The sequence below is a fragment of the Planktothrix agardhii genome (genome assembly GCF_904830935.1).
Lineage (GTDB): Bacteria > Cyanobacteriota > Cyanobacteriia > Cyanobacteriales > Microcoleaceae > Planktothrix > Planktothrix agardhii.
Genome location: NZ_LR882952.1, coordinates 865073 through 922743 on the forward strand (window position 1 = coordinate 865073; position 57671 = coordinate 922743).

The window sequence follows — 57671 nt, forward strand, 5'->3', positions numbered from 1 at the left end:
TGAATCAATTATGATATAATATAGATAGGTTTTAAATGTTTGTCAAATTAACTCTTTCAATTTAGCTAGATAGGTTAGAGACATGATTAATTCTCTCAACATAGCTCGCTATTTTATTGTAAAAGCTTATCAGGATGGTATAGAAGCAGAAATGACAAATATGAAAGTACAAAAACTTTTATATTATGCACAAAGCTTATATTTAGCCCTCTATGATCAGCCTTTATTTGAAGAAGAAATTCAAGCTTGGCGTTATGGCCCTGTTTGTCCTCCTGCTTATCAATATTATAGTGAATTTGAAGCCAATCAACTCCCAATTCCTGATGCAGAAATTATCTTAGAAATTCCTGATGATCAGAAGTTAGTTTTAGAAGAAGTTTGGGATTATTTTGGCGGGTATCACGCCTATAGATTAAGTGGGATGACTCACCTAGAATTTCCTTGGAAAAAAGCGCGTCAGGGTTTATCCTCAGAAGCAAGATCAACTCAACCAATTTTGATTGAGGATATGAAAGCATTAGGATATCAAAAATTAGAGGTCATAGAACGAGATCATCCGGCTTATGAACCTGTAATGTATGAAGTTTTGAAAGATACTATAACTTCCGTAAATAATCAATCAGAACCTTCAAATCTTATTCATAAAGGAGAAGTGCGTGACTGGATTAACTCCCTTCTCAATTGAATCTTCTTTGCGATCGCTAATTATCCTGAATTTGAATTAAACTCGTTATTAAGGAAACTTTAAATGATGTTAACAGATTATATTTATGCAGGCATGAATCGGGCAAAATATGAGATTTTAGATGATGGGATATTTTATGGAGAAATACCCGACTGTCAGGGAGTTTGGAGTAGTGGTAAAACCTTAGAAGAATGTCGAGAAAATTTACAAGATGCGTTAGAAGGATGGATCATTTTAGGGTTACGTTTGGGTCATCAATTACCGATTTTAGACCAGATTAACTTAAATCTTGAAAACGAGGTTGCTTAATGCCACCATTTTCTGCAATTAAATGGAAAGATTTTGTGCGCTATTTGAAACTAGCTGGTTTTCAAGGGCCCTATCCTGGGGGAAAACATCAATATATGATTAAGGATGAAGTCAGGTTAACTATTCCTAACCCCCATCAAGGTGATATTAGTAAAAATTTACTGAGTCGGCTGTTACGTCAGGCGAATATTAGCCGAGATGAATGGGAAAAACTATAGTAAGAGGAGAAAATCAGAGGAAGTGGATCATCTTTTCCTCTTGTTCCAATGCTCTGCATTGGAATACTAATATTGAGGCTCTGCCTCAAGTAATAATAGGAGCCGGAGCCTCCATGAATAGCATTTCTAGGTAGAACCTAGAAACGAGGGGGAAATGATGGGAAATGGATAATCTTTTTTTAGGTTTTACCCTCAACTATTTTAATTTCTTCTTCTGTTAATCCATATAATTCATAAACCAGTTGATCGATTGTTGTTTCAATCTTTTTAACATCTTCCTCTTGAGGATTAAGACATTTTTGAACAAGGTTTTTTATGGCTTCACACTCTGATTGGCTGGCGGTGGGGATAGGGAAATATTTTATAAATATTGAGCTTGGCTCGTAGAAATCACCCTGTAATTTTGATAGTAAATGCTGAAACAAAAACCGCACTACGCTAGAGTTAAGAACTGCTAGTAGAAATTTATCATGGGTGGGAATAATAAATGCCTTCTGATTTGTGTAATAGCCTAATTCATCCCAAGCAAATTCATTACTCTTACAAATATTTGGATAAATAATCTTAGATTGTTCAAATTCATTCCAGTAAATACAAGATCGCAATTCCCAAAAGAATTTACCCTGATCGCATCTTTTAATTAAGGATTCCTTAAATTTATTAAAATATTTAAAAATCGCAGGATATGTGTTATAAAAAATTTTTTCTGCTTCTTTTTCTGGTTGATCAGACCAAGGATGTTTTTTATTTTCAGAAGATTCAATTTTGATCAAATATTGATCAGCAAAACCAACTCGCCATCTTTTAACATCACGACCACGCAGCAAAGGTTTAATAACTTCCGCAGACGAAGAATGTTCAGCGATTAATTTATCTCTTGTTTGGCGATCAATTATAAAAGCCTCATTAAAACCTGTTTTAATACCATAATAAAATTTACCGTTTACATATTCTCCTAACGGTGTACCAGTATTTTGCAGTTTCGCAAGCAAGTCCAATACCTGAGAAGATTCTAGTCGCCAACCATCAGATTTTAAGTTTCTCTGAGGAATTATAAAACTATCCTGCTCTAAAACCGTCACAAATTGTGCAATATTTTGTTTTTTTGTTAGATCCCATGATAAAGCCTTTAATTCATTCGCGTCAGATTTCAATTTACTTAAAGAGATAATGCTAGGATAAGCGATCGCTTCTTCAAAAACCGGAAAATCACCGAAATCTATTAAATTATAAATTGTTGTTTTATCTGTCAAAAGTTGACGTAACTTTTCACCATAACCTGCTCTCAAATATTTATTAGAGGAGATATAAATTAAATTACCTTTTGCTTTTAATATATGTAAACCCAACTCATAAAAGTAAACAAATATATCACTAACACCTGTATAACATTGATAATTTTTCTGTAAAATTGCCTTAAATTCCTTAATTTCTTCTTGTCGAATATAAGGAGGATTTCCAATCACAACATCAAAACCGATAAACTTTCCTTCATCATCCAAAATTTCAGGAAACTCAAACCGCCATTCAAAAGCATGATCATAAATTTTACCACTTTCGATTTCCTCAATTTCCACCCTTAATTTATCAATCTCATTATTTAACTTAACAACTTTTTTCTCCCGCGCTTTTTGTTCGGTTTTAGTTTCCTCAAACAGCGAAAGTTGATTCTCTAAATTATAAACTTCCCCCTCTAACTGTCTTAACTTCGTTTTCTTGGGGTCAATTCCTTGAAGGGTAGTTTTAAAATCACCTTTAATGGTATTCATTAACTTTTCCATCTTTCGCTTTTGCTGTTTATTCTCCGCATGGCGATAGGTTTGGACAGCGTTTTGATAGGTTTCAATATCAATACTATTTTTCTTTAACGCTGGTTTTAAATCCGCATCCAAGGGAAAACGACTAATTAAAGAGTTACCGTGCTTGATATTAATATCAATATTCGGTAAAGTTTCCAATTCCGTGTAATTACTCTCCGCTTTATAATAGGCATTTTTTAGCAATTCTATCCATAACCGTAACCGACAAATTTTAACCGAATTGCGGTTAATATCCACACCAAATAGGCAATTTTCGATAATCGTTTGCTTTTCGTGAAATAGGGTTTCTTGGATGCGTTGACTTTCTGAGTTTTTCGGGGTATAGGTAAAGGGTTGATGATCTTCGTCTGTTATGATTAATTCATCATTTTCTACAACAATTTGATATTCTTTTAATCGTTTTCCAGTTTGATCCTGTAAAATTTTCAGATCATTTTTAATCGCAATAATTTCATTCAACGCCGACACTAAAAAATGTCCCGACCCCACCGCCGGATCACAAATTTTTAGACTATTAATAATTCGATTTGCTTCGGTTCTATCTTCTATTTTATCATATAAATCATCAAGAGTTTGGCAATTCCAACTTTTAATTTCATTGAATTTCTGGACAACTGCTTTCCGCAAAGTTTCCCGACACATATACATGGTAATAAAACCTGGGGTAAAATATGACCCATCTTTATAACCGTTAATTTTCTCAAAAATGAGTCCTAAAACCGAAGCATTAATTAGGGTTTTTTGTTCTTCTTGAATTCCTTCTAAACCTTCGCTACTAAAATCATAGGCATCGAGAAACTCAAATAAATATTGTAGGGTATTCAGTTCTCCGGTGCGTTTATTTCCGTTAGTATCTTTTAAAACAGTTGTTGATAAAATTGGTAGTTTTTCGGCTCTCAGATTACTAATAACTAGGGTTTGATGTTCGAGTTCGGTAGTTTCAAATAGGGAACTATTCAGATAGGGAACATTAGCAAAAATCTTTTTTACATCCGGTTTTCTCTCACTAGATTTAACGGCTAATACCTGAAAAAATAACCGATCTAAATCATCAAAATTATGGATTTTATCTAAATTGAGAAAGGCAAAATTGCGATCGCCTTTATGATAAGTTATTAATTGAGATTCTAATAATTTTAAGAATAGAATCCGGTTTATCCAAGTAATTGATAATTCTAAAGCAATATTAAAAACCTGTTCGGGTGCAGTTTCTCCAAATTGTTCGGGTTTTTCCAGTCGGGAAATTTTATCTAAACTATCGAGTTGTAAAATAGCATTTTCGAGCAGTGAAGCTGGATTTCTTTGTGCTTCTAGTTGACGTTTGATCAGTTTTTTATTCTTTTCTTTGGTTTCCGTTAAACCGATAAGATAGAGTAATTCACTATAAAAGCCTTTATCTAGGGTATTACTATCGTTAACAGTCGGTAATTTTAATAAATGTTGGGGCGAAAGTAACTTAAATAAAGCGATCAGTTTTTCATCATTTTCGGGGTTATCATCTCTAACAAATGCTTCATAGTCTTGAATATTAAAATAAGTGAATTGTAGTTCATTTTTAATCTTTTCTATGGCAGGTTTAGCAATTTCTTTATAGAAAAAATCGGTGGTTTTCCCCGTTAAGCGTCCGGCTGCAAAATCTTCAAATTGTTGAATTAATTGTTTATTCTCACAAAAATATTTTTCAAAAATCTGGGCATCAAAAATAAACCATTCATTAATATTAGTAGCAATTAAATGTTTAATTTCTAGGTTATTATTGGTAATTCGTTCTCTCAAAAAATATAAAACTAACTCTTGTAAGGCTTTAGCATTCAGGTTTTCAACCTTAACCATTTCTGCTTTATTTTTGGGTTTCTTGACTTCGAGAATAACACCCACACTGCTTTTAGAATCTTTCTGATTGTGAATAACCAGATCATTACGTTCTCTGGTATTAATAAAATAATTAGGGCTATAATAGGTATTTTTCAGGAAATCAGCCATCAAATTTTTATGAAATTCTTCTGATTCCTTTTCATTGATATGCTCTAGGAGATTAATCAAGTTAGTCTTGAATTGTTCAATGTTGCTGCGGCTGACTTTGACTTTCAGAAATGCTTTATTTAATGCTTCTCTCGGTTGTCTTTGGTTATTGTTCATGATCAGCAACAAAGTTACTCAACTATCTATATATAGCAGGGAATGGGAAACACCGGAACAGGCCCCCAAACCCCCAGGGCTGTTTCATTCTCTAGGAAAAACTGTGTGACCTCTCCCCGAACCCCTTTTGATGGGGAGAGGGGGGACTAATTATTACTATTAAACATAAAAAATTATTTATTACTCCCCCTTCCCTACTAGGGAAGGGGGTTGGGGGGTTAGGTCTTAGGGGTTGGCAATGGAAAATGAAACAGCCCAGGGCCGTCCACCCACACAATGTAACGAAATATTACAAAAATGCCGTTATAGAGGTATAACGTCTTGACATCTGGAAAAAGGTTCGTTATCTTGAGACACATACCCGGGTACACAAGTTCACAGTCTTATGCAAAATAAGCAAAAAGTCACTTTATATATTCCGCCGGAACTGCATCGCAAATTAAAAATAAAAGCGGCAGTTGAATCAGAGCCGATGTCATCCATTGCTGAACGGGCGATTGTTTTTTACCTGAACAATTCCGAGTTAGTCGATGAAGTGGAGGCATCCTATGGACAAGCCCATCGGGTTTACTCCTGTCCAGACTGTTCCAGTTCCATCATCCTCAAGGAAGGGGAATTGACCTCCCTGAGAGAGCAACCCAGCATCCTATCCGATGACGAACTACCAGTCGGGTCTGTAAGAGAGATGGAATCTAGCACAGCCCAATCAGGAGAGGAAAAACTGGTTCCCTGCTAAATCCCTAGCTTCATCGGAGGTTAGGACTAGCAAATTCTGTAAACGTTAAACCGTCTCTATTGGATCGAGGACTATGCAAGAAGAACTCAGTATCTTAATTGAAGCCCGATATCCTCTGATCTACCTCGTCACCTCCGAGGAAGAGCGGTCTGAGCAGGCTATAGCTAAAATCGCACAAGCCAAGCGCCAGAGAGAGGTTTATGTGTGGACAGTCACTCGCGGTTTAGTCAAATATGATCAGGCCCGAACGGCGGTTCAATCTAACACAGTCTCTCCCCAAGCGGCGATTGAGTGGGCGATTCGGCACAAGGAGCCTAACGTAAGCGGAAGTATCTATATATTTAAAGATTTGCATCCCTTCAAGGATTCCCCTGAAGTGACTCGGTGTTTGCGGGATGCGATCGCCAGTTTCAAAGGCACAAATAAGACCATCATCTTAATGTCGCCGATCCAATCTATTCCTATCGAGCTAGAGAAGGAAGTTGTGGTTCTGGACTTCGCTCTACCCGATATGAAAGAACTGAATTTAGTCTTAACCTCCCAACTGGAACAAGCTCGGTCTCGACGTTTAACCACCGAAGGACGAGAAAAACTGCTCAAAGCAGCTTTAGGCTTAACCCAGGATGAGGCCGAAAAAGTCTACCGCAAAGCCCAAGTCACCGCCGGACGTCTGACGGAAGAAGAAGTGAATGTTGTTCTCACCGAAAAGAAACAACTAATTCGACGCAATGGCATTTTAGAATACATTGATGTCGATGAAACCATAGATTCCGTAGGCGGTTTAGAAGAACTGAAACGCTGGTTACACCAACGTTCCAACGCCTTCACCGAAAGAGCAAGGGAATATGGTCTACCTCAACCCAAGGGGATGTTAATTTTAGGGATACCCGGATGCGGAAAGTCCCTAATTGCTAAAACCACCTCTCGGTTATGGGGATTACCCTTACTCCGGTTAGATATGGGTCGGGTCTATGACGGTTCTATGGTAGGTCGTTCCGAAGCCAACCTGAGAAACGCCTTAAAAACGGCTGAATCAATCTCCCCCGTGATTTTATTTATTGATGAATTAGATAAATCCTTTGCGGGTAGTGGCGGATCAGCAGACTCCGATGGTGGAACCTCAAGCCGGATCTTTGGATCATTCCTGACCTGGATGCAGGAAAAAAGCTCTCCTGTATTTGTCATGGCAACGGCAAACCGCGTCGAACGCCTTCCGGGGGAATTCCTCAGAAAAGGTCGATTTGATGAAATCTTCTTTGTGGATTTACCCACCCAAGAAGAACGCCAAGATATTTTTAAAATTCATCTGTCCAAACGCCGTCGGGAAATCGAACGCTTCGACATAGAACAACTGTCTAAGGTTTCCGAAGGCTTTTCTGGAGCAGAAATTGAGCAGGCCGTAATCGCTTCGATGTACGAAGCCTTTGCTCAAGACCGCGAGTTTACGCAGCTTGATATCATTGCCGCGATTAAGTCCACGATGCCCTTGTCCAAGACCATGAACGAACAGGTCACCGCACTACGAGATTGGGCAAGACAGCGTGCACGTCCGGCTGCGTCCTCCGTCGCTGAATATCAGCGCATGGAGTTCTAAAGGCTTACTCCTAGTCCAAATAGGAGTTAAGGCTAGTCCCCAAAACCGACTAGCAGTTCCCAAAACCAAAAAAAGCCGTCCCCTCTTATAAAGACGGCATTGATTCTAACCAAACCGTTGTTGTTTCGTTTTCAGTTCACGGAGGATACCGAAATGTCTCACTTTAGCACACTGCGTACTAAAATCGCCGATTCCGAAATCTTGAAAGCTTCTCTGAGTGATATTGGTATTAGCACTAAAACTAATGCTGATGTTCGTGGCTATAATGGCCAACGGGTTCGTGCCGACTTGGTTGCAGTCCTTGAAGGCGAATATGACCTCGGTTGGTCTCGCAACAGCGATGGTACTTTCGATTTAATTGCTGATCTGTGGGGTGTGGCTAAAAAACACAACCAAACCGAACTGATCAACTCTATTAATCAAAAATACGCCGTTAATAAGACCTTAGCTGATGTTAAACAGCGCGGTCTGCAAAACGCCAACGTGAAATTGGTTGTCCAAAAATAGTTGGTCTAAGCGTTCCCAAGCTTGCGGGTTAACCTGAATTTATCAGGGTTAACCCGTTTTTCTATTTGCAACTAGATCAATTTATGAGATATTTTGGTAATATTCATCATAGTAGATCGGTAATCTACTAATTAAAAAACGTAGCAAATTCTCATGCAAACTGAAGCTTTTAGCGAGCTTTTTCCACTATTCAAAGGGGCCAATCCTGAAACATTAGAATGGCTGCTATCCGTTGCTGTCAAACATGAATATCCGGCTGATAGGGCGGTGGTCATGGAAGATGCTTGGGGGAATGCAGTCTATTTTGTCGTTTCTGGATGGGTGAAAGTCCGACGGTTATCGGGGGATGAAGTTGTCACATTAGCCATTTTGGGGCGAGGAGATTTCTTCGGAGAAATGGCGATTTTAGATGAATCTCCCCGGGCCAATGATGTGATCGCCCTATCTTCGGTGCGGTTAATTAGTGTTTCGGCTCAACGCTTTATCCAGACGCTGTTTAAAGATCCCCAGCTTCACCATAGAATGTTGCAGTTAATGGTGCGTCGTTTGCGTCAAACCAACCAACGGTATCAAATTCGTCACCGACCTCCGGCGGTTAAACTCGCCAATACCTTGGTAGAATTAGCTGAAAATTACGGTCAGCCCACGGAAAAAGGGGCGGATATTTTTAATATTCCTTTCCAAGATTTAGCAGATGTTACGGATATTTCTTTAGAAGAAACAACTAAAATTATGGATAAAATTATGAGTAAAGGATGGATGAATATTGATGAAGAAAAACAAATGATTCATTTACTCAATCTCAAACATTTAAACCATCTTTCTAGCCAATAAATCCCAAATATTCAACGCTAAAATTCAGCGTTGTTAATTTTCCCTTCTCTTTGACGGAGGGGAAAATTATTGTTTATTAACAATTTTTTTTATCTTTAAAAATCATGACTGAAGCAACTCAAACCCGTGCTTATAATCAAGCTATAATTATTCCTAGCTTACAGTATTGGGTAGCCATTCCTAAACCAGAATCCCATTTATTTGAAGTTACCTTACGGATTCAAAAAGATATTATTTCATCCTCCGTATTAGATTTAAAAATGCCCGTTTGGACTCCGGGCTCCTATTTAGTGCGGGAATATTCCCGACATTTACAGGATTTTGCTGTTCGTGACCAGGATGGAAGCCCTTTAAATTGGCAAAAAATTAGTAAAAATCATTGGCGAATTACAACTAATTCCGCCACAGAAATCACAGTTGATTATCGAATTTTTGCGAATGAATTAAGTGTAAGAACCAATCATTTAGATAGTTCCCATGGTTATTTTAATGGGGCGGCTTTATTTTTATATGTACCCGAATATAAACAACAATCAATTCAAGTCACCATAGAACCCCCTAAAAATTGGATGGTTAGCACCACTTTACCCCCGGTTTCCCATCAACCTAATACGTTTTATGCTGATAATTTTGATACCTTAGTTGATAGTCCCTTTGAAATCGGAACCCATCGTTTATATGAATTTGAAATCGAGGGAAAATCCCATCAATTAGCGATTTGGGGCGAAGGAAATCTTAATCCTGAAAGGTTAATTACGGATTTCCAAAAAGTTATCGCCATAGAATCGGAATTATTTGGGGGACTACCCTACGAACGTTATTTATTTTTGTTACATCTTTCTAATCATGGTTTTGGTGGTTTAGAACATAAAGAGTCTTGTTCTTTAATTTATTCTCGATTTGGCTTCCGTAGTCCCGATAAATATAATAGATTTATGCAGTTAGTCGCCCATGAATTTTTCCATTTATGGAACGTTAAACGCATTCGTCCGAAAGCATTAGAAGTGTTTGATTATGAACAGGAAAATTATACTCCTTCCCTGTGGTTTTCCGAAGGAACAACCAGTTATTACGATATGGTAATTCCCTATCGGGCGAGAATTTTTGATGTTAAGGGCTTTTTTCATGCCATTTCTAAAGAAATTACTCGCTTACAAACCATTCCCGGGCGGTTAGTTCAACCATTAAGTGAATCGAGTTGGGATACTTGGATTAAACTTTATCGGCGAGAATCCCATAGTGATAATAACCAAATTTCCTATTATTTAAAAGGAGAATTAGTTTCATTCTTACTGGATTTATTGATTAGAAGTAAACATGGAAATTCCCGTTCTTTGGATGATGTAATGCGCCAAATGTGGAAAGAATTTGGTCAACCAGAAATTGGCTTTACCCCCGAACAATTAGAACAGATTATAGAGTCCGTTGCTGAAACATCTTTAAGCGATTTTTTCCAACAATATTTGTATGGAATTACCGAACTTCCCTATAATGAATATTTAGAACCCTTTGGTTTACAATTAATTGCAGAAACCACCGATGAAACCCCCTATTTGGGTTGTAAAGTTGCATCGGAAAAAGGCAAAGAAATCATCAAATTTGTAGAAACAAATAGTCCCGCCGAAACCGCAGGATTAGATATTAACGATGAACTTTTAGCCTTAAATGGATTCAAAGTCACCTCCGACCAATTCCATGAACGTTTAAAAGATTATAAACCTGGGGATATAGTAGAATTAACATTTTTTCATCAAGATTTGTTGCGAACTTGTCAAGTTACCTTGACCTATCCCCGTCCTAATCATTACAAAATTATTTCCGTAGCCCAACCCACCCCTGAACAAAAACGAAACTTTGAAGGTTGGTTAGGTTGTCCCTATCACAATTTATGACATAATTAGGGGGAAATATTCACAGGTTAGGTTAATGGAAGTCCCGCCTCCCCCTTCAATTACACCCCGTCAGATGAATCTTTTGCGGGTTGTAGCATCGATGGCTTGGTCAGATGGAGAATTAGCCACTGAAGAAGTTAATGTGATGCTAGATCAGTTTAGCCGTTTATTTGCTAAACAGGAACAACAACAGCAGGAACTTCAACAGGAATTAAGGGATTATTTAATGCAAAATATCCCCTTGGAGGAGTTAATTCCTAAACTAGAAACCCAACCAGAACGGGAATTGGTACTTATTTTAGGATATGAAGTAATTAATTCCAGTTCTCGCACGCCAGATGAACCTAAAATTAACCCCGACGAAGCCGCAGCTTATCAAAAATTATTAGACTTACTTAATCTTCCTTCCGAGGTAGTTGAACGTTTGGAAGTTGAGATGGATAATCCCTCTGATTCTAAAGCACAACTGATTGAAACCATTACTCGTAAATTAGGAGAATTTATTCACAAATAAAAGACTATTAAATAGATAGGGGATAACTTCTAAATCCCCTTTATATTTTTCAAGAAAAAACCGGATTATCGAGTTAAAAATTTCAAATTCCATGAATGACATCAATAAACAAGCTCACAAAGGCCGTATTGCAGCTATCATTGAAATTCTTAATCAAGAAATGACTGATTTAGGGGTAACTAATCGGGCTATTTATATCAATAATATCTTGCAATTGCTGTGTGAAGCGAAGAATGCTGAATCCTTAGAAAAATCAATAGTTGTTAGTAAAGTTCGTGGGATTTTAGAATCAATTTCACCGCCTAATATTCGTCGAGTCCATATTAATAGTCGTATCCGACAAGAAAAGCAATTACTCTGGTTAGAGGATATTACTCAAGATCCTGAAAATCAACTATTATGGTCTGAAAAAATTATTCTTAAAAAACCTAATATTTTTTATAAAATTTCAGGTTCAAATCCAAGAGATTCCGCCATTGAATCCTTATCTAATCAACCCAAATCTAGTCAAATACAACAAAATTTAATTTGGGCTATTGCTGTTACTGTAGTATTAATATTAATGGGATTTCTTCTGTATAATGCCTTACAATTTCAATTATTAGAATCCCTACAATCTCAGTCACAAAATGATATAAAATCATCTCCTCAACCGCCAGAAATTTTATCTTCAGCCCAACAATTTAGTCGCGGAGTAAAAATCGCAGAAGAAGCCGCCTCCGAGGGAAAATTTGCTGATACCCGTCAAGAATGGTTAGAAATCGCCCAGAAATGGCAGCAAGCCGCCGATTCTATGGAAGTAGTTTCTCCCGATTTTGAACGCTATGCTACCGCCCAAAATCGGGCTGCATTATATCGTCGCAATCAAGAACAAGCTCAACAAGAAGCTGACGCGATGAATAATTAAGGTTTTTTGGTAAAACCCAAGTCTAAATCAAGAAACTCTGCGGGTGGGTATTCTTTAATCCAACTCCCGCCGCCCTTCTAAAGCCCGGGCTAAGGTAATTTCATCGGCATATTCTAACTCGCCGCCCATCGGTAAACCAAAGGCAATTCTAGTTACTCTCGTGAAAGGTCTTAATAGTTGACCGATATATAAAGTTGTGGTTTCCCCCTCAACACTGGGACTAATAGCAATAATCACTTCTTTAATTTGTTCAGGGCTTTCTGAGAGAGTCCTAAAGTACTCACCACAAAACGTAGTAAGCCCTTCAGGGCTTTCAGATTATGGCATTAATGTTTCAACCCTCAATCATCTTGACGCTTGGAAATGATATTAAAGTTTTGATCAAGGTAAATCTCATAAATCTTTCCATCGGAGCAAATCACATCATCAACTTCATAACGATTGCGATTGAAATAAAACTCTACATCATGATCATCATTGAGTGAACAACCTTGACCTGCCAAAACCTGTTTAATTCTAGCAATTTCCTCCGGGGTTGCGTCTCGATCATTATCGGCTCGAACACTGTCTATCCCCAAGATCAAGCTAAAAAATGACAGAGATACCAATAAAAGACAACCTGAACCTGTTTTTTTAATCATTTTTCTAGGACTTACGCAGAATACCCAATTATACACCATCTGTAGGGGCGAACGGCCGTTCGCCCCTACTAGATATGGTTGTTTTGCGTAAGTCCTGTTTTCGCAACTAATCTATAACTTAGGCAAAAACCCGGTTTATTAGCGGGTGGGTGTCAGTTTTAATCCAACTCCCGCCGCCCTTCTAAAGCCCGGGCTAAGGTAATTTCATCGGCATATTCTAACTCGCCTCCCATGGGTAAACCAAAGGCAATTCTAGTTACTCTCGTGAAAGGTCTTAATAGTTGACCGATATATAAAGTTGTGGTTTCCCCCTCAACACTGGGACTAATAGCAATAATCACTTCTTTAATTTGTTGTTGACTCACCCGACGGACTAGGGGTTGAATGGTTAATTGTTCGGGGCCAACCCCATCCATCGGGGAAATTACCCCGCCCAAAACATGATATTTACCCTTATATTCCCGGGTTTTTTCTAAAGCGATGACATCCCTGGAGTCGGAAACCACACAAATTGTATCGGGGTCGCGTTGAGGGTTGCGACAAATATCACAAACGGGTTCAGCCGAAAGATGGAAACAAACCTGACAAAAACCAACTTGCTGTTTCGCATCTAATAACGCCTGGGCTAAGGCTTGCACATCTTCATCAGGACGCTTAATAATATGAAGCGCTAGGCGTTGGGCGGTTTTTGGCCCCACACCTGGTAAACGTTGCAATTGCTCAATTAACCGAGCTAAGGGACGAGTATAAACCGTCGGACTACCTCCAATTCCAAACCGTAGTAAGCCCTTCAGGGCTTTCTGAGAGAGAGTCCTAAAGGACTCACTACATCTTACCTTAAAAATTCCCCCTCTCCTTCCCGACCTATCTATTCGGTTTCCGCATAGAAACTATGCTTAATGGGTTTTGATTGTTTTAAGAAGTGTGACTAAGCTAAGGACAACAAGCGAAAAACGAATAACCTAAATAAAATCTGTATGTTTGAATTAATCCCCTTTCATAAATTCCGCGATACTCCCAGTGTTCGTTTTTTTGATATTACAATTGCTAATTCTAACGCCCGGGATTTAGTCTTCCATGAAGGGCCAGCCATTAGTCCCAATAACACCGAAGCTGGATATTGGCAATTTTATCTTCATCCCCATCAAGAAGATAATTTGTTAGCAGTGAGTGGGGGACGTACTTTTTATTTAGTTAATTTTACTTGGAAAAATCCCTATCATATTGTTAGATTAGATGCTAACCGTCACATTTTAAGGATTCCCCCCGGAACGTTCCATCGTTCTGTTTCTGACCCCGATGGTTCTTTGGTATTAAACCAAGCCGTTAGAACCGCAGAAGCTACTATTAAAAGTGAGTTTCGGGTTTATAATAGTTTTGAAATTCCCCGTTTACTCAGAGTTACTTCTAAATTCGGCCCGAAACCAATTCTACATGGTTTTGATCAGGAAGAACGACAAGCGGCTTAAGTTAGCACCTCAGAAACCCGGTTTCTTTCAGAAACCCGGTTTCTCTGTCTCTCAAGAATCTAAACCTTCTAAATTTAAGACTCGCACAGGTAAAAGATTTCCTGCTAAAACGGCAATTTCTTGAGGAATTTCTCGACTGGTGATCAGAATACAACTTTGATGGTTAATTTCTCCTAGTTGTTGCAGTAGTTGTCCATATTCTTCATATCCATTTCGGTAGTTTCCTGTTAACATTCTATCTTGAAAAATGGCATCAAACCCATCAAAAATAATTAAACAGCGATGGTATTGTAAGTATTCAATAAAGCGTAAAATTTCGACTTCAATTCTCTGATAAATTCGGGGGGGGGGGGGAGAAATCAAACAATAATCACATATTTTTGTTAGTAATTCAGATAAAGATAAACCAGTATTAAGGTTATAATAGAAAACAAATTCAAACTGTTGCTTAATTTCCTGAGTCAGTTTAACTGATAAGGCCGTTTTCCCAATTCCTACCATCCCTAAAATAGCAATCAAGCGACAATTTTCTTCTAAAATCCAGTGTTTCAGCGTTGAAAGTTCAGTGATTCTACCATAAAAAAAGGAAACATCAATTGCTGTATTTAAACCATAATATTTGGGATGATTTCTAATTTTTTCTGATGCTAATTTTTTAGCTATTACGATCTTTAAACAGGAAGAACAATCATGGGCTGTTAATGGTTTTGATCCAATCTCAGACTGACTAGATATCTGTTTTGATTGATGGGAATAGGAGCGAATAACCGCATGAAAAGTAGATTTACTAACGGGAGTTCCTAGGATTTGAGAGAGCGATCGCCACAATTGAGAACCGACCCCTTTAATATAGTCTGTATCGTAGTCGAAGGCTGTGGCAATTTGTCGATAGGATTTTCCTTGCCAAGACTCCCGCAACACCAATTCTTGAGTATCATTCAACCGATTTGATCGAAACAGAGGAGTTAATAGAGCTAAAACCTCATCAGGTGTAATCTCTGGCATGGTTTATTCCCGTCGCACTATCATTTGATTTGTATTTTATCACCTTTTCTTACTTTTTTTACTGTTCTTTGTTTATCTTTAGGTTTCTTTACATGAAAGTGATCACCTTTTCTTACTTTCAATCAACGATTTAGGAAGTTAGTCTAAGAACAGAAAGTTAGAAAGTCTAATAACTTAAGGAGAGTTAAGGAGGAATAAGATTATGAAAATGATTTTCGGAGGAGCAAAAATGAAATTGCAAAAATTAATTTTCCTCAGTACCCTGGGGTGTTTAGCTTTTAATTTTTCCTTTTCTCCTTTAGTGAAGGCAGGAGAAATATCCTGGGTATATGGCAGAAATGGTGCTTTGTCTAATAATCCAGTCAATATCAATGATGAACAATTCTTCGTCTGTCAAGTTAGCTTATCGGATTCTAAAGGTAATTTTGTTTTACCTGGTAAACTATCACCTGGTCTTCAAAAGTGTCTCATTTCCTATGGCGGTCGGGAATTCGGTTATTCAAACTATAGAGTTCTCAATGTAGTTTCTGGTCAAGCAATTTGGGTAGCTAAAACTGGAAGTTTTGAGCCTGATGGTGCAATTATCGGCGGTCGTACTTCAGATGGAAACAAAATCTTTATTTGTGCTGTTCCTATTGGTGGTGGTTGGACAATAGGACGATATCATTCTGGTAGTGATCAATGCTATATACCTTATGGGGGTGATGAAAAATTTTTTACTGGAACTAACATGAAAATCTTAGTATTAAGATAATGATTGTGTAGCCAATCTAAAAAAGAAGCATCCTTGCTTTTACTGGTGGTGTAGGAAAAGGAAAGTTTCATATTTGAAACTATATTTTGTGAGAGATAACCCAATCATTTCAGTCAATTTTAGGCTAAAAGCAAGCACAGTATTTACAGGCTATTCAATCAATTCTAATTTCGATTGTTGATAAATAGCCTCAAATCAATACATATCAAGGAGCAACTAAAATGTTTGACAAACCTCGCCGAATTCTTTCTTTTGATGGTGGCGGTATTCGCGGACTTTTAACTGCCGTAATGTTAGAAGAAGTTGAAGATAAGCTCAAAGCAATCAATCCTGATAAAGAATTGAGAGAGTATTTTGATATTATTGCTGGTACATCTTCAGGGAGTATTATTGCACTGGCTGTTGCTCAGGGAATATCTGCAAGAGAAATTAGAAGTTTTTTTAAATGCGACGGCGATAGAATTTTTCCTGACCCTAAATCCACCGTATTCAGTTTAATTCAACGATTCTTAGAGCAAGATTTAGATTGGACAACCTTTAACCCTTTTAATATTTTAGATGTAGATAATGAAAATATCAAAAAAATATCGACTCAGCCTGTTTACGATGGTAAAGGTTTAGAGGAGGTACTTAGAGAAAGATTCTCAGAACAGCTATTTGGAGAACTTAAACCTTTACTGATTATCCCTAGTTATGATGTCTACAATCGTCGAGCAATGATATTTAAAAATAACGACGATCTCTACAAAAGTGTACCAATTTGGGAAATTTGTAAAGCTTCTTGTTCTGCTCCTGTTGCTTTTCCGGCTCATCTGATTGATAATGATAACTTTATTTATGGAGTCCAAAAACAAGCTAAAGAAGCTAAAAAACTTGGCAAAAAGTCAAACTTAAAAGTTCCCAATGAAGGTCTTCCGTTTATTGATGGCGGTTTAGTTGCTAATAATCCAGTTCTTTGTGCCATTGCTGAATGTCGAAAAGTTTTCAAACAACTTCCCAATTTAGTTGTATCTTTTGGAGTTGGTGCAGGATTACATCGAATTACCATTCGACAATCCCAAGGATGGGGAGCTTTCAATTGGGCAAGTATTATTAGAAGTATTCCCTTAATGGATGTATTTGCAGATGGTTCCACTGATGCCACAGATTATATTGCTGAACAACTTCTTGAACACGAAACTGACTATGTACGATTTCAATCTTTTTTCACAGAAGATGTCAGCACATTTAGTGCAGATGAAAAAAACATGATGGTTTTAGAAGAATCTGTTGCTGATTATATTACAACTAAAGATTATCAAGATAAAATGCAAAAGATCGTTCAAGAACTGACGTAATAAATTGGGCTTTTAATAATCATAATCTAGCCCAACAATGTCACCTCAACTATCAACATAATTCCCTTTTAATGTTCCGACTTATAAGCTAGAGTTATCAACTAGAGTAGGGAATAAGTTAAAAGGGTTTTATTGATTGATGGTTAGGGTAAATTCAGCCAGAGGATAACCCATCATGAAAAGATTAACATCGTCATTATTAATCGGACTTGTATTAACTCTAGGAATCTCTAACGGTTATTTATTAGCCCAACCCCCAACAGAGTTTAAAACCTTTGCCCAATGGTGTGAAAATCAAAACCAACTTGGCGAAGAAACTAAACATACGATTGAAGTGTTATTACAAGTAGCAGAAACAACGGATTGTAATAAAGCAAATCAAATCTTATCTGAAAGCACTAAAATTGATATATCTAGCAATGAAATTAGTGACATTAAGCCTTTATCTAGTTTAAATCAATTGGCAAAGATTGACCTCAGTTACAATAACATCAGAGATATTAAGCCTTTATCTAGTTTAACTCAATTGACATATCTTAACCTCAATTACAATGAAATCAGAGATATTAGTCCTTTATCCACTGTGGCTCAATTGAGAGAGCTTGCCCTCGGCAACAATGAAATCAGTGATATTAGCTCTTTATCTTTTTTGACTCAATTGAAAGGTCTTTATCTCTATAACAATGAAATCAGTGATATTAGCTCTTTATCTTCTTTGACGCAATTAAAAGTTTTTTCTATTATTAACAATCAAATCAGTGATATTCGCCCTTTATCTGGTTTAACTCAATTGATAAGTCTTTACCTCAGTAACAATCAAATTAGTGATATTAGCTCCTTATCTTCTTTGACTCAATTGCAAAAACTTATTCTCAGAGAAAATCCCATAAAACAGAAAATCTGTCCTTTACCCAATCAATCAATCTGTTTTTTTTGATATTAAATTAAAAAATGTGATCGCACTCTCTCAAACACCTCTAAATCTTACCTAAACAAAGGAAAACATCATGAAATCTTACACTGACAAAGAAGAATTAACCCAAATCGGCTCCCCCAAGCTTTGGGTAATTTTAGGGTTAGGAACCGCTTTATTTGTGATCTCCATGAGTTTTATTTATCCATTAATAGCAAAGGATTTACTATTAATGGTTGGAATCTTTACTCTTCTTGTTGTCTCAATTGTAATGATTGTCATTTATATCGCTTGGGCGGCTATTCTTAATCTCAAAAAAACTCAGATCACCGATCAGATTAATCGTCAACTAGCGGGAGATTTTATTAGTAATCAAGACAACTATTGGTATCGCTGGCAATACACCGAACGAGATCGAAAATGGATTGCATCTCATATTTTTTTAGAAGGACTTGGGATATTATTATTATGGTCTCCGTTTATAATAATTGTTATTCTAATCATTGAAATTTTAAACGGCAGAAAATTTCATTATCATCCGACGGGAAATTGGCTTCAAGATCTGATTAACTTACTGGGAGTAGAGATCTGTATTGGCTTCGGAATAGGATTAGTATGTTTTATAGCTGGGATTTTTGAAGCAGCCAAAAGAAGCAAAAATATTTGTGATGTTTATATTGGTGAAAATGCGTTTTATGCGGATGGTGAATATTGGCGCTGGGAAGGAACACCCTATCATTTATCTAGCATCAATTTATCAAAACGAGTCTTAAAATTTGAATTATTTTATCAAGTACAAAAATCCGAACCCGATCGAGATTTTGTTCTGACAACTCGCTTATTTGCCGATGAACCCAATGGGGAGATCACTCGCTCTATTTTTGTTCCTCTCGGTCAGGAACAAGCTGCTGATCAGATAGTGAAAGAATTAACTAAAAAATGTATTCCAAACCCTAAAAAGGGCAGGTATTATAATAGTGATTATTATGGCGATAGTTACTACAGTGATAATGATTCCTCTGACTCTGATAATAGTTGTTCCTGGGGTGATTCTGGAGATTCTGGAGATAGTTGTTCTAGTGGCGATTAGTCTATTAACTTTTTCTTTAGTATTAGATCCCCCTAGCCCCATTTTCAAGGACTTCAAAGTCCCCCTTTTTAATGGGGATTTAGGGGGATCTCATCTCAGGGTAAAACCAGAAGTTTTCAGCTAAAATTGACACCAATACGCTTGCATCCCCCACATATTAATGTAATCTTAGACAATTTTTAAAACTGATTTAGACTTGCTATATATTATTTATTCGTTTCAATCCAGTGTTCAATTTCATACAACATTCGTCGATCATCGTCTTCTGGTTCTCCTCCAATTATTCCCAAATAAATATTTTTCTTAGATACAAATTCAAGATATACTGAAAGTTCCTTGCCACGGTCAGATGATGATGACTGTGTAATCTTGAATTTCAAGAAATTATCAATACTTTCTGTGATTTGCTGTTTCCTAATTCGACTTTCTTGAAATAGTTCAATTTGATGAGTTTTGAAATTGAAAGTACATAATGAACAGTAGAATTGACAAAAAGTTATAAAAAAAATATAAGCACAAAAAACAACAAATAACAACATGATAAAGAGAGAAGATAAATTGCCATCAAGAATATCAGAAATCAACGACATTAATACCGAAATTGAAGAACCTAAAGTCAATATAAACAGTATGATGATGAAAACTGTTGATAAATAACTTTTTTTTTGACCAATTTGAAAAGTAATTTGATCAGCGTTTTTTTCCAAAATTTTGACCTGAGACATCCTATACATTCTATACATTTTTACACCTCTTATTTTTAGGGATAAAGCCCTGAAGGGCTTACTACGGGTTTACCAGATTAAGGTTAAATCTAATAGAAATCCGGGTAAAATATCTTCTCCTGATAATGTTGTCGGATTTTCTAATATTTCTACTTCTTGTTGAGGGCGATAAATTTCGACCCGTTTATGTTTGGGATCAATTAACCATCCTAATTTTGCCCCATTCTCTCGATATTCATTCATTTTATCTTGTAGAGATTTTAGGGAGTCAGTTGCTGAACGTAATTCTACCACAAAATCAGGACACAAAGGCACAAATTCTTCTCGTTGTTCGGGTGTTAAACTGAACCAGCGATCGCTTCTAATCCATGATATATCAGGAGAACGATCCGCACCATTGGGAAGTTTAAACCCTCCAGAAGAATCAAAGGCTATACCCAGTTGATTCTGCTTATTCCAGATGCCAAACTCCACAGCAATATTAAAGTAAAGAAAGTCCAGAACAATTACAGGTATGGTTTTGGGATGAAATTGGATTTAATTTAAGAGTAATAAAAAGAAAGAACTGGTGTAAAAAAGGAAAGAGAAGAAAGATTAGAGGAGACAGAAGAATTTGAATTAATCCCCTTTCATAAATTCCGCGATACTCCCAGTGTCCGTTTTTTTGATATTACAATTGCTAATTCTAACGCCCGGGATTTAGTCTTCCATGAAGGGCCAGCTATTAGCCCGAATAACACCGAAGCTGGATATTGGCAATTTTATCTTCATCCCCATCAAGAAGATAATTTGTTAGCAGTGAGTGGGGGACGTACTTTTTATTTAGTTAATTTTTCTTGGAAAAATCCCTATCATATTGTTAGATTAGATGCTAACCGTCACATTTTAAGGATTCCCCCCGGAACGTTCCATCGTTCTGTATCAGACTCCGATGGTTCTTTGGTATTAAACCAAGCCGTTAGAACCGCAGAAGCTACTATTAAAAGTGAGTTTCGGGTTTATAATAGTTTTGAAATTCCCCGTTTACTCAGAGTTACTTCTAAATTCGGCCCGAAACCAATTCTACATGGTTTTGATCAGGAAGAACGACAAGCGGCTTAAATTGGACTTTAACTAGAGAAACTGGATTTCTTCCAGAAACTCGGTTTCTCTGTCTCTCCAGTTTAAATAACTAATTAATCTTTAATTCTAAAATCTGTTGCTCTAAAAATTGATACCATTCATTCATCCCAACACCTGTTTTAGCAGAAACTTCAAAAATTCGAGCTTGGGGAACAATTTTTTTAATATTATTTAAGGCTAATTCTCGATCAAAACCCACGACTTCCGCAATATCAATTTTATTAATAATTACCACATCAGCAGTTTTAAATAATGTCGGATATTTCAAGGGTTTGTCTTCCCCTTCCGTGACGGAAAGTAAAGCAATTCGTTGATTTTCTCCTAAGTCATAGGCCGCCGGACAGACTAAATTTCCGACATTTTCAATAATTAATAATTTGACTGAATCTAAGTTAATTTCAGAAAGGGCTTTAGCGACCATATCCGCTTCCAAATGACAAACATTTCCCGTGGTAATTTGAACCACTTGCGCCCCCGACCGTCTGAGTCTTTGAGCATCATTATCGGTGGCTAAATCTCCAACAATTACAGCCCCAGGAAGATAGGAATTAATATCAGTTAGAGCCCGTTCAATAAAAGCGGTTTTTCCCGAACCAGGGGAGGATAAAACGTTTAAAACAAATAGTCCTTTACCCCAAAAAAAGCCTCGATTTCGTTCTGCTAATCGTTCATTTTTAGAGAGAATGGCTTCGTGAATTGTTAAGGTTTGATGGGGATGTTCATGATCAGAATGTTGATCATGGTGATGATCATGGCTGTGGAGATGGTCGTGATGATCATGACTATGGATTTCAATTGTTCCAGGGGTAACAGCGCAACCGCAATTTGTACACATAATCAAGAAACCTCTAAAGATGTTAATTCTAACTCTTTTCCCTGAAGAATATCAAGGCTATATTGATGACAATGGGGACATTCATAAATATAATCGTCCGGCTGAAATTCAACCTGACAATTATGACAATAACAGCGAACAGAAATTGAATCGATTTCAAAAATAGCGGTTTCTGCCATTGTTCCTTTCGCCACCACATCAAAGGCAAATTCTAACGCCTCTGGGATAACTCCCGATAGAGCCCCTACTTTCATTTTAAGCCAATGAATTTGAGTTGCCCCTTGTTGTTTAGCATGGTTTAAGGCAATCTCTAGGGTTTGTTCCATAATACTAACTTCGTGCATAATTATTTGTAGTAACCTCTTTAGGGTTTTTTTTCAGTCCTGAAGGACTCACTACGGTTGGTTTTAATTGTAACTTATTTTTAGGTTTTATTGATAAAAGTTTTAATAATTCTTAAAGCCTCTTGGATGCCTTGTTGAGCTTTTTGCGAAAGGCTTTCAGAGAGTTCAAAATTTTCGCCAGGAATAGCAATTAACCATGATTGGGGTTGCTTTTGATAGAGAAATTGGGTTAAGGATAAAAGCGATCGCGGATTTAAAGAATGTCCCCAATTAAATAAATCTGAGGGTAAAGGTTCTAAGGAGGTAATATTAACTGTCTTCCCTTCTAAACTCGCATCGACAAAAATTACTGTATCCACCTCAGCCATTTCTGCTGCAACTTCCGGGGTGAGTTGATGCAGAGAAAGCGATCGCACATTCATTAAATTCAACTGTTCCAACTCAGTAATTACCGCTTGACCAATCCCATCATCCCCTCGAATTTGGTTCCCATATCCCACAATTAAAATCATATTATTTTCTATAGTTAGTGTTGGGAAATAATCAAAATTAATCACTTTAAATTTAGAAGTTTTTAACCTTTATTTGAATCATAGTAAGTGTTTTATTTTATTCAATTACTTTCGGGTTAAGCTGTACTCTCATTAAATGGGATAATTCTTAATTCCTTACACCTGACTTAACCCAATTGTTGAGAGTAACAGCCTATTCCCTATTCCCTCCGGGATCACATTTTACTAATAATTCGTTGGACGATTTCGACTCCGGTAATAGCTTGCCAAGCAAACAGTCCCAGGATGATAGTATTCAGGGTAATATGACTATATCTCGCCCAATTAACTCCTTTTTGCATATAGGGAGTTAAGGAAGCAGAAATCGCAATCATTCCGGTCATTCCCAGTCCCGCCAATAAGTGGGGGCCAACAAACAGTTTCCCGTTGTTAATATAAGTCACACCCATCCCGCCAATACTTCCTAACACCATCAAAGCCAGTAAAACTGAACCGATTTGGTGATGTTTAATATTGAATTTTCCCTTAATTAACTCTTTTTTGGTGTCTCCGTCCGCTTCTCGGGTACGACGAATTTGTACCCCCAAATACATCGCATAAATAGATAATCCTAACAAAATCCACATCAACACCGGATGAAAAAAATTCAGCCAAGGTTTAATCGAGACTAGAATCGGCGAATCCATAATGTCCTCTCAGCAAGCCACAAAACTTAATAAAAATTAGCATACACCAGTTAACAGTCGCCCGTCTATGATATCCTGCTGCTATTCTAGTTGAATCCTTAATCAAGTTTGGCAATGAAACCCTTTAAACTTCATGCCCCCTTTCAACCCCAGGGAGACCAGCCCCAGGCGATCGCCCAACTTACCGATAATATTCAAAACGGGCAACCCTTCAGCACTTTATTGGGGGCAACGGGAACCGGAAAAACCTTTACCATCGCCTCGGTAATTGAAAAAATCGGACGTCCGACCCTAGTTTTAGCCCATAACAAAACCCTAGCCGCCCAATTATGTAACGAATTTCGGTCATTTTTTCCTGAGAATGCTGTCGAATATTTTATTAGTTATTACGACTATTATCAACCGGAAGCCTATCTTCCTGTTACCGATACTTATATTGAAAAAACCTCATCAATTAATGAGGAAATTGATATGCTGCGCCATTCCGCTACCCGTTCATTATTTGAACGGCGAGATGTGATTGTTGTGGCTTCAATTAGCTGTATTTACGGGTTAGGAATGCCCGCCGAATATTTAAAAGCAGCTATTTCTTTACAGGTGGGAGAAGAAGTTGATCAACGGGAATTGTTAAGGGAATTAGTGTCGGTACAATATACTCGCAATGATATTGAGTTAACTAGGGGAAGGTTTCGGGTGAAAGGAGATGTTTTAGAAATTGGCCCTGCCTATGAAGATCGAATTATTAGAGTGGAATTTTTTGGGGATGAAATTGAAGCTATTCGTTATACAGACCCGATTACAGGGGAAGTTTCGCAAAGTTTAGACTGTTTAAATATTTATCCCGCCCGACATTTTGTTACTCCAGAAAACCGTTTAGAAACAGCTTGTGATGACATAGAGCAGGAATTAAAACAACAGGTAACAGCACTAGAAAGTCAAAGTAAACTACTAGAAGCACAACGGTTATCCCAACGCACCCGTTATGATTTGGAAATGTTGCGGGAGGTGGGATATTGTAATGGGGTGGAAAACTATTCTCGTCAGTTAGCTGGTAGACAAGCGGGAGAACCTCCAGAATGTTTAATTAATTATTTTCCCAATGATTGGTTATTAGTTGTAGATGAATCTCATGTCAGTGTGCCTCAAATTCGGGGAATGTATAATGGCGATCAAGCGCGAAAAAAAGTCTTAATTGATCATGGGTTTCGTTTACCCAGTGCGGCGGATAATCGTCCGTTAAAAGCGGAGGAATTTTGGCAAACAGTGAATCAGTGTATTTTTGTTTCCGCGACGCCGGGAGATTGGGAAATTGAGCAATCTCAAGGTCAAGTGGTGGAACAAATTATCCGTCCGACGGGAGTAATTGACCCAGAAGTTTTTGTCCGTCCAACTTCAGGACAGGTTGATGATTTATATGGGGAAATTCAAGAACGAGTTATCAGAGATGAGCGGGTTTTGATTACGACCTTAACCAAAAGAATGGCGGAAGATTTAACCGAATATTTGCAAGAAAGGGGAGTTAAGGTTAGATATCTGCATTCGGAAATTCAGTCTATTCAAAGGATAGAGATTATTCAAGGATTACAAAATCGAGAGTTTGATGTCTTAATTGGGGTGAATTTATTACGGGAAGGGTTGGATTTACCCCAGGTGTCTTTGGTGGCTATTTTAGATGCGGATAAGGAGGGGTTTTTGCGATCGCATCGCTCACTAATTCAAACTATCGGACGAGCAGCGCGGAATATCCGAGGACAGGCGATTTTATACGGGGATAATTTAACCAAAAGTATGATTAAGGCAATTGATGAAACTAACCGACGGCGGGAGATTCAACGGAAATACAATCAAAAACATGGAATTATTCCCCAACAAATTATTAAAAAATATAGTAATTCTATTTTGGAATTTTTGGATGTATCTCGACGGTTAAATGCTCAAACCACAGCGAAACAGATAGAAACCTTTGAGGAATTTCCCTTGGAAAGTATTCCCGATTTAATTATCCAATTAGAAACTCAAATGAAGATGGCGGCGAAACAGTTGGAATTTGAAGAAGCGGCTAAGTTACGAGATCGGATTAAACAGTTACGCGATAAATTGCTTGGACATTAGGGTTTTAAAAAACCACAAAGACACGAAGAAGGAGAAGGGGAAACTCCATTTTTGGAGTCTGTTGCACAAAATGTGCTTTTTGTCAAGATACCTATTTTGAGCTTGTGGTTTTTAGCCTAAAATTGGTGCATCATCTTTCCTTAATTGTGTCAGGAAATCAAGATATTTTACGATGGAATAGGAGTTCTGGCTTCTGTTTTGGGCTTTAGACACAGTAAACCCTTGAGAGGTATTCCCTTAACTATACCAGAACCCCCATGATTCCGTCAACTATTTGAGAGTGATTTTCAATAAAATATCAAGATTCCCTGATAATCCTTTAAAAAACAAAACATTTTTGCAAAAAACATCAGTAAAACTTATCAATAAACCCCGTTGTTGCGCTTCAGCGCAATCTTCTCTAATTCCCTGTCCCCCAAGCTATTCCCCCTGGTAATTGAATTAACGCCTGGTTAACAATATTTGGTAACTCCTTTTTAGAAAAACGATAGGTTAAATTAATTAAACTATCACCCACTGAAATCACAGCCTCCCTATCGACCATTTCCGATAACTGAAAGGGGGTACAATTTCCCTGGAAAACCTCTACGGAAGCATCACTAATTGCTGATTCTAAAGCATCTTCCATCAAAGATTGCCATTCATTCTGCTTGATATAAGTAGATATTCTATTGTCTTGCAAATTCAATCTTTTAATTTCAACTAAAGCTCCGCGAATAGATGCAGCCCAAGAATTTGTTAATCGCTGTTCTAATTGATTTTTAACTAAGTGAATCAACATTCTGACTAACTGTGATTCAATGGCATCAATTTTAGCCTGTCTGCTCATGCCATCCAATTGTTCAACAAGGGTTAGCGCATCCTGATATCGTCCTTCTAAAAGACTTGCTTTTAAATCTGCTAATTCCTGAATCATCAGCTTTTCCTCCCCTTAATTTGGTGTTGGATTTGGATTAGGATTAGGGTTATTTAATACTTCATTAGCCGAAATTCCTTCCCCTTGAAATCCAAAATACCAAAGGGTAGCTGCGGCTTGTGCGCGAGTCACAGTTTTTTTCGGTTGGAATAAAGTTGTATACCCAAAAACCCGACGAATATTGGAATTATCAGCATTATTATAGTCTTCTAAAATAGCAGGTAAAGCCCCAGGATCAATTTTAGAGGTATCTTTAAAACCCCATCTTTCTTTAACTGCATCAATATTAGCTTTTGGTAAAGACTGTCGAGTATCTAAGGGAACTTTCCAGGCAATTAAATCCTCCCGGGTTAAGGGAGAATCTGGACGAAATTTTGTTATTGTATTATCTCCAGATAACGGACTTGAAATTAAACCAGCTTCTGCTAATCCTTGAATTTCAGCAAAATTCGGATGGGTTTTGGGAACATCTGTAAAAATGGGTTGATTATTTTCCGTGGCTAACCGAATTTTTTGGGCTGGATTATCGGCATATAATTTATTATTCACTTCCACCAGCCAACGGGCGTATTGACTGCGAGTAATTGTACCATTTGGGTCGGGTAAAATTCCGGTTTCTTGGGAATTGGGGGCTTTAAAAATACCCAATTTTGCGATATCAGCAATAAAGGAAGTTAACTCCTGAGAAATAGCATTATTTTCTGGTGTTTCGGGATTAGGACTTACGGTAGGTTTAGGCGTAGGAGATGGAGATATTACCGCAGCAACCGGAATGGGTTGATAACGAATTTGAAAATAGGTTTTTCCGTCTGGTTTAGGATTAGATTGTTGAGCAATAGTAACTTTTAAATTATCTTTCTGAGCATTCAGATTATTGCTATTTTCATTATCTGAATTATTGATAATTTTCCAGCTTTTTGTTTCTAATTCTTTTTTATAGAAACTCTGAACAGCATTACTCGGATCACCCGTTTCCCAGAGGGTAATGACAGCCGTTTTATCGGTGGTTGAAGGCATAACCTCTCGTAAACTGGCATTAGGATAGGGCGGAATTTCTGAGGGAAAATCAGCCGGAAGTTCAACCGCAGGAAGTATGGGTTCAGGGGTTTGAGTGGGTGTTATTATTGGTTCAGGCGGAGGGGCATTGGTTTCCAACTGAGGATCGGCTTTTAGAGAATTTCCGATAGCTTCCCCCGTGGGACTATTCGCACAGGATGATAGAGTGGCAATTAAACTAACTGTTAAACCCGTAAATAGAAGAATGTTTTTCATTGATATAGAAAATGGGTAATTGGGATCACGGATTTAAGAGGATTTCACGGATTTCACGGATTTTAATTTGTGTTAATGTGCGTAATTCTCTTAAATCATTGATGGGGAATGGGGGGGTAATAAAAAGTAATTTGACTTGATAAACAAGATTAAGGTTTAATATTCCTTTATTATACCTCTTGGTGTCTTTGTGCCTTGGTGTTTCCTTCAAAAATTATATCGGTTAAAACTTGAACCAATGTTTGCAACTGCATGGGGGTGTGAGTTGCCATTAAGGAAATCCGAATCCGACTGGTATTGACAGTTGGGGGACGAATCGCGGCGGCAAAAATTCCTTGTTCTTTGAGTTGATGTTTTAGGGTTAATACCGTGGCTGCATCTTTAATCGGAATACAAAAAATCGGTGAAAGGGAGTGGGAAATCTGTAAGTTAGATATTTTTTTCTGATCTTGAAATAGGGTTTCTAAGGTTTTCACATTTTGCCATAACTGTTCCCGGCGTTGGGGTTCGGTTTGGACAATATTAATCGCTGCTAAGGCGGCGGCGGTGTCCGCAGGACTTAATCCAGTCGTATAAATCCAACTAGAAGCGCGATTTCTTAAAAAGTCAATTAATTCCGCCGAACCTGCTACATAACCCCCCAAACTTCCCAGGGCTTTACTAAGAGTTCCCATCTGAATTAAAGGCTCTCCCGTACAGTTAAAATGGTCTACACATCCGGCGCCATTTTTACCAAAAACTCCTGTACCATGGGCTTCATCTACTAATACCATACAGGAAAATTCTTCCCCTAAATCGAGTAAATCATGTAGGGGACATAAATCCCCATCCATGCTAAATACACTATCGGTAATAATCAGTGCTTTGCGGTGGGGAAGACGATGTTCTTCTAATAGTTTTCTCAAATGTTCTGGGTGATTGTGTTGATATTCTAACACCGTCGCCCCACTCATTTTCGCCCCATTTTTAAGGCTAGAATGATTATATTCATCGGATAAAATCAAATCCCGTTGTCCGACTAAAGCCGCAATTGTGCCAATATTAGCTAAATAACCGGAACTAAAAACCAAAGCATCTTCAGTTTGTTTAAAAGCAGCGATCGCTAATTCCAAATCTCGATGGAGTTGGCGATGTCCAGTTAATAATCGAGAACCTGTTACTCCGGTACCGAATTGTTGGGTAGCTGCGATCGCTGCATCAATTAATCGTTGATCTCCGGTCAATCCCAAATAATCATTACTGGCAAAATTAATTAAGGATTTACCCTCTATCATCAGAGTAGATCCGGGTTGACTTTCGACAGTTTGAACTGAACGATACCAGTCCGCTTTATGAATCGTATGGAGTGCTTTTTCAATCCAAGCATAAGCATCATTGATCATGTTGAATATCATCAGGATAGGGTTGACTAATTTCGGCACTTTTGCCACGAACTGGGGGTAATTTATCCACTAAACCCAGATCAAAAGCAATATCGGGTAACTCTCCAGCAATATAATGTCCGGGTTCAAAAATGCGACTGGGAGTAAAACAGATTTGTCTCAATTCGACCGTTTCTGTTTGTTCAAACATTCCTCTAAATAGTTTACGTTCTAGTCCCATGATTAAATTCCCTTTATTTTAGCAAAATTAGATTAAACCTTTTCAATCATAACCGCAAAATCAATTAATTATCAAGATCCGTGGAATTTTCCAGAGGTTGATCAATATTTTTACCACAATGGGGACAAATTTTAGGATAAAGGGTTTGATTAGCTTGTTTATTCCGAGCAATAACTTCAGTAAAACCCGATGCAATAATCCCCGCAGGTAAGGCAATAAGTCCAATTCCTAATAACGCTAAAATACCCCCTAATAATCTTCCCAGGGGAGTAATAGGATAAACATCTCCATAACCCACCGTTGTTAAGGTAATTACCGCCCACCACATTGACGCCGGAATATGGGGAAATTTATCCGGTTGTGCTTCATGTTCGGCAAAATAAATTAAATTCCCCGAAAATATCAACAAAAAAAATACCACATTTAATGTTAAGACTAATTCCTTTTTTCGCAGATAAATTACTTGATTTAAAATTTGAGTTACCTGGGAATAACGACCTAATTTTAAAATTTGTAAAAAGCGAGTCAATTGCAAGAGTTTCATCTCTTGAAAATTGCCAGGATCAAAATAAAAATAGAAGGGTAAAAAAGCAATTAAATCAATAATTGCTAGGGGAGTTAACATATATTTTAGCCTTCCCCAAACCGGATGACTATATTTTTTAAGGATCGTACATGACCAAACCCTTAATATATATTCTAAGGTAAAAACTCCCAAGGAAAACTGATTAAATGAGTTTAAAATCGTTTTATAAATTTTAAACATTTCATCTATCGATTCAATGCAAACCACCAGAGTATTTAAAGTAATTAAAAAGATTAAAAAATATTTAAAAAATCGACCTAACGGGTGTAGGTGTTCCTTCGTCTCTAAAAGCAGAAACACACGATGCTTCAATTTTTCAACCATATTATCCCATTCGTGCCAAGATAGAGTATTAAGTTCAGTTAATATCATCTTATGGGTAAACAGCGAGTTCTATCTGGAGTACAACCGACCGGAAACCTACATTTGGGGAACTACCTGGGTGCAATTCGCAACTGGGTAGACCATCAAGCGCAATACGATAACTTCTTCTGTGTCGTTGATTTACACGCCATTACCGTCCCCCATAATCCTGCGACCTTAGCAACCGATACCTACACCATTGCGGCTCTTTATTTAGCCTGTGGCATTGATTTAGAATATTCTACAATTTTTGTTCAGTCCCATATTTCCGCCCATACTGAACTCACCTGGCTACTGAATTGTATTACCCCAATGAATTGGCTAGAAGACATGATTCAGTTCAAGGAAAAAGCAATTAAACAAGGGGAAAATGTGAGTGTGGGTTTACTCGATTATCCCGTATTAATGGCGGCGGATATTTTACTCTATAATGCGGATAAAGTCCCCGTTGGGGAAGATCAAAAACAACATCTGGAATTAACCAGAGATTTAGCAGTCAGGTTTAATCATTTATTTGGAAAAGGAAAAACCCTATTAAAATTACCTGATCCTTTAATTCGTCCCGAAGGTGCGCGGGTAATGAGTCTCAGCGATGGTACTCGCAAAATGTCAAAATCCGATCCCTCAGAATTAAGTCGGATTAATTTATTAGATGATCCTGATACGATTACTAAAAAAATTAAACGCTGTAAAACCGATGCAGTTCGCGGTTTAACCTTTGATGATCCAGACCGTCCAGAATGTCATAATCTATTAATGCTCTATGGAATTTTAGCGGGTAAAACCAAAGCAGAAGTCGCAGCAGAAGCTGAGGATATGGGATGGGGTCAATTTAAACCTTTATTCACAGAAACTCTGATTGAAAGTCTGAAACCCATCCAAGCAAAATATAAAGCGGTGATGGATGATAGAGGCTATTTAGAATCGGTGTTAAAAAACGGTCGAGAAAAAGCCGAAGCGGTAGCCAACCAAACCTTAACTCAGGTTAAGCAAGCCATGGGATATTCCCTGCCTTTATAATTTTAATTCCGATGAATTAAAATTGATCATCCTGATTTTACTATCCAATTCAGGAACTTTCAACCGGGCTACAAATTCTAAACATTAACCTTTGAAAAACAACTTTGAATTTTAAGAATGAATCGTTTTCGTACTGCTTGTCAAACTTTAGATGAATTTATTGTGACGGCGGAAGTCGCCCCCCCCAAAGGTGCAGACCCTAGCCAGATGATTGAAATGGTCAGACTCCTCAAAGGTCGAGTTCATGCGGTTAATATTACCGATGGGAGTCGGGCTGTTTTAGGAATGAGTTCCCTGGCCGCTTCGATTATTTTGATCCATCATGGGGTAGAACCGATTTATCAATTGGCTTGTCGCGATCGCAATCGGATTGGTTTACAAGCGGATTTATTAGGAGCCCAAGCGTTAGGAATTAGAAATGTTTTAGCCTTAACTGGTGATCCGGTCAAAGCTGGAGATCATCCCGATGCTAAGGCGGTTTTTGACTTAGAATCTGTGCGCTTATTACAAGCAATTGATAAACTAAATCAAGGCAAAGATTGGAACAATAAAACCCTACCCGATGGGGCGACGGATTTATTTCCTGGGGCGGCCGTTGATCCCCAATCTTCCAGTTGGTCAGGGTTAAAAAGCCGATTTGAACGTAAAATAGAAGCGGGGGCGCAGTTTTTTCAAAGTCAATTAATTACGGATTTTGATCGATTCGATCAATTTATGACCGAAATTGCTGATAGTAGTAAAAAGCCGATTTTAGCTGGAATATTTTTATTGAAATCTGCTAAAAATGCTCGATTTATTAATAAATATGTTCCTGGGGTTTGTATTCCTGATTCAATTATTGATCGTTTAGAACAGGCTAAACACCCCCTAGAAGAAGGCATTTTAATCGCATCAGAACAGGTTAAAATAGCCCGTGAACTTTGTCATGGAGTGCATATTATGGCGGTTAAACGGGAAGATTTAATTCCTAAAATTTTGGATTTATCGGGAATAAAACCTTTGTTTTAATATCTAAAGTTCCTTGCCCAGAAATCAGTTGAAATCGGTGTACAAACTTCCGATATTATTCTGGGTTTTAATTACCCACTGATGAACCATAAAAAGATGTGCGTATCTAGCAGAATCTTCATTTACCCTCGAATGCACTGAGCAGATCTTCTGGTAAAGGAGCATCGAAATCATTTGGAACGGTAAACTCACCTGCACACAAACCAAATGGTCGTAACTGCTTATGCTTACTACTGGCAATAGGTCTAATCTCAGCGATCGCCTGATCAGATCTAACAATGACAATAGTTTCACCTGCCTCTACTTGGCGCAGATATTTCAAGGGATCGCGTTGTATTTCATCAACAGTGACGTTCAACAACGAAAGCCAACCGTTAAAGCCAGTATCAATAATTGCATCTTGCGTGTAAACTTTTCCATCAGAGTCACATATCGAAAGCGAGATAATAGCCTCAAAATCTGCGTTAACGATTCCTTTGATCATACTGCTCTCTTTGTACGTCCACCAAATCGGCGAACGTGGCGAGAACCAACACGAACAATCCAGATTTGAGCATCCCGATGACGAGCTTCAAGGCGATCACAAGCAGCTATTTCACTAGCATCAATTTCAAAGTCTCCAGTTTCAAGGTCGATCGCTACGATTTTGCCATGATTATCCAATTCCACTTGTGGGCGTATTTGAGTTTGGTAAATCAGATCGCCACGTTGGGCAAATTCTTCCTTGTTATAGCGGGGTTGACGGACTACCATGATTAATACTTTTGCTCGAATGTTATCTAGCATTATAGCTGACCAGAATCTGCTCCGAAAGAATCACTTGCGTTAAAACAAAAATAAGGTGCGTTACATTTCATTAACACACCCTACAAGATCAGCGAACGCACTAACAGTTGCCGAGAGATTAGTTGAAATGGGTGTACTGACTTCCGAAAAGTTCCAGTGTATTGCAGTTGTTAGAACCTTTAATCTAAGAACGATCAAAGATACAGGAAATTAATTCCTGATAAACCTTCATCTCCTTCGAGATACACTTAGAAAGATTCGACTTAAATTCTTTAGGATTAACGTTGAAAGTAATTCCACAAATATTTTTTATTTTTCCAGTGAGGTCTTTTAAGTTCTGATTGTTTATATCTTTCACAAGGTTATTGTATTCATTTTCATCAAATTCAAGTTCATTTTCTAAACAGTATTGCAAGAGAACTTCTTTGTCGTATAAATAATTTTCAATTTCCCATCTTGTCAGGACTCTGTGATTGGCTGAATTATTATCGAGATATAATTGCCTGTTCTTCTCAGTAGTATCTCGCCCTGATGCCATATCTCTATCCTTTAAGACTAATATCTCTAGGCTAGAAAAGACCTTGCTTAGAATCGCAATTGCAATATCACTTCGCTTGTTGTAACTATAGGAGCTACGAAATGAGAATATTGTATTTTCTTTGCCAGACTTTGCCTTTTTATCTCTAATTTCCTGAAATGTTCCTTCCGAAAACTCAATAGAAACATTTTGATAATTGTAATTTGGAATTCTGTTCACAGAGAAAGCGTTGAGTATCTTTGCACAATGGTTTCTGGAGAAGCACCATCCTGGAATCCTCGGATCACCAGTTCCAGCAGAACCCTTGAGTTACCAACCCGAATTGCTCCTGTTGCATCTTTTCTAAGTGGTGGAGACTCGCACTCCAAGACAAGACTCACAATTTTATCTCCATTAGGGACTACTAGAGCAGGCTTTAAGTCAAAAGTATTAGTCCTAATTATACCTACTAATTCTGTGTCGTTACGATATACGGAAAACTTCTGCATAAAGCTCCCGAAATTGTATGTCCTAAACGCGCCTGGGAGTTGCTATAATTCTGGATTGATGTCAATAATCCTATGGGGATAATTCGTTGTTGCGCTTCAGCGCATCCTAAAGAGCCCTGAAGGGCTCACTACTAGGGTATGGCAATTGTCCTTAATAACTGTTCAATAATTGTTTTTGCCCGCCTTCCTCCGGCTGGAATTAAACGATGGGATAGGACATGGGGCGCTAGGTATTTGACGTCATCCGGTGTGCCATAATCTCTACCTGATAAAAATGCTAGGGCTTGGGTGGCTCGATGTAAAGAAATTGCACCGCGAGGACTCACCCCTAATGTGATTTCATCTGATTCTCTTGTAGCTCTAACTAAATTTAAAATATACTGTTGTAATGATGTTTCAATCTTAATTTGACGACACCAATTTTGAATTTCTAATACCTCATCCTGAGATATACAAGGTTCTAAATCATCTACCGTTATTCCATGAGATAATCCTTGTAACATTTGCAATTCTTCGGCTTCGGTGGGATACCCTAAAGTTAGGGATAATAAAAATCTATCCATTTGGGCTTCCGGTAAGGGAAATGTTCCTTGATATTCAATGGGGTTTTGAGTTGCGATGACAAAAAACGGTTTTGGAACTAACCTAGAAACTCCATCAACGGTGACTTGTCTTTCTTCCATTACTTCTAATAATGCCGACTGAGTTCGGGGGGTTGCCCGGTTAATTTCATCGGTTAATAAAATATTAGTAAAAATCGGCCCTGGTAAAAATTCAAATTCCCCAGTTCGGGGATTCCAAATATTAGTTCCGGTGATATCTGTAGGTAATAAATCCGGTGTACATTGTATCCGATGAAATTGTCCTGCTATCGAACGGGCTAAGGATTTTGCTAATAGGGTTTTACCGACACCCGGAACATCTTCTAATAGTGCATGACCCCCGGCTAATAAAGCTACTAATGTCAGCCGAATGGCGTCTTCTTTGCCTACAATTGTCCGGCTTAAATTCTGTTTTAGATGTTCAATTCGTTGTTTCATGGGATATTTTTATTGGGAATAAGATAAAATGCACTTGTGTTAATTATAATGCTTGTGGAGAGAGTGGAGAGAGACGCGCCGTGGCTCGTCTCTACATTGGGTATAGTATCTCCTTAGCTTGTAAACAGTCCGCCTTAATTTGAGTTTTAAGGGCATCCAAACAGCTAAATTTCTGTTCTGGGCGCAGGAATTGTTCTAGGCTAACATTTAAGGTTTTACCATATAAATCCCTCGACCAATCTAACAGATGAACCTCCACGGTGATGTTTTGACCTGCGACCGTTGGACGACAGCCAATATTCATCACCCCCGGATGATTCACTAACTCAAAATTAGCATCACTTCCGGTTTCTGTGAGTGATTTCATCCCAGTTTCAGATACTTTTACGGCATAAACCCCATACCGAGGTAAGAATTTTTCCGGGGGTAATTGTAAATTAGCTGTGGGAAATCCGATAGTTCGTCCTAACTGTTGACCCTGAACCACCGAGCCAACTACATGATAGGATCTTCCTAATAATTGATTGGCTCGACTAATCGCACCTTGTTCTAAGGAGGTGCGAATTTCTGAGCTACTAATCCGTTCGCCATTTTCACATAAATATAAAGGAACGGTTTCTACCTTGATTCCGTAATTTCCGGCAATTTTTTCTAAATCCTTAACAGTTCCAGCCCGTTTTTTCCCAAAGTGAAAATCAATTCCGACACTAATATAATTAGGTTGTAATTTTTGAATTAAAATCTTTTCCACAAATTCTAGTGGAGATAAAGCCGCCATTTGTTGATCAAAAGGCAATAAAACTAACTGTTTTACTCCCATTCTTTTTAACCATTCCGCTTTTTCATCTAGGGGAGTTAGTAACTTTTTGGGTTGACCTGTAAAAAATTCTTGAGGATGGGGATGAAAGGTTACGACTGTACTATAACCGAATTCCGATTCTCCTAAATTACTATCCAAAGGAAATCTATCCCGCGTTAAATGGGCGGCGGGGTTAGCTAAAAGCATCTCTGTCGGTTGTCGGGAATCAATTTGCGACTTTACACTTAAAATCGGCTGAATCACCTGTTGGTGGCCCCGATGTAAGCCATCAAAGTTCCCTAAAGCAACGGCAGTAGGCGTTAATATGGTATCGAGCGATGATGTTATCCACACGCTTCACATTTTGACATAATTTTGAAATTTGCGATCGCCATTGTCAGAAAATCTGGTTAGATTAACCCTAGAGTTAGGCTGACTGGGAGACAGGAGGACTTGAATTCAAAGGTGAACTTAACTGAATCGACAATCCTTCCCTGGCGATTAAACTATTGGGAAACTGTTCGGCCACCTGTTCCCCGGTTTTGTCCATAAAATCATCATTATGCAGGGGGTCATGATGGAAAATCACTAACCGTTTAACATTAGCTGCTTTTGCCACCTTGACTGCTTCTTGCCAAGTTGAATGTCCCCAACCTACTTTACTGGTTTTTTCAGAATAATATTCTTCATTCGTATAGGTGGCATCATAAATTAAAACATCCGCATTCCGAGCTAAAAATAACACATTTTCATCTAGGCGATCGGGAAAATGTTCCGTATCACTCACATAAGCTGCGGCATAATTTCGCCAATTGACTCGATATCCGACTGCTTCCCCCGGATGATTTAATAGGGCTGTTTCCACAATAATATCATCGCTAATTTTGATCGACTTACCAACAGAAATATCAACAAACTTTAAGTCTGCTCCCATAATTTGTAACGGCACTGGAAAATTAGGATGGAGCATTTGATCATTCAAACGATGCTGCACCGTTGAACCATCGGGGGCAATTGTACCATAGATATAAAAAGTATTAATTTTAATAAAAGCGGGAACAAAAAATGGAAATCCCTGAATATGATCCCAATGATAATGACTAAAAAATAAATGCCCAGTTACAGGCATTTGAGCAAGTAAAGATTGTCCGAGGACTCTTAAACCCGTACCCCCATCAAAAATCAACCGTTCTGAACCAACCCGCATTTCAACACAGGGAGTATTTCCCCCGTAGCGAACTGTTTCCGAACCAGGACAAGCGATGCTCCCTCTGACTCCCCAAAAGTGAACCGTGAACTGGTTTTGTAAATTAGACATGTTAATTGCTAGTTGGAGTTAGGCAGTTGAGTGGGTTAAGATAATTAAGTTTTGGCTGGAAAACTTAATCGTAACCGATTGAAATGCGAGTTGATCTCGGATCAATATTAGCTAATGTGACAAAATGCCATAAACTAGCCATAATGCCATTTTAATATTAGATCAAATTTGAGATCACAAAACGTAAGACTTAACTTGGGATCGTCAGAATGGATAAAGTCAGTAAAACCCTTGATCATCTTGAGCTAATTCGGATTAGCCTATCAACCAACGGTCAGCAATTCCTGCATCAAGTTCAAACTCTATTATATTCCAGGGATAGGAGAGTTAATTCTTCCCAGATGTTCCTGGCTTTACCGCTAGGGCTTAATCTGAACTGGGTTCAACCTTGGAAACGATTACGCCACCGTCGGTATGAACGTTTGAGGAGTTGGTTATTCCTCCTGATTCTATGCGGAATTTGGGGCTGGTGGAATAGTAAACTTTTATTTTCAACTGCTTTGGCTATGGCGGTCGTCGGTTGGGTATATCGTTTACGGGAACTTCCGGTTAACTTCAACCAATGGGACTGGTATCGACACCTGGAAAAATCTCAACGTCAATTTTTATTGGCGCTGGGGAGTGGAGTGAGTTCCGGGATATTTCTCTATATTTGTTTATCAGTTAATGTTATATCAAGAAAATGAACCCTTCGTCCGTGAAGCGTTATTGGAAGGGTTACAAATTCTGGAACAGAATCATCAGCATTATTCTTAGAAATTAAAGTTTAGAATTGAGCTTGAAAATGATGTAAGATTAATTGACCATCAAAGGTTTCAAAAGTTACTTTTTGAATATTTAAACCCGTGAGTTTTAATTGAGCATGGGGGAAATTAAGGGCATCGGAACTAATATGATGGGAAACGCTCATTCCGGTTTCTGCTACTTTTTTGCCTTCGGTATCATAAGCCGATAAAACCGTTGCACTAGAACTGGTAATCATTCCACAAAATTTATGAATGGGATATTTAAAGTTGATTTCTAAATCTCCCCCTTTGGGCGCACCCATGATGACAGTCGTTGTGGGTTTAATCACAAAAGCGGGATTAGACGGTTGGAGAGCGATCGCATTCTTAAAAGTAATACCCCAATGTTTAAACTGATTTTCAATTACTTCAAAACAATTTAAGTCTTCTAATGCTAACCGAATTTTAGTGGAGGTTTTAATTGTAAATTCTTGATCTAAATTTAGTTCTCCCCGTTGAGGATAAACAGTAATTTCAGCAGAATTGGATTCAGAATAAATAGGAGTTTCTAACTCAAAGAGCTCAATTACATCAACCGCCGGAAAGTCTTCGTCTATCATAAGGTTTTTCATAATTACCCAAAGCCAAATTATTGATACGACAGGGTTGATTCCACCGTTCTGGTGTCAAACTGCTATCTTTTAGGAGGATGTGTCCAAAAAGAAGTGCTTAAACCATGAGGGGTATTACCCCCTATTATAAACAAGTGGAGAAAATTTGCAAACACTGGTCTAGGATTAACAAGATCCTACAAAGGTTCTGAGGGGGAATCGGGAAGATTTGGCAAGGAGAGGCAGGGGAGACAGGGGAGGTAAACTCTTGTTATTACCCATTACCGATCACGGATTTAAGAAGATTACGCAGATTAACACAAATTAAAATCAGTGAAATCCGTGAAATCCTCTTAAATCCGCGATCCCCATTACTTATTATTTTTCAAGAGGTTAATAATGTTTGAACCCAATGGATTTGGTCAGCGTTCAATTGTCACATCTCTAGGCAGAATGGTCTATTACACGGCGGAGACTGCCCCCTGGAATATTAATGAAGAATTACCCCCATTAGTATTTTTACATGGATTCGGTGGGGGATCTTCTGCTTATGAATGGTCAAAAGTTTATCCCGCATTTGCGAATGAATACCAAATTTTAGCCCCCGATTTAATCGGTTGGGGACGTTCAGAACATCCAGCAAAAAGTTATAAAATTGAGGATTATCTAACCACAATTACCGAATTTTTAGAACAAACTTGTTCAACTCCCGCTATTGTAATAGCCTCCTCCCTAACCGCAGCTTTTACCATTCGAGTCGCAATTCAACGTCCTGATTTGTTTAAATCACTTATTTTAGTAACTCCCTCTGGATTATCTGATTTTGGCAAAGATTATGGACAAAGTTTATTCAGCCAAATAGTGAAAACACCTTTCTTAGATCGAGTTTTGTATTTTACCGGAATTGCTAATCAGGCTGGGATTTACGGTTTTTTACACAATCGGCAATTTGCCCAACCTGATCGAATTTATTCCGAAATTGTAGAAGCCTATTTAAAATCGGCTCAACAACCGAATGCCGAATACGCAGCTTTGTCTTTTGTGGGGGGAGATTTGTGTTTTGATTTATCCTTATATATCAGTCAACTGACGACACCTACGGCTATTATTTGGGGTGAGAAATCATCCTTTACCAGTCCCGAAACGGGTGAACGTTTAGCTAACTTAAATCCAACGGCGATCAAGGTTTTTCAAAAAATAGATAATGTGGGATTAACACCCCATTTAGAACTTCCCGCCGTTACCATTGGGGTAATTCGTCAATTCCTGAAAATGTTTTAAGGCTGTTGTTCAACCCTAGGTAAAATAAGACTATGATTCCAAAGTAACTGTTAAGTTTATGGCTAATACCGATTATTTCGATGAACCCCAGTGGCTTCCCGAAGCCAAGGTCAAACTGAAAAATATTCCCTATTTTGTTCGGACTCAGGCTAGACAACGTATTGAACAACTGGCCAGGGAAGCCGAACAAGGAATTGTGACCCCAGAAATGGTGGAACAAGCCCGCTTAGAATTTGGCCAATAACCCATCCCTTTGAAAAACAAAACCCAGAACTTGATTCTTAACTCTCCCCGACCCCCTGACTATAAAAATTGACCCTAACGCTTTAAACTGAAGGGTAGGATTTTATTGTTTTTTAAGGTTAATTACATTAACGGTGAGAAAAGTAATTATTGCGGGTAATTGGAAAATGTTTAAAACCCAATCGGAAGCTCAAGAGTTTCTGCAAGGGTTTACTAATCATTTAGATGATACTCCAGAAGACAGGGAAGTGGTGCTGTGTGTACCCTTTACCACATTGGGTGTCATGTCGAAAAGTTTACATGGGAGTCGAATTTTCCCCGGTGCTCAAAACATACATTGGGAAGATTCTGGAGCCTACACGGGGGAAATTTCTGGCCCGATGTTACTAGAATTTGGTATCCGTTATGTTGTTGTCGGTCACAGTGAACGACGTCAATATTTTGGCGAAACCGATGAAACTGTGAATTTGCGACTTAGAGCGGCTCAACGCCATGGTTTAACCCCCATTTTATGTGTGGGAGAAACCAAACAACAACGGGATGCTGGAGACACCGAAGGGGTGATTTTCTCTCAGTTGGAAAAGGATTTAATTGGGGTTGATCAAAATAATTTAGTCATTGCTTATGAGCCGATTTGGGCAATCGGAACTGGGGATACTTGTGAAACCACTGAAGCGAATCGGGTAATTGGTTTAATTCGCAGTAAATTAGTCAATTCTAATGTCACTATTCAATATGGTGGCTCTGTCAAACCTGATAATATTGATGAGATTATGGCACAGCCAGAAATTGATGGGGCTTTAGTTGGAGGCGCTAGTTTACAACCAGAAGGTTTTGCCCGTATTGTTAATTATCAATAATCAGTTATCAGTCATCAGTTATCAGTCATCAGTTATCAGTCATCAGTTATAGCAGGGAACACCGGAACAGCCCCCCCAAACCCCCCGTGCACGGGGGGCTGGGGGGGCAGGGAACACCGGGGGAAAACACTTTACCGTCTGGGTTCCAAGATCCGTCTGGTGTCTTAACTGCCTTGGCGGTTGCTATATCAGTTAAAGAGTTTACAGTTAAAAAGTTTATAGATCAAACTTATATTTTTCCCGCTACCTATTACCCATTCGTAATTCGTAATTCGTAATTAACTATAAAAATTTATGACTATTCTCAACCCTTTAAATATTAGAAATAAAAGTCTGGAATGGGGAAAACGAACTTATATTATGGGGGTTTTGAATGTAACTCCTGATAGTTTTAGCGATGGTGGGAATTTTAATAGTTTAGAAAGGGCTTTACATCAAGCGCAACAAATGGTGGAAGCGGGAGTTGATATTATTGATATTGGCGGACAATCAACCCGTCCTGGGGCGGAAATTGTGGGTTTAGAAATAGAATTAAATCGGGTTATTCCTGTGATTGAAACCATTAGAAATAGTTCTAATCAATTATTGGCAAATATTCCGATTTCTGTTGATACGACTCGTTCTCAGGTGGCGGAAGTTGCAGTTAAAACCGGAGCGGATATTATTAATGATATTTCCGGGGCTACTTTTGATGTTAAAATGTTATCTGTGGTGGCTCAATTGCAGGTTCCTATTATTTTAATGCACCTGCGAGGAACGCCTAAAACCATGCAAACTTTGACGGATTATCAGGATTTAATTGGGGAGTTAGAAGGGTTTTTACAAGATAGAATTAAAGAAGCGATCGCCGAAGGAATTTCACCTCAAAATATTATTATTGATCCGGGGATTGGTTTTGCAAAAACCTTTGAACAGAATTTAGAAATATTGAGGAATTTAACAAAATTGCGATCGCTTAATTGTCCGATTTTAGTCGGAACATCTCGAAAAAGTTTTATCGGTCATATTTTAAACCAACCTGACCCAAAACAAAGGGTTTGGGGGACGGCGGCGACCTGTGTGGTAGCTATTGCTAATGGTGCGGATATCTTACGAGTTCATGATGTTAAAGAAATGGTGGATGTGAGTCGAGTTGCAGATGCTATTTATCGGGTGATTCTCGAAAAAGATTAGGAATTATTATTGCCACTTAAGCGACAATAGCTGTTAAAATAAATATAATCTGATTTATAATTAATTGTTTAACCTTTAAATAGTCTATTTCTATGTCTACTCCCCAAAAACTCTACGAAGGAAAAGCTAAAATCATCTATCCAACGGATGAACCTGAAGTATTACTCGCCTATTTCAAGGATGATGCGACGGCGTTTAATGCTCAAAAACGCGGGACAATTCAAGGGAAAGGAGAAATTAATAATGCGATTTCTAGCCATCTATTTCAATGTTTAGAAGCAAAAGGAGTTCCGACCCACTATATTGATTGTCCTACCCCCAATGAAATGCGGGTGAAACGGGTTAAAATTGTGCCGATAGAAGTGATTGTTCGCAATATTGCGGCGGGAAGTTTATGTAAACAAACTGGGATTCCTGCGGGTACAATTATTGAACCGACTTTAGTAGAATTTTGCTATAAAAATGATGAATTAGGCGATCCATTATTAACACGGGAACGGCTATTATTAATGAAATTAGCCACGCCGGAACAGTTGGAAAAAATTACCCAGTTATCCTTACAAATTAATCAAATTCTATCGGGATTTTTTAATGAATGTGGAATTACTTTAGTGGATTTTAAATTAGAATTTGGGATTACTTCTCAGGGTCAATTGGTACTCGCCGACGAAATTAGTCCTGATACCTGTCGTTTGTGGGATCAATCCGAAACAGACCCCGACCGCAGAGTTTTGGATAAAGACCGCTTCCGTCGAGATTTAGGAAATGTTGAATCTGGGTATCAACAAGTGCTTAAACGGGTTTTAGAGCATAGCTCCAATCCATCGGAATAAAGCTAAATATTTTGATCCCCCTAAATCCTGTTGTCATGGGGTGTGGGGGTATCACAACCTGTGATTTTCAAAGTTTTTCGATGTAGAAGTGTCAAAGCTTGTTAAGATGTCAGATGTCGCAGCAATGGCAACGGGTGTAACCATCTCTCTAAGCCTTCGCTGAGGATCGACAAATTGTAGGTGTGGGATTGTCTAAAAGAGTGAGTATCATGCGTTTATCTCCCGTCTTAGTTGCGGTTTTTACTGCTTCAGCTACGTTTGGATTATCAAACTCTGCAAATGGTCAAACCGCCTATTCAGAATCTGAAAGTTCCCTCAGTTCTAAAGAGGCTTTTGAGCCAATAAATTCGAGTTTAAACCAATCGGAAACCCATGCAAAACCATCTTTAGATGTTAATCAGAGTATTCCCTCTACACCTATTAATTCTTTTGAAGGAATAGTTTTAAATAAAACTAAATCGCCGTATTCAGATCTAGCTTTTTCTCTAGGTCAATCCACAGGAAACCAGGTTTCCTATGCTTGGGTTAATACTTCATATTCTCAAAATTTACCCGAATTTAATCCATCTCAAACTCTAATTAATTCTGCTGTAGATTCTTCTTTGAATCCTACGGAATCAGAGGTTTTACCAGAAAATTATATTAGTCTAAATAAAGGTAAAAATACAGAAGATTTAGAAAAATTAGAACAAGTTTCAACCGAGGTTTCATCTGAAATTAGCAATACTGAAGCTAATGATTTTTCTAATTCAGCCATTATCCTGAATAAATCTGAAACTGAAAAAGTCGGTAATTTTAGCTTTCCAGTATTAACAGAAGATGCGATCGCCCTCAATTCCAACTTACCTGAATCTGATTTATTTCAACCAAGTTTACATAAAGATTCCGAAAAAATAGCCCAATTCCCAACTTCAGTTCCCGAAAAAATTGCCAGTGCAGAAATTAATAATTTCTCGAATTTAGGAATTATCCTGAATAAAGCTGAAACTGAAAAAGTCGGTAATTTTAGCTTTCCAGTATTAACAGAAGAAGCGATCGCCCTTAATTCCAACTTACCTGAATCTGATTTATTTCAACCAAGTTTACATAAAGATTCCGAAAAAATAGCCCAATTCCCAACTCCAGTTCCCGAAAAAATTGCAATTGCAGAAATTAATAATTTCTCGAATTTAGGAATTATCCTGAATAAAGCTGAAACTGAAAAAGTCGGTAATTTTAGCTTTCCAGTATTAACAGAAGAAGCGATCGCCCTTAATTCCAACTTACCTGAATCTGATTTATTTCAACCAAGTTTACATAAAGATTCCGAAAAAATAGCCCAATTCCCAACTCCAGTTCCCGAAAAAATTGCAATTGCAGAAATTAATAATTTCTCGAATTTAGGAATTATCCTGAATAAAGCTGAAACTGAAAAAGTCGGTAATTTTAGCTTTCCAGTATTAACAGAAGAAGCGATCGCCCTTAATTCCAACTTACCTGAATCTGATTTATTTCAACCAAGTTTACATAAAGATTCCGAAAAAATAGCCCAATTCCCAACTCCAGTTCCCGAAAAAATTGCAATTGCAGAAATTAATAATTTCTCGAATTTAGGAATTATCCTAAATAAAGCTGAAACTGAAAAAGTCGGTAATTTTAGCTTTCCAGTATTAACAGAAGAAGCGATCGCCCTTAATTCCAACTTACCTGAATCTGATTTATTTCAACCGAGTTTACATAAAGATTCCGAAAAAATAGCCCAATTCCCAACTCCAGTTCCCGAAAAAATTGCAATTGCAGAAATTAATAATTTCTCGAATTTAGGAATTATCCTGAATAAAGCTGAAACTGAAAAAGTCGGTAATTTTAGCTTTCCAGTATTAACAGAAGAAGCGATCGCCCTCAATTCCAACTTACCTGAATCTGATTTATTTCAACCAAGTTTACATAAAGATTCCGAAAAAATAGCCCAATTCCCAACTCTAGTTCCCGAAAAAATTGCAATTGCAGAAATTAATAATTTCTCGAATTTAGGAATTATCCTAAATAAAGCTGAAACTGAAAAAGTCGGTAATTTTAGCTTTCCAGTATTAACAGAAGAAGCGATCGCCCTCAATTCCAACTTACCTGAATCTGATTTATTTCAACCAAGTTTACATAAAGATTCCGAAAAAATAGCCCAATTCCCAACTCCAGTTCCCGAAAAAATTGCAATTGCAGAAATTAATAATTTCTCGACTTTAGGAATTATCCTGAATAAAGCTGAAACTGAAAAAGTCGGTAATTTTAGCTTTCCAGTATTAACAGAAGAAGCGATCGCCCTTAATTCCAACTTACCTGAATCTGATTTATTTCAACCGAGTTTAAATAAAAATTTAGAAAAAATATCGCAATTTTCTCCCATAATTCCATTAACTATTGCTCAAGCAACACCCGAAACTTTACCCCCTAATTCTGAAGTTCCAATACAACCTGAAACTCCTGCTACTATCCCCCTTCCTAGCACACCCGCACCCTCTGAAACCGAAGTATTAGTCGGAGAAATTACGGTAACAGGAACCCAAGACCAAGGATTAATTGAAAAAGTATATAGCGTTATTTCCACCCAACCTGGACGAACAACAACCCGAACTCAATTACAAAGAGATATTAATTCGATTTTCGCTACAGGTTTATTCCGAAATGTCAAAGCTGTTCCAGAAGATACACCTTTAGGAGTACGGGTTACTTTTGAAGTCGAAGAAAACCCCATCTTCAAAGAAGTTGTAATTCAAGGGAATACGGTTTTACCCCAAGAAATTATTAACGAAAGTTTCGGCGAGCAATTGAATAAAACCATCAACTTGAATCAAATAGAAGCAGGAATTAAAAAAGTCAATCAATGGTATCAGGATAATGGCTATGTTTTAGCGCAGGTTGTCGCCGCTCCTGAAGTTACAAAAGAAGGTGTTGTTAACCTAGAAGTTGCAGAAGGGGTAATTGAAAATATTGGGGTGCGTTTCCTGAATAGCGATGGAGAAGCAACCGATGAAGAAGGAAAACCAATTTCGGGAAGAACCAGAGACTTTATTATCACCAGGGAAATTCAGTTAAAACCAGGGGACGTATTTAACCAAAAAACCGCACAACAGGATTTAGCTCGGGTATTTGGTTTGGGAATTTTTGAAGATGTCCGCTTGGAATTAGAACCCGGAAAAGATAATCCCCGGGAGGCGGTAGTTGTTGTGAATGTGATCGAAAAAACCACCGGATCACTCGCATTTGGGGGAGGTGTAAGTTCCGCCGCCGGATTATTTGGAACCTTGAGTTATCAAGAAGTTAACTTAGGGGGAAATAACCAACGCTTAGGGGCGGAATTAGAGGCGGGAAATCGGGTATTTCAAATGGATTTAAACTTTACCGATCCTTGGATTGCGGGTGATCCCTATCGCACCTCTTATAGTGTGAATGCTTTTAGACGTCGGACAATTTCCGTGGTCTTTGAAAATGGGCCAAAAGAGGTTTACTTAGCCAATGGCGATCGCCCCCGGGTAGTGAGGACTGGAGGAGGTATTAGTTTTACTCGTCCGTATGCGGATAATGTTTTTTCTGATCCCAATTGGGTCGCTTCCGTCGGATTCCAATATCAACGGGTGGAAATCACGGACTCCGATGGGAACATTAACCGTACCGATGAATTTGGGAATCAACTCAGTTATAGCGGGAGTGGAAAAGACGATTTATTCACCGTTCAGTTTGGATTTCTTCGAGATCGCCGCAACAATAAGCAACAACCCACCTCCGGTTATTTAGTGCGTTTTGGTTCGGAACAATCTATCCCGGTAGGTTCGGGAAGTATTTTAATGAACCGTTTGCGGGCTGCATATACTTTTTATATTCCGGTGAAATTCCTATCCGGTTTGATTCCCGAAGGCGATCAATCCTTTGCTTTTAACTTCCAAGGAGGTACGGTAATTGGGAACTTACCCCCCTATGAAGCCTTTCCCTTGGGTGGGACGACTTCAGTACGGGGTTGGGAAGAAGGGGCGATCGCTTCTACCCGAAGTTTTATCCAAGCCTCCATTGAGTATCGTTTTCCTCTGTTTTCCAAGTTTCTTGGCGGAGCGCTCTTTGTGGACGCGGCAACGGACTTAGGTTCCCAGGGGACAGTTCCTGGCTCTCCTGGGGGTGTGCGGGATAAACCCGGAAGTGGTTTCGGTTATGGGGTTGGTGTGCGCCTACAAACTCCCCTAGGGCCAGTACGGATTGATTATGGGATTAATAATAATGGAGATGGTCGGATTCACTTCGGTTTAGGAGAACGGTTCTAAAAAGTATTATCTGGTTTTCGTAATTCGTAATTCCCTATATAGATGGATTTTAATTTTTTCCTACAATCATTTTTAAATGGTTTATCAATTGGGAGTGTTTATGCTATTTTTGCCTTGGGTTACACTCTAGTTTTTTCGATTTTAGGGGTGATTAATTTTGCCCATGGTGCTATTTTTACCTTGGGAGCTTATTTTACCTATATCTTATCCGGGGGCGTTTTTGGGTTTAATGGATTATTAGCCAATGGTAAGTTACCCTTTCAATTCCCGTTTTTTATAGCCTTAATTCTAGGGAGTATTTTAGCCGGGTTAGCCTCAATTGTCTTGGAAAGATTAGCCTTTAGACCCTTGAGAGTTAGAGGGGCTGATTCCCTATTAACCTTGGTTTCCAGTTTGGGGGCTGCGGTGGTGATTGTGAATACAATTCAATATTTAGTCGGGGCAGAAATTTACACATTTCCTGATAATATTTATGGCAATATTCCCGCAGCAATTAATTTCGGTACAGCCACAAAACCGATTATGATTAGAAGCGTTCAGGTGATTATTTTTACGGTTTGTATGGTCATCGTGGCTTTATTAACCTATCTGGTAAATAAAACTAAGATTGGTAAAGCCTTACAAGCGGTGGCTGAGGATGAAATTACCGCCAGTTTATTAGGAATTAACCCGGAACAGTTTATTATATTAACGTTTTTTGTCAGTGGATTTTTAGCGGGACTCGCCGGAACTTTGGTAGGATCTAGTGTGAGTATTGCGGGGCCTTATTTTGGCATTGCTTTCGGTTTAAAGGGGTTAGGAGTAATCGTTTTAGGGGGGTTAGGAAGTATTCCAGGGGCTGTAATTGGGGGATTATTATTAGGGTTAGCAGAAGCTTTTGTTCCCGCCGATTTTTCCGGTTATCGAGAAGCGATTTCCTTTGCTATTCTATTAATAATGCTATTAATTCGACCCCAGGGATTATTAGGACGTAAACGCATTCAAAAGGTATAATTCATTCCATGATTAATTTTTTGAACACCTACGGGTTTTTAATCGTTTCTATGTTATTTGGAGCGATTTTAGGGTTATCCGTTTATTTACCCTTAATGGCGGGTCAACTCTCCTTAGCAACCCCTGGATTTTATGCGTTAGGGGGTTATATTGCGGCGATTTTATCTACCCAGGTTTTTAAATTTAAAGGGACTATTTTTCCCTTACCTTTTTTGTTTTTAGAACTATTGATCACTGCCATAATTTCTGCTATTTTAGCCATAGGATTAGGCATTCCAGTATTGAGATTACGAGGAATTTATCTAGCCATTTCAACTATTGCTTTAGTCGAAATTTTACGGGTTTTAGCCTTAAATCTAGAGATAACTGGAGGTGCAGTTGGTATCTTTGGGATTCCCCAACCCTTTGCAACTCCCCTAGAATATTTATGGGTGGCAATTCCCCTATTAATTCTGAGTATGATATTCTTATATCGCTTAGAAAAAATTAAAGCCGGACGCGCTTTTAGTGCAATTCGAGAAGATGAATTAGCCGCCGATTCTATGGGGGTTAATCCTACCCATTATAAAGTGTTATCCTTTACCTTGGGGGCAATTTTAGCGGGATTAGTGGGAACTATTAGCGCCCATTTTCTTAATACTTGGAATGCTCGTCAAGGAACCTTTGATAGTAGTATTATTTATTTAGCGTTTGTTTTAATTGGCGGGTCAAGAACCTTTTGGGGGCCAGTTTTAGGGGGAATTATTCTCACCGCTTTACCGGAAGTTTTACGGGGAATGGGAGAAATTAGTGGTTTACCCTTCTGGTTAGCCCAATTCTTACGGGAAGGGCGTTTAATTATTTTTGGGGTGTTATTAGTTTTGGGATCAATTTTTTATCCTCAAGGTTTAATTACTCCAGAATTATTAAACCAAATTACCCGAAAAAATCCCTGGCGGGGACTCTTGAATAAACAATCAGTTAAGGGTTAAAAATGAGTTCATCCACCTTAAAACCCCTTTTAGAAGTCCAAGGTTTAACCCGATATTTTGGGGGATTATTAGCCGTTGATCAGGTTTCGTTTTCAGTTCAAGATCAAGAAATATTTGGTTTAATTGGCCCTAATGGGGCGGGAAAAACTACGTTATTTAATTTAATTACAGGGTTAATTCCTCCCTCCCAAGGATCATTGATTTATCAAAATAATTCTATTACTCAATTAAAACCCTATCAAATTGCTGAAAAAGGGATAGCCAGAACCTTTCAAAATCTTAGGTTATTTGGCAATTTATCAGCTTTAGAAAACGTTGTGATTGCTCGTCATATCCATAATCAAGCTAATCTAGTTTCAGGGGTTTTAGGCTTACCAAAAGGGAGAAGAATAGAACAGGAAAACTATCAAAAAGCCAGGGAATTATTAGATATATTTGGATTAGCAGAAAGGGCTGAACAAAAAGCTCGTAATTTTGCTTATGGCGACCAAAGACGCTTAGAAATTGCTCGTGCTTTAGCCTTAGAACCGAAATTGTTATTATTAGATGAACCTGCGGCGGGTATGAACCCTAGTGAGAAAAAAGAACTCAGTGATTTAATTAGAAAAATTCGAGATCAATTTCAATTAACAGTAATTTTAATTGAACATCATGTACCCTTAGTGATGGGGTTATGCGATCGCATTGCGGTGTTAGACTTTGGAAAATTAATTGCTTTAGGAGAACCGGAAATGGTGAGAAATAATCCGGCGGTAATTGAAGCCTATTTAGGAGATGAATAAATTATGTTAGAATTAGTTAGTCTATCGGTTAATTATGGTGCAATTCAAGCATTAAAAGAGATTAATATTATTGTTAATCAAGGAGAAATTGTTACTCTAATTGGAGCCAATGGAGCCGGGAAAAGTACCACCTTAAAAACCATTTCTCGATTAGTTAATCCCCGCCAAGGAAAAATTATTTATCAAGGAAAAGATATTACTGATCTACGTCCAGATCAAGTCGTGAAAATGGGAATCGCCCAAAGTCCAGAAGGTCGCCGAATTCTAGCTCAACAAACCATATTAACCAATTTAGAATTAGGGGCTTATACTCGCAGCGATCGCTTAGGAATTAAAGCAGATATTGAAAAACAATTTATGATTTTTCCTCGGTTAGCAGAACGCAAACATCAATTAGCCGGAACCCTAAGCGGTGGAGAACAGCAAATGTTAGCGATCGCCCGGGCGGTGATGAGTCGTCCTCAGTTATTATTATTAGATGAACCCAGTTTAGGTTTAGCCCCTCAAATTGTTAGAGAAATCTTTTCGGTAATTCGTCAATTAAATCAATCCGGTGTTACAATTTTATTAGTGGAACAAAATGCCCATTTAGCATTAGAAATTGCGAATCGAGGTTATGTTTTAGAAGCCGGATATTTAACCCTCACGGGTAAAGCCTCTGATTTATTAATAGATGAACGAGTTAGACAAGCCTATTTAGGTTAGAAGTTGAAAAAATGACCCTCACTATTGATAAAATTCTTTATAGCAACCTATTAGCTGAAATCCGCCCTCAAGTGATTGAAACCGAGGAGGAATATGATCGGATTTTAGCAATTGTTGAACGATTAACTTTTAGTAAAACTCTCACCCCTGAAGAACGAGTATTATTAAAATTACTGGTTCAGTTAATTGAAACTTACGAATCAGAAATGTATCCCATTGATGAGTCTACACCTGATCAAATTCTACAGCATTTGATCTAAGTTACTGGAACTTGTGAAGGGGATTTAGTAGGTGTTATTGGAGCAAGTGATGTGGTCTCTGATGTTGTTAATAATAAACGTTCTATCAGTAAGACACAAGCGCAAGCACTAGCTGATTATTTTCAAGTTTCGATCAATTTATTTATTTATTTAGGTAGATCTAAATCAAATATGAACACTACCATCGGGTAAAATAGCACCTTCTAATTTAGCTCCAGTTAGTTTCACCATAATTTTATCCCCAATTCCTACCTTGGCCCCGGTTAAATCTGCACATCTTAAATCAGCACCACTTAAATCAGCCCCAATTAAATTAGCTTCTTTTAAATTAGCATAGGTTAAATTAGCCTGTAAAAAATTCGCCCTAAACAAATTCGCCTTATATAAACAGGCGGCACTTAAGTTAACTTTATGCAGAAACCCATCACTTAAATCGGCTTCAGTTAAGTCCGCACCGCTTAAATTGCGACTGGAAAAATCCCTTTCTTTTAAATCCGCACCTTTAAAACTTAATCCACTTAATTCCGTCGGTCTAGCGGGGGGAGGCGTTGGTGCGGGGGGAGTTGGCGGTTTGGGCGTAACCGGAGGTTTACTGGCTGGAGGGCGTTGAAAATTATTATTTTCCGAGGTTTTTACTTGGCTTTGATAGGTAGAGGATTGATAATTGGAATAGGGTTTTTGATAGGTATAGGAATTTCCTGTACTATTTGAGGAGGCTCTGGAATGGGATTCTGCACGGGAAACAGTTGAGGAATGTTGAGTTGAATTTGAACTTGATCGACGCAATAAAGAACGCAATTTTTCCCTAGCTTGATTAATTTCCTTGAGTTTTTCCTCAGCGATTTTTTTTAATCGTTGATTTTCTTCAGGAATGCGATCGGGATGCCAAATAAATGCTAAGTCTTTATAGGCCTGATCCACCAATTCTAAGGAGGCTCCAGGCTTCAGATCTAACACTTTATAATAGTAATTCAACTCACTGGGAGTGATCATGGCAGGAGTCCGCAATTAAGAATTTAGCTAAGAATCTATATTAGTGCTACAGCTTAACATATATCTCTAACTTGGGGTTTTTTAGCGCCGAAATACCCCTAAACCATTGTGAACTGGGGCGGCGGTATCGGGGATGCGGTTTAAAAGTTGACCTCCTAAGACTAAATTCGTCGAACTTCCCCCGTCTAAATTTAACGCATCAGTGGCTCCTAATTGCTGCATTAAGAGTGCCATTTCGGTTAATTTGGCCCCCACCCCTCCGACGCGGTTATGGACGGTGGCAATCAACCATTCTCCCTTGGCGGTGATCCCGACACTACTGCGAATGGCAGACTGATCGGCAAAGGCGGGACTAAACCCTTCGGCGATCGCATCTACCACCACCTGGCCGTTTTGTAATAATAATGGCCCGCCGCCTAAAATATGGGGAAAGGAATTAAAATCTGAAGGCGTAGTTTGGGATTGAATTTGAATAGATGTGCCCACAGAAAAGGAATTTAAAACGCTACGAAATGAACGTAAGGTTAATAAATAACCAGTTTTAGGAATAGGAATAGTGGCGGTCGTATTTGTTTGTTCGAGTTGTTGTTTAACAATATTATTTTCTACCACAATTATAATTTCATTGGCGGTTAATGGGGTATAACTTTCGCCCCAGTCGGGAGTATAACGAGCTATTCCAGCTTTCACATATCCGGTATTGAGTAATTCACAATCTAAGGTCTGTCCCGATGATGAAATCAGGGTTTCTTTTAAACTTAAACGAGCAATTTTGAACTGTCCTCTATCATTCCAAGCGATCGCTCCTCGGTTTAAAATTGGCCCCGAAAACCATTTGTTTTCCCGCCGAATTGCTCCTAAAGGTAAAAGATTATTCCGGTTAAAATATCCGGCATTAATTGCCCCTATACATTGACTATTATCAACGGTTTTGGCTAAACTGTCAATGCCTTTCATTCCCGTTTGACTTGCCCAAATTGGTCGTAAAGTCAAGCCAAAATCCGAATTTACAATTAACCAAACCACGGGAAAACGGCTATTATTTAAAGTAATATATTGTTGTCGCCAACGCAATCCTTTTACCCAGGTAATATCCCTTTCTATTAAGGCATCTTGGCGCAATTCAACTACAATACGATTGGGATTATTCAAGGTAGAAACTTTCACCCCATAACCATCGGGCAAAGTTCCTTGAATCATTGTTTGATTATTCGTAATTTTTACCAAAGGGCGAGAGGGTTTTTGAGTTGTTACTGCGGTTTCTCCTTCATTTTGCTGTTCGGAAGTTCCAGAAGTGGGTGTAGGTTGAGTCGGGTATTGAAAGGGTTTAGCAATTGTTGGATTTGTAATTCCATCTACAACAACTTCCCATTGCGTATTTTGTTGATAGATTTCCCAGGGAGTCGGTTGATTTAATGTTATTGTCATTTGAGAAATATTAGCACGTTCTTCAAAATTTATGGCTTGAATAGTACCTAGTTTAGAAATAATATTAAGGGTATTTTCTTGAATTTCCAAATCCCAGGCTGATAATTCTGCTAATTGATCAATTTTTAGATAACGATATTCGGCATCAAAAAAAGTCCCCGGAGTTGAATGCAAAGCAAACCAATTCAAGGGTTGAAGACTAAATTCCGTTGTATTTAAGGGATTAATTCCTAAAACTTGGATAATTCCTTTATCACTAATTCCGGTATTTGTAGCAATTCCTGAATTCCATTGACTCCAGGGTAATTTCCATTTTCTCCCATTAACAGAAAGATGGGTTCCTGTTTTAATAATTCCGGGGTGAGCTAAGGATATAATATAGGGACAAATAATTGGATTAACTTTTTTTAGTAACACTAAAGCCTGATAAATAATACTAACCAATTCTCCCCGAGTTGCATTAGAATTAGGATTAAAAAGTTGGGGATAGGGGTAATTAACTACCAATTCACAACGAGTGGCTGTAATCATGGCCTGAGTCCCATAGCTAGGAATGGTATCCCCATCTTCATAAATATTTTTTAAGTTTAAACTCTCTCCTTGAGGTAAATTCAAACCCGAAACTAAAGCCAATAAAACCTGTAAGCGAGTCACCGGACTTTGAGGAAGAAACTGTCCATCAGGAAACCCCGAAATAAAGCCAGATTGATAGGCAATTTTAATTGCTTCCGCCGCCCAAAACTCCTTGGGTACATCCTTAAATGGGATATATTCACGTTTAATAGAAGTGGGAAATGCCACCTTTAAAATAGTAGCAAATTCCCCACGGGTTAGATTTTTGTCGGGGCGAAATGTGTTATCTTTAAATCCACTAATTAAACCTTGAGCTTGCAAACGTTGAATAAACGGACGCGCCCAATGTTGGCTAATATCTGAAAACAACGGTTGTGAACTGGTCATATTATTAAGGGAATAGGGAATAGGGAATAGGGAATAGGGAATAGGGAGGAAAAGATTGTACTATCTAGGTTTAATTAAATAAATGAGAAAACTGTAGGGGTTTGGTCTCTAAACCCCAAGCATGAAAAGGGTTTGAACTCCAAAACCTTACAATAAGATATTACAATCTATTTAAGATTGCCACATCATCATCAGGATTCCTGATTTTCCATAACTTTTTGCAGTTTCTCCGCAATATCTTGCCAATTTTGAGCTAGATCTGTACTCCGATCTTGCCGCAAAAATTCTGCTTCTTTAAAACAATGATGGGCTAAAGAATGCACAAGATTTTTAATCCCATGTTCCTCAATTAATTGATTTAAAGCCCGAGTTAACTTTTCGCTTTTAGGTTCAGTCATATTCTGATCAACTCATAATTCAGTGGTTACAACTTCTATAATACCGCTATTTGTTACCCGATAAATATGAATATCATATTTCTATAATAAATTCTGTTGTTGGGCTTTATACCCTACTTAAGAGTGCTAAAGCACAACAACGAACAGTTATAATCACCTACTTAGTTAAGTTTGATTTGTTCCCTGGAGTTAATTACACCTTGAAAGTAATTTTTGATTAAATCATTATCTATTGTGATCACACCATCTTTTCCAAACCATTGATCGACAATAGCCACTGATTCTTTATCTCCCATGACATAACCTTGCATCAATTTTACGATCGCAAAATTTACCCGATCTAAAAAAGCAGAATTATTTTCAGGGACAATACAAGCAATTCCTTCCCGGGCATAGGGAAGATTAGGAACTACTTCTAAAGCATCACGGTTAGGGAGGGTCTGTCGAGCCCCTTCTAGCAAAACCCCATCGGAACCAAAAGCATCAATTTTACCCTGTTCTAAAGCGGCAATTCCCTCGCCAATAGTCTTAAATCTGACTATTTTGGCTTGGGGTTGTACGACTTGTATAGTTGATTCACTGCTGCCATTTTCTAATACACCAATTTGCCGATTTACCAAGGATTCTGGTGTGCCTAAATTACTTCCTTTTTTAACTAATAACCGGGTTCCTGTCACCCCATAACTCACAGAAAAATCGACATAGCGATCGCGATTCCATGTAAAAGTCACATCCTCACAGACAATATCAACATCCCGCGATAATACCTTGGGAATCCGATCACCGATGCTAATAGGAACCAGTTCTAAAGTGATTTCCCGTCCTAAATCCTTGGCAAGTTGGGCTTTAATTTGATTCAGAATATCAATGGAATAACCAACTAATTCATCCTGATCATTGACATAGGAAAGGGGAATAAAATCCGTCTGAACTCCGGCAGTTAATACCCCAGTTCGGGCTACTTTTTCCATTACTGTTTCTGCCCAAGCCGGACTTGATAGACCCAGGGACAAAACAGCACTCAAAGCAGCGATCGCAATTTTTTTAGATAAAATCATTTTTTTCCTCACACAACTTTAATCAAGTTTTCTTAAGAAAACCCACCCGATTATATCAAAATTTATGTTATAGTGCAATAAAAATTATCAATAAAAGGATTAACCATTTTGAGCATTAGTACAAAAACTGGATTAGTGGGCTTTTTCTTGGCTCTTGGCGCTTGATATCAAAATTTATGCTATAGTGCCATGAAATTTATTAATAAAAGGAGTAACCATTTTGGAAATTAGCACAAAAATAGGATTAGTTGGCTTTTTCTTGGCTCTAAGTGCCTTAAATATTCCGGCGGCTAATGCCACAGTCCAAACAACAGATTCAGCCATCCTATCTACAACAATTGAGTCCCGTTTGTCAAGAATCACAGAGAGTTTAAAACAGCGAGAAAACCAATTGCAAGAAAAAACGGAAGCACTACAACCCGGAGAACAAATCGCCAGGGGAGTCTGGGGAAATGGTGGGGGACGGGGAGGCTGGATTAATCGCGGAGGTGGCGGCTCCTGGGGAAATGGGGGTAGTTGGCGCAATGGGAATAACTGGCGCAATGGTTGGGGTGATGGGGGGCGCTTTGTGAATTTCCGTTAGATTTTTTCTCTCTCAAAAAGCGTTGTGATTTCCAGCAACGCTAATTTTTTAATACTTTTAAATTAATTAAAATCAATGATAAATCCAACTTTATTAAATCCTAAAAAGATTGATCTTAGCAAATTTGGCCCGATTAATTTAGTCGTAATTCAAGGCACATCTTTTTGTAATCTCAATTGTGATTATTGTTATTTACCTAACCGAGACTTGAAAAATACCCTATCCTTAGATTTAATAGAACCTATCTTTAAAAATATCTTCACCTCTCCGTTTCTAGGTGATGAATTTACCGTTTGTTGGCACGCTGGAGAGCCTTTGGCGGTTCCGATTTCTTTTTATGAATCGGCATTTCAACTAATTCAAGAAGCCGATCAAAAATACAATCAAAAACAAGTAAAATTTTGGCATTCAGTTCAAACAAATGGCACATATATTAATCAAAAATGGTGTGATTTTATTCAAGAACATAATATTTGTGTCGGGGTGAGTTTAGATGGGCCCCAATTCATCCATGACGCCCATCGCCAAACCCGAAAAGGAACAGGAAGTCACGCCCAAACTATGCGAGGAATTTCTTTCTTACAAAAAAACGATATTCCTTTTTATGTGATTTCCGTTGTTACTCAAGATTCCCTGAATTATGCTGATGAAATCTTTAATTTTTTCAGGGATAATGGGATTTATGATGTGGGATTTAATTTAGAAGAAATTGAAGGAGTAAATCAATCATCAACTTTAGAAGCTGTGGGGACATCGGAAAAATATCGTGCATTTATGCAGCGTTTTTGGGAATTAACCTCAGAAGTGCAGGGAGAATTTAACCTGAGAGAATTTGAAGCAATTTGTGGTTTAATTTACTCTAATTCCCGTTTGACTCAAACGGATATGAATAACCCTTTTGTTTTAATTAATATTGATTATCAAGGGAATTTTTCTACCTTTGACCCCGAATTATTATCGGTGAATATTGAACCTTATGGCAATTTTATTTTAGGAAATGTATTAAAAGATAGTTTTGAATCAGTTTGTGATACAGAAAAATTCCAGAAAATTTATGCAGATATGCAGGAAGGAATTAAATTATGTAGT

The 57671-nt window shown here is 38.1% G+C and carries 58 protein-coding genes and 2 pseudogenes (1 of these 60 cut by a window edge); 33 read left to right on the top strand and 27 right to left on the bottom strand.

From position 1 onward, the window contains the following. Nucleotides 1–82 precede the first annotated feature (82 nt). From NMG88_RS03995 to NMG88_RS04005, 3 genes are all read left to right on the top strand, one after another. Complete coding sequence (locus NMG88_RS03995; RefSeq protein ID WP_227350126.1) at nucleotides 83–685, top strand: Panacea domain-containing protein; 603 nt, start codon at nucleotides 83–85, stop codon at nucleotides 683–685. Between the two features lie 63 nt (nucleotides 686–748). Beyond that, on the top strand, nucleotides 749–994 hold the full coding sequence (locus NMG88_RS04000) for a type II toxin-antitoxin system HicB family antitoxin (protein WP_227350127.1): 246 nt from the start codon (nucleotides 749–751) through the stop codon (nucleotides 992–994). Beyond that, nucleotides 994–1212 carry a type II toxin-antitoxin system HicA family toxin gene (locus NMG88_RS04005; protein WP_042152033.1) on the top strand — a complete coding sequence of 73 codons (219 nt, stop codon included), beginning with the start codon at nucleotides 994–996 and terminating at the stop codon, nucleotides 1210–1212. The genes NMG88_RS04000 and NMG88_RS04005 overlap by 1 nt, the downstream gene beginning before the upstream one ends. Nucleotides 1213–1391: 179 nt before the next feature. On the opposite strand, the gene NMG88_RS04010 is transcribed toward NMG88_RS04005, so the two are convergent. Next, nucleotides 1392–5171, bottom strand: coding sequence for a class I SAM-dependent DNA methyltransferase (locus NMG88_RS04010; RefSeq protein ID WP_254035128.1), 3780 nt, complete (start codon nucleotides 5169–5171; stop codon nucleotides 1392–1394). A gap of 385 nt (nucleotides 5172–5556) precedes the next feature. Between NMG88_RS04010 and NMG88_RS04015 the strand changes: the two genes are divergently transcribed. The 7 genes from NMG88_RS04015 (at nucleotide 5557) to NMG88_RS04045 (ending at nucleotide 12155) form a co-directional block, all read left to right on the top strand. Continuing rightward, nucleotides 5557–5907 (top strand): slr0373 family blue light stress response protein, encoded by a 351-nt coding sequence (locus tag NMG88_RS04015; protein WP_026794031.1) that lies wholly within the window; start codon nucleotides 5557–5559, stop codon nucleotides 5905–5907. A 73-nt stretch (nucleotides 5908–5980) separates the two neighbouring features. Then, the gene (gene ycf46 / locus NMG88_RS04020; protein ID WP_042152039.1) at nucleotides 5981–7501 is read left to right on the top strand and encodes a stress-responsive protein Ycf46; all 1521 of its coding nucleotides are present in this window, start codon (nucleotides 5981–5983) and stop codon (nucleotides 7499–7501) included. Between the two features lie 153 nt (nucleotides 7502–7654). Further along, nucleotides 7655–8008 carry a DUF1257 domain-containing protein gene (locus tag NMG88_RS04025; RefSeq protein ID WP_026786647.1) on the top strand — a complete coding sequence of 118 codons (354 nt, stop codon included), beginning with the start codon at nucleotides 7655–7657 and terminating at the stop codon, nucleotides 8006–8008. A 153-nt stretch (nucleotides 8009–8161) separates the two neighbouring features. Beyond that, entirely contained in the window at nucleotides 8162–8842 is a 681-nt protein-coding gene (locus NMG88_RS04030) for a Crp/Fnr family transcriptional regulator (protein ID WP_026786646.1), read from the top strand. 104 nt (nucleotides 8843–8946) lie between these two features. After that, nucleotides 8947–10734 carry a M61 family metallopeptidase gene (locus NMG88_RS04035; RefSeq protein WP_042152043.1) on the top strand — a complete coding sequence of 596 codons (1788 nt, stop codon included), beginning with the start codon at nucleotides 8947–8949 and terminating at the stop codon, nucleotides 10732–10734. A gap of 34 nt (nucleotides 10735–10768) precedes the next feature. Next, nucleotides 10769–11248, top strand: coding sequence for a tellurite resistance TerB family protein (locus tag NMG88_RS04040; protein ID WP_042152044.1), 480 nt, complete (start codon nucleotides 10769–10771; stop codon nucleotides 11246–11248). A gap of 91 nt (nucleotides 11249–11339) precedes the next feature. Next, entirely contained in the window at nucleotides 11340–12155 is an 816-nt protein-coding gene (locus NMG88_RS04045) for a hypothetical protein (protein WP_052369350.1), read from the top strand. 54 nt (nucleotides 12156–12209) lie between these two features. On the opposite strand, the pseudogene NMG88_RS04050 reads toward NMG88_RS04045, so the two are convergent. The 3 genes and pseudogenes from NMG88_RS04050 to recR form a co-directional block, all read right to left on the bottom strand. Then, nucleotides 12210–12413, bottom strand: a pseudogene (locus tag NMG88_RS04050) (toprim domain-containing protein); the annotation flags it as partial. A gap of 83 nt (nucleotides 12414–12496) precedes the next feature. Further along, nucleotides 12497–12796, bottom strand: a complete 300-nt coding sequence (locus tag NMG88_RS04055; protein ID WP_235751021.1) for a PepSY domain-containing protein — start codon at nucleotides 12794–12796, stop codon at nucleotides 12497–12499. 158 nt (nucleotides 12797–12954) lie between these two features. Then, nucleotides 12955–13566 carry a recombination mediator RecR gene (gene recR / locus NMG88_RS04060; RefSeq protein ID WP_227366500.1) on the bottom strand — a complete coding sequence of 204 codons (612 nt, stop codon included), beginning with the start codon at nucleotides 13564–13566 and terminating at the stop codon, nucleotides 12955–12957. Nucleotides 13567–13773: 207 nt separating this feature from the next. Here recR and NMG88_RS04065 point away from each other — a divergent pair, with 207 nt between their 5' ends. Further along, nucleotides 13774–14265 carry a redox protein gene (locus tag NMG88_RS04065; RefSeq protein ID WP_227350129.1) on the top strand — a complete coding sequence of 164 codons (492 nt, stop codon included), beginning with the start codon at nucleotides 13774–13776 and terminating at the stop codon, nucleotides 14263–14265. 51 nt (nucleotides 14266–14316) lie between these two features. On the opposite strand, the gene NMG88_RS04070 is transcribed toward NMG88_RS04065, so the two are convergent. Then, complete coding sequence (locus NMG88_RS04070; protein WP_254035129.1) at nucleotides 14317–15270, bottom strand: helix-turn-helix domain-containing protein; 954 nt, start codon at nucleotides 15268–15270, stop codon at nucleotides 14317–14319. 202 nt (nucleotides 15271–15472) lie between these two features. Between NMG88_RS04070 and NMG88_RS04075 the strand changes: the two genes are divergently transcribed. The 4 genes from NMG88_RS04075 (at nucleotide 15473) to NMG88_RS04090 (ending at nucleotide 19364) form a co-directional block, all read left to right on the top strand. Continuing rightward, a complete protein-coding gene (locus tag NMG88_RS04075; protein WP_254035130.1) occupies nucleotides 15473–16024 on the top strand; it encodes a DUF3421 domain-containing protein in 552 nt (183 codons plus the stop codon). Between the two features lie 221 nt (nucleotides 16025–16245). Beyond that, complete coding sequence (locus NMG88_RS04080) at nucleotides 16246–17361, top strand: patatin-like phospholipase family protein (RefSeq protein ID WP_254035131.1); 1116 nt, start codon at nucleotides 16246–16248, stop codon at nucleotides 17359–17361. Between the two features lie 175 nt (nucleotides 17362–17536). Continuing rightward, entirely contained in the window at nucleotides 17537–18298 is a 762-nt protein-coding gene (locus NMG88_RS04085) for a leucine-rich repeat domain-containing protein (protein ID WP_235765623.1), read from the top strand. A 70-nt stretch (nucleotides 18299–18368) separates the two neighbouring features. Beyond that, on the top strand, nucleotides 18369–19364 hold the full coding sequence (locus tag NMG88_RS04090) for a hypothetical protein (protein ID WP_254035132.1): 996 nt from the start codon (nucleotides 18369–18371) through the stop codon (nucleotides 19362–19364). 206 nt (nucleotides 19365–19570) lie between these two features. Here the strand turns inward: NMG88_RS04090 and NMG88_RS04095 are convergent, their stop codons facing one another. Both NMG88_RS04095 and NMG88_RS04100 read right to left on the bottom strand, forming a co-directional pair. Continuing rightward, complete coding sequence (locus NMG88_RS04095) at nucleotides 19571–20089, bottom strand: hypothetical protein (RefSeq protein ID WP_235765625.1); 519 nt, start codon at nucleotides 20087–20089, stop codon at nucleotides 19571–19573. A 69-nt stretch (nucleotides 20090–20158) separates the two neighbouring features. Further along, nucleotides 20159–20572 (bottom strand): annotated as a pseudogene (locus NMG88_RS04100) (Uma2 family endonuclease); the annotation flags it as partial. A 306-nt stretch (nucleotides 20573–20878) separates the two neighbouring features. Here NMG88_RS04100 and NMG88_RS04110 point away from each other — a divergent pair. Beyond that, nucleotides 20879–21190, top strand: a complete 312-nt coding sequence (locus tag NMG88_RS04110) for a hypothetical protein (protein WP_254035133.1) — start codon at nucleotides 20879–20881, stop codon at nucleotides 21188–21190. A gap of 70 nt (nucleotides 21191–21260) precedes the next feature. On the opposite strand, the gene hypB is transcribed toward NMG88_RS04110, so the two are convergent. The 4 genes from hypB to NMG88_RS04130 form a co-directional block, all read right to left on the bottom strand. Continuing rightward, entirely contained in the window at nucleotides 21261–22046 is a 786-nt protein-coding gene (gene hypB / locus NMG88_RS04115; RefSeq protein WP_235751030.1) for a hydrogenase nickel incorporation protein HypB, read from the bottom strand. Between the two features lie 2 nt (nucleotides 22047–22048). After that, nucleotides 22049–22390, bottom strand: coding sequence for a hydrogenase maturation nickel metallochaperone HypA (gene hypA / locus NMG88_RS04120; RefSeq protein WP_026786640.1), 342 nt, complete (start codon nucleotides 22388–22390; stop codon nucleotides 22049–22051). 80 nt (nucleotides 22391–22470) lie between these two features. Next, nucleotides 22471–22947, bottom strand: coding sequence for a hydrogenase maturation protease (locus tag NMG88_RS04125; protein WP_235751031.1), 477 nt, complete (start codon nucleotides 22945–22947; stop codon nucleotides 22471–22473). Nucleotides 22948–23117: 170 nt separating this feature from the next. Then, the gene (locus NMG88_RS04130; protein WP_026786638.1) at nucleotides 23118–23588 is read right to left on the bottom strand and encodes a DUF4079 domain-containing protein; all 471 of its coding nucleotides are present in this window, start codon (nucleotides 23586–23588) and stop codon (nucleotides 23118–23120) included. Nucleotides 23589–23702: 114 nt separating this feature from the next. Here NMG88_RS04130 and uvrB point away from each other — a divergent pair, with 114 nt between their 5' ends. Beyond that, nucleotides 23703–25700 carry an excinuclease ABC subunit UvrB gene (gene uvrB / locus NMG88_RS04135; RefSeq protein WP_254035134.1) on the top strand — a complete coding sequence of 666 codons (1998 nt, stop codon included), beginning with the start codon at nucleotides 23703–23705 and terminating at the stop codon, nucleotides 25698–25700. A gap of 400 nt (nucleotides 25701–26100) precedes the next feature. On the opposite strand, the gene NMG88_RS04140 is transcribed toward uvrB, so the two are convergent. The 5 genes from NMG88_RS04140 to NMG88_RS04160 form a co-directional block, all read right to left on the bottom strand. Further along, on the bottom strand, nucleotides 26101–26616 hold the full coding sequence (locus NMG88_RS04140; RefSeq protein ID WP_026786636.1) for a DUF29 family protein: 516 nt from the start codon (nucleotides 26614–26616) through the stop codon (nucleotides 26101–26103). 15 nt (nucleotides 26617–26631) lie between these two features. After that, a complete protein-coding gene (locus NMG88_RS04145) occupies nucleotides 26632–27888 on the bottom strand; it encodes an S-layer homology domain-containing protein (protein ID WP_042152057.1) in 1257 nt (418 codons plus the stop codon). A 170-nt stretch (nucleotides 27889–28058) separates the two neighbouring features. Next, a complete protein-coding gene (gene bioF, locus NMG88_RS04150) occupies nucleotides 28059–29270 on the bottom strand; it encodes an 8-amino-7-oxononanoate synthase (protein ID WP_235751033.1) in 1212 nt (403 codons plus the stop codon). Beyond that, entirely contained in the window at nucleotides 29260–29490 is a 231-nt protein-coding gene (locus NMG88_RS04155) for a hypothetical protein (protein ID WP_026797786.1), read from the bottom strand. Before NMG88_RS04155 ends, bioF begins: the two co-directional genes overlap by 11 nt. Before the next feature lie 64 nt (nucleotides 29491–29554). Further along, on the bottom strand, nucleotides 29555–30448 hold the full coding sequence (locus NMG88_RS04160; RefSeq protein ID WP_202806755.1) for an ion transporter: 894 nt from the start codon (nucleotides 30446–30448) through the stop codon (nucleotides 29555–29557). Between the two features lie 3 nt (nucleotides 30449–30451). Between NMG88_RS04160 and trpS the strand changes: the two genes are divergently transcribed. Both trpS and NMG88_RS04170 read left to right on the top strand, forming a co-directional pair. Beyond that, on the top strand, nucleotides 30452–31459 hold the full coding sequence (trpS, locus tag NMG88_RS04165) for a tryptophan--tRNA ligase (protein WP_042152064.1): 1008 nt from the start codon (nucleotides 30452–30454) through the stop codon (nucleotides 31457–31459). A gap of 117 nt (nucleotides 31460–31576) precedes the next feature. After that, nucleotides 31577–32467 (top strand): methylenetetrahydrofolate reductase, encoded by an 891-nt coding sequence (locus NMG88_RS04170; protein WP_042152067.1) that lies wholly within the window; start codon nucleotides 31577–31579, stop codon nucleotides 32465–32467. A 118-nt stretch (nucleotides 32468–32585) separates the two neighbouring features. Here NMG88_RS04170 and NMG88_RS04175 read toward each other — a convergent pair whose 3' ends face one another. The 6 genes from NMG88_RS04175 to NMG88_RS04200 all read right to left on the bottom strand — a co-directional run bounded on the left by NMG88_RS04175 (nucleotide 32586) and on the right by NMG88_RS04200 (nucleotide 37436). Further along, nucleotides 32586–32951 (bottom strand): hypothetical protein, encoded by a 366-nt coding sequence (locus NMG88_RS04175; RefSeq protein ID WP_227397531.1) that lies wholly within the window; start codon nucleotides 32949–32951, stop codon nucleotides 32586–32588. Continuing rightward, nucleotides 32948–33220, bottom strand: a complete 273-nt coding sequence (locus NMG88_RS04180) for a hypothetical protein (protein WP_254032702.1) — start codon at nucleotides 33218–33220, stop codon at nucleotides 32948–32950. Before NMG88_RS04180 ends, NMG88_RS04175 begins: the two co-directional genes overlap by 4 nt. A 217-nt stretch (nucleotides 33221–33437) precedes the next feature. Further along, on the bottom strand, nucleotides 33438–34010 hold the full coding sequence (locus NMG88_RS04185) for a hypothetical protein (protein WP_235765628.1): 573 nt from the start codon (nucleotides 34008–34010) through the stop codon (nucleotides 33438–33440). 400 nt (nucleotides 34011–34410) lie between these two features. Further along, a complete protein-coding gene (locus tag NMG88_RS04190) occupies nucleotides 34411–35319 on the bottom strand; it encodes an AAA family ATPase (protein WP_026797792.1) in 909 nt (302 codons plus the stop codon). Nucleotides 35320–35410: 91 nt separating this feature from the next. Continuing rightward, nucleotides 35411–36472 (bottom strand): bifunctional riboflavin kinase/FAD synthetase, encoded by a 1062-nt coding sequence (locus NMG88_RS04195; RefSeq protein ID WP_254035135.1) that lies wholly within the window; start codon nucleotides 36470–36472, stop codon nucleotides 35411–35413. Between the two features lie 73 nt (nucleotides 36473–36545). Then, nucleotides 36546–37436, bottom strand: coding sequence for an MBL fold metallo-hydrolase (locus tag NMG88_RS04200; RefSeq protein ID WP_227357766.1), 891 nt, complete (start codon nucleotides 37434–37436; stop codon nucleotides 36546–36548). 209 nt (nucleotides 37437–37645) lie between these two features. On the opposite strand from NMG88_RS04200, the gene NMG88_RS04205 reads away from it, so the two are divergent. Then, on the top strand, nucleotides 37646–38122 hold the full coding sequence (locus tag NMG88_RS04205) for a hypothetical protein (RefSeq protein ID WP_026786621.1): 477 nt from the start codon (nucleotides 37646–37648) through the stop codon (nucleotides 38120–38122). An 80-nt stretch (nucleotides 38123–38202) separates the two neighbouring features. On the opposite strand, the gene NMG88_RS04210 is transcribed toward NMG88_RS04205, so the two are convergent. Then, complete coding sequence (locus tag NMG88_RS04210; RefSeq protein WP_052347349.1) at nucleotides 38203–38793, bottom strand: hypothetical protein; 591 nt, start codon at nucleotides 38791–38793, stop codon at nucleotides 38203–38205. Between the two features lie 378 nt (nucleotides 38794–39171). Between NMG88_RS04210 and NMG88_RS04215 the strand changes: the two genes are divergently transcribed. The 11 genes from NMG88_RS04215 (at nucleotide 39172) to NMG88_RS04265 (ending at nucleotide 51162) form a co-directional block, all read left to right on the top strand. Beyond that, on the top strand, nucleotides 39172–40053 hold the full coding sequence (locus tag NMG88_RS04215) for an alpha/beta fold hydrolase (protein WP_042152093.1): 882 nt from the start codon (nucleotides 39172–39174) through the stop codon (nucleotides 40051–40053). Nucleotides 40054–40111: 58 nt separating this feature from the next. Next, on the top strand, nucleotides 40112–40297 hold the full coding sequence (locus tag NMG88_RS04220) for a PCP reductase family protein (protein ID WP_027249255.1): 186 nt from the start codon (nucleotides 40112–40114) through the stop codon (nucleotides 40295–40297). Between the two features lie 133 nt (nucleotides 40298–40430). Then, entirely contained in the window at nucleotides 40431–41156 is a 726-nt protein-coding gene (gene tpiA / locus NMG88_RS04225; RefSeq protein WP_026786618.1) for a triose-phosphate isomerase, read from the top strand. A gap of 294 nt (nucleotides 41157–41450) precedes the next feature. Continuing rightward, a complete protein-coding gene (gene folP, locus NMG88_RS04230; RefSeq protein ID WP_042152097.1) occupies nucleotides 41451–42329 on the top strand; it encodes a dihydropteroate synthase in 879 nt (292 codons plus the stop codon). A 92-nt stretch (nucleotides 42330–42421) separates the two neighbouring features. After that, on the top strand, nucleotides 42422–43162 hold the full coding sequence (purC, locus tag NMG88_RS04235; protein ID WP_254035136.1) for a phosphoribosylaminoimidazolesuccinocarboxamide synthase: 741 nt from the start codon (nucleotides 42422–42424) through the stop codon (nucleotides 43160–43162). A gap of 209 nt (nucleotides 43163–43371) precedes the next feature. Beyond that, nucleotides 43372–47451 carry a BamA/TamA family outer membrane protein gene (locus NMG88_RS04240; protein ID WP_254035137.1) on the top strand — a complete coding sequence of 1360 codons (4080 nt, stop codon included), beginning with the start codon at nucleotides 43372–43374 and terminating at the stop codon, nucleotides 47449–47451. A 42-nt stretch (nucleotides 47452–47493) separates the two neighbouring features. After that, nucleotides 47494–48444: a branched-chain amino acid ABC transporter permease gene (locus NMG88_RS04245; RefSeq protein WP_026797796.1), complete on the top strand. Its 951-nt coding sequence runs from the start codon at nucleotides 47494–47496 to the stop codon at nucleotides 48442–48444. Nucleotides 48445–48452: 8 nt separating this feature from the next. Next, complete coding sequence (locus NMG88_RS04250) at nucleotides 48453–49415, top strand: branched-chain amino acid ABC transporter permease (RefSeq protein ID WP_227350138.1); 963 nt, start codon at nucleotides 48453–48455, stop codon at nucleotides 49413–49415. Between the two features lie 2 nt (nucleotides 49416–49417). After that, entirely contained in the window at nucleotides 49418–50197 is a 780-nt protein-coding gene (locus NMG88_RS04255) for an ABC transporter ATP-binding protein (RefSeq protein WP_227350139.1), read from the top strand. Nucleotides 50198–50200: 3 nt separating this feature from the next. Then, nucleotides 50201–50902 (top strand): ABC transporter ATP-binding protein, encoded by a 702-nt coding sequence (locus NMG88_RS04260; RefSeq protein ID WP_254035138.1) that lies wholly within the window; start codon nucleotides 50201–50203, stop codon nucleotides 50900–50902. Between the two features lie 11 nt (nucleotides 50903–50913). After that, complete coding sequence (locus NMG88_RS04265; protein ID WP_227350141.1) at nucleotides 50914–51162, top strand: transcriptional regulator; 249 nt, start codon at nucleotides 50914–50916, stop codon at nucleotides 51160–51162. 165 nt (nucleotides 51163–51327) lie between these two features. Here the strand turns inward: NMG88_RS04265 and NMG88_RS04270 are convergent, their stop codons facing one another. The 4 genes from NMG88_RS04270 to grrP form a co-directional block, all read right to left on the bottom strand. Then, the gene (locus tag NMG88_RS04270; RefSeq protein ID WP_227350142.1) at nucleotides 51328–52155 is read right to left on the bottom strand and encodes a pentapeptide repeat-containing protein; all 828 of its coding nucleotides are present in this window, start codon (nucleotides 52153–52155) and stop codon (nucleotides 51328–51330) included. Between the two features lie 81 nt (nucleotides 52156–52236). Then, a complete protein-coding gene (locus tag NMG88_RS04275) occupies nucleotides 52237–54543 on the bottom strand; it encodes a phosphodiester glycosidase family protein (RefSeq protein ID WP_227381916.1) in 2307 nt (768 codons plus the stop codon). A 191-nt stretch (nucleotides 54544–54734) separates the two neighbouring features. Further along, nucleotides 54735–54941 (bottom strand): hypothetical protein, encoded by a 207-nt coding sequence (locus NMG88_RS04280; protein WP_027249251.1) that lies wholly within the window; start codon nucleotides 54939–54941, stop codon nucleotides 54735–54737. A gap of 161 nt (nucleotides 54942–55102) precedes the next feature. Continuing rightward, the gene (gene grrP, locus NMG88_RS04285) at nucleotides 55103–55999 is read right to left on the bottom strand and encodes an extracellular substrate binding-like orphan protein GrrP (protein WP_042152120.1); all 897 of its coding nucleotides are present in this window, start codon (nucleotides 55997–55999) and stop codon (nucleotides 55103–55105) included. Nucleotides 56000–56219: 220 nt separating this feature from the next. Here grrP and grrA point away from each other — a divergent pair, with 220 nt between their 5' ends. Together grrA and grrM are read left to right on the top strand one after the other, a co-directional pair. Further along, nucleotides 56220–56582 carry a GrrA/OscA1 family cyclophane-containing rSAM-modified RiPP gene (grrA, locus tag NMG88_RS04290; RefSeq protein ID WP_042152122.1) on the top strand — a complete coding sequence of 121 codons (363 nt, stop codon included), beginning with the start codon at nucleotides 56220–56222 and terminating at the stop codon, nucleotides 56580–56582. A 75-nt stretch (nucleotides 56583–56657) separates the two neighbouring features. Then, a protein-coding gene (gene grrM, locus NMG88_RS04295) for a cyclophane-forming radical SAM/SPASM peptide maturase GrrM/OscB (protein WP_042152124.1) crosses the window boundary here: on the top strand, nucleotides 56658–57671 show its 5' portion. It continues 189 nt past the right edge of the window; 1014 of the gene's 1203 nt are visible here — the first part of the coding sequence; it begins with the start codon at nucleotides 56658–56660; the stop codon falls past the right edge of the window.

Coding starts and splice junctions, on each gene's coding strand:
- hypB (WP_235751030.1), bottom strand. CDS start 22,046: ATGTGTACAAATTGCGGTTGCGCTGTTACCCCTGGAACAATTGAAATC.
- NMG88_RS04025 (WP_026786647.1), top strand. CDS start 7,655: ATGTCTCACTTTAGCACACTGCGTACTAAAATCGCCGATTCCGAAATC.
- NMG88_RS04015 (WP_026794031.1), top strand. CDS start 5,557: ATGCAAAATAAGCAAAAAGTCACTTTATATATTCCGCCGGAACTGCAT.
- NMG88_RS04260 (WP_254035138.1), top strand. CDS start 50,201: ATGTTAGAATTAGTTAGTCTATCGGTTAATTATGGTGCAATTCAAGCA.
- NMG88_RS04140 (WP_026786636.1), bottom strand. CDS start 26,616: ATGATTCAGGAATTAGCAGATTTAAAAGCAAGTCTTTTAGAAGGACGA.
- NMG88_RS04080 (WP_254035131.1), top strand. CDS start 16,246: ATGTTTGACAAACCTCGCCGAATTCTTTCTTTTGATGGTGGCGGTATT.
- NMG88_RS04255 (WP_227350139.1), top strand. CDS start 49,418: ATGAGTTCATCCACCTTAAAACCCCTTTTAGAAGTCCAAGGTTTAACC.
- NMG88_RS04040 (WP_042152044.1), top strand. CDS start 10,769: ATGGAAGTCCCGCCTCCCCCTTCAATTACACCCCGTCAGATGAATCTT.
- NMG88_RS04200 (WP_227357766.1), bottom strand. CDS start 37,436: ATGTCTAATTTACAAAACCAGTTCACGGTTCACTTTTGGGGAGTCAGA.
- NMG88_RS04175 (WP_227397531.1), bottom strand. CDS start 32,951: ATGATCAAAGGAATCGTTAACGCAGATTTTGAGGCTATTATCTCGCTT.
- folP (WP_042152097.1), top strand. CDS start 41,451: ATGACTATTCTCAACCCTTTAAATATTAGAAATAAAAGTCTGGAATGG.
- NMG88_RS04095 (WP_235765625.1), bottom strand. CDS start 20,089: ATGTCTCAGGTCAAAATTTTGGAAAAAAACGCTGATCAAATTACTTTT.
- NMG88_RS04210 (WP_052347349.1), bottom strand. CDS start 38,793: ATGAAAAACCTTATGATAGACGAAGACTTTCCGGCGGTTGATGTAATT.
- NMG88_RS04170 (WP_042152067.1), top strand. CDS start 31,577: ATGAATCGTTTTCGTACTGCTTGTCAAACTTTAGATGAATTTATTGTG.
- NMG88_RS04090 (WP_254035132.1), top strand. CDS start 18,369: ATGAAATCTTACACTGACAAAGAAGAATTAACCCAAATCGGCTCCCCC.
- trpS (WP_042152064.1), top strand. CDS start 30,452: ATGGGTAAACAGCGAGTTCTATCTGGAGTACAACCGACCGGAAACCTA.
- NMG88_RS04215 (WP_042152093.1), top strand. CDS start 39,172: ATGTTTGAACCCAATGGATTTGGTCAGCGTTCAATTGTCACATCTCTA.
- NMG88_RS03995 (WP_227350126.1), top strand. CDS start 83: ATGATTAATTCTCTCAACATAGCTCGCTATTTTATTGTAAAAGCTTAT.
- NMG88_RS04205 (WP_026786621.1), top strand. CDS start 37,646: ATGGATAAAGTCAGTAAAACCCTTGATCATCTTGAGCTAATTCGGATT.
- ycf46 (WP_042152039.1), top strand. CDS start 5,981: ATGCAAGAAGAACTCAGTATCTTAATTGAAGCCCGATATCCTCTGATC.
- NMG88_RS04085 (WP_235765623.1), top strand. CDS start 17,537: ATGAAAAGATTAACATCGTCATTATTAATCGGACTTGTATTAACTCTA.
- NMG88_RS04160 (WP_202806755.1), bottom strand. CDS start 30,448: ATGATATTAACTGAACTTAATACTCTATCTTGGCACGAATGGGATAAT.
- purC (WP_254035136.1), top strand. CDS start 42,422: ATGTCTACTCCCCAAAAACTCTACGAAGGAAAAGCTAAAATCATCTAT.
- NMG88_RS04270 (WP_227350142.1), bottom strand. CDS start 52,155: ATGATCACTCCCAGTGAGTTGAATTACTATTATAAAGTGTTAGATCTG.
- NMG88_RS04145 (WP_042152057.1), bottom strand. CDS start 27,888: ATGAAAAACATTCTTCTATTTACGGGTTTAACAGTTAGTTTAATTGCC.
- NMG88_RS04250 (WP_227350138.1), top strand. CDS start 48,453: ATGATTAATTTTTTGAACACCTACGGGTTTTTAATCGTTTCTATGTTA.
- bioF (WP_235751033.1), bottom strand. CDS start 29,270: ATGATCAATGATGCTTATGCTTGGATTGAAAAAGCACTCCATACGATT.
- NMG88_RS04155 (WP_026797786.1), bottom strand. CDS start 29,490: ATGGGACTAGAACGTAAACTATTTAGAGGAATGTTTGAACAAACAGAA.
- NMG88_RS04190 (WP_026797792.1), bottom strand. CDS start 35,319: ATGAAACAACGAATTGAACATCTAAAACAGAATTTAAGCCGGACAATT.
- NMG88_RS04265 (WP_227350141.1), top strand. CDS start 50,914: ATGACCCTCACTATTGATAAAATTCTTTATAGCAACCTATTAGCTGAA.
- grrP (WP_042152120.1), bottom strand. CDS start 55,999: ATGATTTTATCTAAAAAAATTGCGATCGCTGCTTTGAGTGCTGTTTTG.
- NMG88_RS04220 (WP_027249255.1), top strand. CDS start 40,112: ATGGCTAATACCGATTATTTCGATGAACCCCAGTGGCTTCCCGAAGCC.
- NMG88_RS04055 (WP_235751021.1), bottom strand. CDS start 12,796: ATGATTAAAAAAACAGGTTCAGGTTGTCTTTTATTGGTATCTCTGTCA.
- hypA (WP_026786640.1), bottom strand. CDS start 22,390: ATGCACGAAGTTAGTATTATGGAACAAACCCTAGAGATTGCCTTAAAC.
- NMG88_RS04035 (WP_042152043.1), top strand. CDS start 8,947: ATGACTGAAGCAACTCAAACCCGTGCTTATAATCAAGCTATAATTATT.
- NMG88_RS04180 (WP_254032702.1), bottom strand. CDS start 33,220: ATGGTAGTCCGTCAACCCCGCTATAACAAGGAAGAATTTGCCCAACGT.
- NMG88_RS04030 (WP_026786646.1), top strand. CDS start 8,162: ATGCAAACTGAAGCTTTTAGCGAGCTTTTTCCACTATTCAAAGGGGCC.
- NMG88_RS04130 (WP_026786638.1), bottom strand. CDS start 23,588: ATGGATTCGCCGATTCTAGTCTCGATTAAACCTTGGCTGAATTTTTTT.
- NMG88_RS04000 (WP_227350127.1), top strand. CDS start 749: ATGATGTTAACAGATTATATTTATGCAGGCATGAATCGGGCAAAATAT.
- NMG88_RS04045 (WP_052369350.1), top strand. CDS start 11,340: ATGAATGACATCAATAAACAAGCTCACAAAGGCCGTATTGCAGCTATC.
- NMG88_RS04010 (WP_254035128.1), bottom strand. CDS start 5,171: ATGAACAATAACCAAAGACAACCGAGAGAAGCATTAAATAAAGCATTT.
- NMG88_RS04075 (WP_254035130.1), top strand. CDS start 15,473: ATGAAAATGATTTTCGGAGGAGCAAAAATGAAATTGCAAAAATTAATT.
- NMG88_RS04065 (WP_227350129.1), top strand. CDS start 13,774: ATGTTTGAATTAATCCCCTTTCATAAATTCCGCGATACTCCCAGTGTT.
- NMG88_RS04240 (WP_254035137.1), top strand. CDS start 43,372: ATGCGTTTATCTCCCGTCTTAGTTGCGGTTTTTACTGCTTCAGCTACG.
- NMG88_RS04280 (WP_027249251.1), bottom strand. CDS start 54,941: ATGACTGAACCTAAAAGCGAAAAGTTAACTCGGGCTTTAAATCAATTA.
- uvrB (WP_254035134.1), top strand. CDS start 23,703: ATGAAACCCTTTAAACTTCATGCCCCCTTTCAACCCCAGGGAGACCAG.
- NMG88_RS04070 (WP_254035129.1), bottom strand. CDS start 15,270: ATGCCAGAGATTACACCTGATGAGGTTTTAGCTCTATTAACTCCTCTG.
- NMG88_RS04245 (WP_026797796.1), top strand. CDS start 47,494: ATGGATTTTAATTTTTTCCTACAATCATTTTTAAATGGTTTATCAATT.
- NMG88_RS04275 (WP_227381916.1), bottom strand. CDS start 54,543: ATGACCAGTTCACAACCGTTGTTTTCAGATATTAGCCAACATTGGGCG.
- NMG88_RS04005 (WP_042152033.1), top strand. CDS start 994: ATGCCACCATTTTCTGCAATTAAATGGAAAGATTTTGTGCGCTATTTG.